The 55462-nt window shown below is 67.7% G+C and carries 52 protein-coding genes, 1 tRNA gene and 1 pseudogene (1 of these 54 only partly in view); 33 read left to right on the plus strand and 21 right to left on the minus strand.

Annotation, left to right across the window (positions count from 1 at the left end; translation table 11 throughout):
* The 5 genes from ACE3T2_RS04380 to ACE3T2_RS04400 all read left to right on the plus strand — a co-directional run bounded on the left by ACE3T2_RS04380 (position 1) and on the right by ACE3T2_RS04400 (position 4189).
* On the plus strand, positions 1 to 993 hold the full coding sequence (locus ACE3T2_RS04380) for a sensor histidine kinase (RefSeq protein ID WP_374655095.1): 993 nt from the start codon (positions 1 to 3) through the stop codon (positions 991 to 993).
* A gap of 80 nt (positions 994 to 1073) precedes the next feature.
* A complete protein-coding gene (locus ACE3T2_RS04385; protein ID WP_374655097.1) occupies positions 1074 to 1946 on the plus strand; it encodes an alpha/beta hydrolase in 873 nt (290 codons plus the stop codon).
* A 40-nt stretch (positions 1947 to 1986) separates the two neighbouring features.
* Complete coding sequence (locus ACE3T2_RS04390) at positions 1987 to 2403, plus strand: GFA family protein (RefSeq protein WP_374655099.1); 417 nt, start codon at positions 1987 to 1989, stop codon at positions 2401 to 2403.
* A gap of 101 nt (positions 2404 to 2504) precedes the next feature.
* Entirely contained in the window at positions 2505 to 3818 is a 1314-nt protein-coding gene (locus ACE3T2_RS04395) for an APC family permease (RefSeq protein ID WP_374655101.1), read from the plus strand.
* Between the two features lie 65 nt (positions 3819 to 3883).
* On the plus strand, positions 3884 to 4189 hold the full coding sequence (locus tag ACE3T2_RS04400) for an I78 family peptidase inhibitor (protein WP_374655103.1): 306 nt from the start codon (positions 3884 to 3886) through the stop codon (positions 4187 to 4189).
* 152 nt (positions 4190 to 4341) lie between these two features.
* Here the strand turns inward: ACE3T2_RS04400 and ACE3T2_RS04405 are convergent, their stop codons facing one another.
* The gene (locus ACE3T2_RS04405; protein ID WP_374655105.1) at positions 4342 to 9069 is read right to left on the minus strand and encodes an autotransporter outer membrane beta-barrel domain-containing protein; all 4728 of its coding nucleotides are present in this window, start codon (positions 9067 to 9069) and stop codon (positions 4342 to 4344) included.
* A 323-nt stretch (positions 9070 to 9392) separates the two neighbouring features.
* Between ACE3T2_RS04405 and ACE3T2_RS04410 the strand changes: the two are divergent.
* The 4 genes and pseudogenes from ACE3T2_RS04410 to ACE3T2_RS04425 form a co-directional block, all read left to right on the plus strand.
* Positions 9393 to 11954 (plus strand): annotated as a pseudogene (locus ACE3T2_RS04410) (TonB-dependent receptor); the annotation flags it as partial.
* A 13-nt stretch (positions 11955 to 11967) separates the two neighbouring features.
* A complete protein-coding gene (locus tag ACE3T2_RS04415; protein ID WP_374655107.1) occupies positions 11968 to 12756 on the plus strand; it encodes a hypothetical protein in 789 nt (262 codons plus the stop codon).
* A 66-nt stretch (positions 12757 to 12822) separates the two neighbouring features.
* Entirely contained in the window at positions 12823 to 13395 is a 573-nt protein-coding gene (locus tag ACE3T2_RS04420) for a TetR/AcrR family transcriptional regulator (protein ID WP_374655109.1), read from the plus strand.
* An 18-nt stretch (positions 13396 to 13413) separates the two neighbouring features.
* A complete protein-coding gene (locus ACE3T2_RS04425; protein ID WP_374655111.1) occupies positions 13414 to 13800 on the plus strand; it encodes a VOC family protein in 387 nt (128 codons plus the stop codon).
* Positions 13801 to 13971: 171 nt separating this feature from the next.
* On the opposite strand, the gene ACE3T2_RS04430 is transcribed toward ACE3T2_RS04425, so the two are convergent.
* The 4 genes from ACE3T2_RS04430 to ACE3T2_RS04445 all read right to left on the minus strand — a co-directional run bounded on the left by ACE3T2_RS04430 (position 13972) and on the right by ACE3T2_RS04445 (position 17433).
* Complete coding sequence (locus tag ACE3T2_RS04430; RefSeq protein WP_374655113.1) at positions 13972 to 15186, minus strand: cytochrome P450; 1215 nt, start codon at positions 15184 to 15186, stop codon at positions 13972 to 13974.
* A gap of 325 nt (positions 15187 to 15511) precedes the next feature.
* Entirely contained in the window at positions 15512 to 15997 is a 486-nt protein-coding gene (locus tag ACE3T2_RS04435) for a hypothetical protein (protein ID WP_374655115.1), read from the minus strand.
* A gap of 7 nt (positions 15998 to 16004) precedes the next feature.
* A complete protein-coding gene (locus ACE3T2_RS04440) occupies positions 16005 to 17114 on the minus strand; it encodes a HigA family addiction module antitoxin (RefSeq protein WP_374655117.1) in 1110 nt (369 codons plus the stop codon).
* Between the two features lie 22 nt (positions 17115 to 17136).
* The gene (locus ACE3T2_RS04445) at positions 17137 to 17433 is read right to left on the minus strand and encodes a type II toxin-antitoxin system RelE/ParE family toxin (RefSeq protein ID WP_374655119.1); all 297 of its coding nucleotides are present in this window, start codon (positions 17431 to 17433) and stop codon (positions 17137 to 17139) included.
* Positions 17434 to 17553: 120 nt separating this feature from the next.
* On the opposite strand from ACE3T2_RS04445, the gene ACE3T2_RS04450 reads away from it, so the two are divergent.
* Positions 17554 to 18633 (plus strand): PIN domain-containing protein, encoded by a 1080-nt coding sequence (locus tag ACE3T2_RS04450; protein ID WP_374655121.1) that lies wholly within the window; start codon positions 17554 to 17556, stop codon positions 18631 to 18633.
* 95 nt (positions 18634 to 18728) lie between these two features.
* Here the strand turns inward: ACE3T2_RS04450 and ACE3T2_RS04455 are convergent, their stop codons facing one another.
* The 3 genes from ACE3T2_RS04455 to ACE3T2_RS04465 are packed head-to-tail and all read right to left on the minus strand — an operon-like array spanning position 18729 to position 20856.
* Positions 18729 to 19691 carry an NAD regulator gene (locus tag ACE3T2_RS04455; RefSeq protein WP_374655123.1) on the minus strand — a complete coding sequence of 321 codons (963 nt, stop codon included), beginning with the start codon at positions 19689 to 19691 and terminating at the stop codon, positions 18729 to 18731.
* On the minus strand, positions 19691 to 20200 hold the full coding sequence (locus tag ACE3T2_RS04460; protein WP_374655125.1) for a tyrosine phosphatase family protein: 510 nt from the start codon (positions 20198 to 20200) through the stop codon (positions 19691 to 19693). Before ACE3T2_RS04460 ends, ACE3T2_RS04455 begins: the two co-directional genes overlap by 1 nt.
* Before the next feature lie 5 nt (positions 20201 to 20205).
* Positions 20206 to 20856 (minus strand): YfbR-like 5'-deoxynucleotidase, encoded by a 651-nt coding sequence (locus ACE3T2_RS04465; protein ID WP_374655127.1) that lies wholly within the window; start codon positions 20854 to 20856, stop codon positions 20206 to 20208.
* A 110-nt stretch (positions 20857 to 20966) separates the two neighbouring features.
* On the opposite strand from ACE3T2_RS04465, the gene ACE3T2_RS04470 reads away from it, so the two are divergent.
* Both ACE3T2_RS04470 and ACE3T2_RS04475 read left to right on the plus strand, forming a co-directional pair.
* Positions 20967 to 21779, plus strand: coding sequence for a universal stress protein (locus ACE3T2_RS04470; protein ID WP_374655129.1), 813 nt, complete (start codon positions 20967 to 20969; stop codon positions 21777 to 21779).
* Between the two features lie 17 nt (positions 21780 to 21796).
* Positions 21797 to 22171 carry a hypothetical protein gene (locus ACE3T2_RS04475; RefSeq protein WP_374655131.1) on the plus strand — a complete coding sequence of 125 codons (375 nt, stop codon included), beginning with the start codon at positions 21797 to 21799 and terminating at the stop codon, positions 22169 to 22171.
* 6 nt (positions 22172 to 22177) lie between these two features.
* Here ACE3T2_RS04475 and ACE3T2_RS04480 read toward each other — a convergent pair whose 3' ends face one another.
* The 5 genes from ACE3T2_RS04480 to ACE3T2_RS04500 form a co-directional block, all read right to left on the minus strand.
* Positions 22178 to 22969, minus strand: a complete 792-nt coding sequence (locus ACE3T2_RS04480) for a hypothetical protein (protein ID WP_374655133.1) — start codon at positions 22967 to 22969, stop codon at positions 22178 to 22180.
* A gap of 76 nt (positions 22970 to 23045) precedes the next feature.
* Positions 23046 to 23918, minus strand: coding sequence for an AAA family ATPase (locus tag ACE3T2_RS04485; protein ID WP_374655135.1), 873 nt, complete (start codon positions 23916 to 23918; stop codon positions 23046 to 23048).
* Between the two features lie 142 nt (positions 23919 to 24060).
* Complete coding sequence (locus ACE3T2_RS04490; protein WP_374655137.1) at positions 24061 to 24588, minus strand: primosomal protein; 528 nt, start codon at positions 24586 to 24588, stop codon at positions 24061 to 24063.
* Between the two features lie 51 nt (positions 24589 to 24639).
* Complete coding sequence (locus tag ACE3T2_RS04495) at positions 24640 to 26418, minus strand: tetratricopeptide repeat protein (protein ID WP_374655138.1); 1779 nt, start codon at positions 26416 to 26418, stop codon at positions 24640 to 24642.
* Positions 26415 to 28208, minus strand: coding sequence for a tetratricopeptide repeat protein (locus ACE3T2_RS04500; RefSeq protein WP_374655140.1), 1794 nt, complete (start codon positions 28206 to 28208; stop codon positions 26415 to 26417). Before ACE3T2_RS04500 ends, ACE3T2_RS04495 begins: the two co-directional genes overlap by 4 nt.
* Positions 28209 to 28386: 178 nt before the next feature.
* Between ACE3T2_RS04500 and flbT the strand changes: the two genes are divergently transcribed.
* From flbT to ACE3T2_RS04550, 10 genes are all read left to right on the plus strand, one after another.
* Positions 28387 to 28803, plus strand: coding sequence for a flagellar biosynthesis repressor FlbT (flbT, locus tag ACE3T2_RS04505; RefSeq protein WP_374655142.1), 417 nt, complete (start codon positions 28387 to 28389; stop codon positions 28801 to 28803).
* Entirely contained in the window at positions 28772 to 29143 is a 372-nt protein-coding gene (gene flaF / locus ACE3T2_RS04510) for a flagellar biosynthesis regulator FlaF (protein ID WP_374655144.1), read from the plus strand. The genes flbT and flaF overlap by 32 nt, the downstream gene beginning before the upstream one ends.
* Positions 29144 to 29465: 322 nt before the next feature.
* Positions 29466 to 30299 carry a flagellin gene (locus ACE3T2_RS04515; protein WP_374655146.1) on the plus strand — a complete coding sequence of 278 codons (834 nt, stop codon included), beginning with the start codon at positions 29466 to 29468 and terminating at the stop codon, positions 30297 to 30299.
* Between the two features lie 122 nt (positions 30300 to 30421).
* Positions 30422 to 30706 (plus strand): hypothetical protein, encoded by a 285-nt coding sequence (locus ACE3T2_RS04520; protein WP_374655147.1) that lies wholly within the window; start codon positions 30422 to 30424, stop codon positions 30704 to 30706.
* A gap of 180 nt (positions 30707 to 30886) precedes the next feature.
* The gene (locus ACE3T2_RS04525; protein WP_374655149.1) at positions 30887 to 31720 is read left to right on the plus strand and encodes a flagellin; all 834 of its coding nucleotides are present in this window, start codon (positions 30887 to 30889) and stop codon (positions 31718 to 31720) included.
* Between the two features lie 86 nt (positions 31721 to 31806).
* Positions 31807 to 34632, plus strand: coding sequence for a hypothetical protein (locus ACE3T2_RS04530; RefSeq protein WP_374655151.1), 2826 nt, complete (start codon positions 31807 to 31809; stop codon positions 34630 to 34632).
* A 46-nt stretch (positions 34633 to 34678) separates the two neighbouring features.
* Entirely contained in the window at positions 34679 to 35368 is a 690-nt protein-coding gene (locus tag ACE3T2_RS04535; protein ID WP_374655153.1) for a hypothetical protein, read from the plus strand.
* Between the two features lie 44 nt (positions 35369 to 35412).
* Complete coding sequence (locus ACE3T2_RS04540) at positions 35413 to 35805, plus strand: hypothetical protein (RefSeq protein ID WP_374655155.1); 393 nt, start codon at positions 35413 to 35415, stop codon at positions 35803 to 35805.
* Between the two features lie 147 nt (positions 35806 to 35952).
* Entirely contained in the window at positions 35953 to 36465 is a 513-nt protein-coding gene (ssb, locus tag ACE3T2_RS04545; RefSeq protein WP_374655157.1) for a single-stranded DNA-binding protein, read from the plus strand.
* A 169-nt stretch (positions 36466 to 36634) separates the two neighbouring features.
* A complete protein-coding gene (locus ACE3T2_RS04550; protein WP_374655159.1) occupies positions 36635 to 37954 on the plus strand; it encodes an amidohydrolase in 1320 nt (439 codons plus the stop codon).
* 2 nt (positions 37955 to 37956) lie between these two features.
* Here the strand turns inward: ACE3T2_RS04550 and ACE3T2_RS04555 are convergent, their stop codons facing one another.
* The gene (locus tag ACE3T2_RS04555) at positions 37957 to 39771 is read right to left on the minus strand and encodes a DUF885 family protein (protein WP_374655161.1); all 1815 of its coding nucleotides are present in this window, start codon (positions 39769 to 39771) and stop codon (positions 37957 to 37959) included.
* Between the two features lie 75 nt (positions 39772 to 39846).
* Positions 39847 to 40374 (minus strand): superoxide dismutase family protein, encoded by a 528-nt coding sequence (locus tag ACE3T2_RS04560; protein ID WP_374655163.1) that lies wholly within the window; start codon positions 40372 to 40374, stop codon positions 39847 to 39849.
* 110 nt (positions 40375 to 40484) lie between these two features.
* Here ACE3T2_RS04560 and gyrA point away from each other — a divergent pair, with 110 nt between their 5' ends.
* From gyrA to ACE3T2_RS04590, 6 genes are all read left to right on the plus strand, one after another.
* The gene (gene gyrA / locus ACE3T2_RS04565) at positions 40485 to 43244 is read left to right on the plus strand and encodes a DNA gyrase subunit A (RefSeq protein ID WP_374655165.1); all 2760 of its coding nucleotides are present in this window, start codon (positions 40485 to 40487) and stop codon (positions 43242 to 43244) included.
* Positions 43245 to 43354: 110 nt separating this feature from the next.
* Positions 43355 to 43849 carry a pantetheine-phosphate adenylyltransferase gene (gene coaD, locus ACE3T2_RS04570; protein ID WP_374655167.1) on the plus strand — a complete coding sequence of 165 codons (495 nt, stop codon included), beginning with the start codon at positions 43355 to 43357 and terminating at the stop codon, positions 43847 to 43849.
* Positions 43850 to 43990: 141 nt separating this feature from the next.
* Positions 43991 to 44875 carry a peptidylprolyl isomerase gene (locus ACE3T2_RS04575; protein WP_374655169.1) on the plus strand — a complete coding sequence of 295 codons (885 nt, stop codon included), beginning with the start codon at positions 43991 to 43993 and terminating at the stop codon, positions 44873 to 44875.
* Positions 44875 to 45339, plus strand: coding sequence for a peptidylprolyl isomerase (locus ACE3T2_RS04580; protein ID WP_374655171.1), 465 nt, complete (start codon positions 44875 to 44877; stop codon positions 45337 to 45339). The genes ACE3T2_RS04575 and ACE3T2_RS04580 overlap by 1 nt, the downstream gene beginning before the upstream one ends.
* On the plus strand, positions 45336 to 45896 hold the full coding sequence (locus ACE3T2_RS04585) for a phosphohydrolase (RefSeq protein WP_374655173.1): 561 nt from the start codon (positions 45336 to 45338) through the stop codon (positions 45894 to 45896). Before ACE3T2_RS04580 ends, ACE3T2_RS04585 begins: the two co-directional genes overlap by 4 nt.
* Before the next feature lie 11 nt (positions 45897 to 45907).
* The gene (locus tag ACE3T2_RS04590; RefSeq protein WP_374655175.1) at positions 45908 to 46393 is read left to right on the plus strand and encodes a hypothetical protein; all 486 of its coding nucleotides are present in this window, start codon (positions 45908 to 45910) and stop codon (positions 46391 to 46393) included.
* On the opposite strand, the gene ACE3T2_RS04595 is transcribed toward ACE3T2_RS04590, so the two are convergent.
* A complete protein-coding gene (locus ACE3T2_RS04595) occupies positions 46385 to 47320 on the minus strand; it encodes an endonuclease/exonuclease/phosphatase family protein (protein ID WP_374655177.1) in 936 nt (311 codons plus the stop codon). The two genes, ACE3T2_RS04590 and ACE3T2_RS04595, sit on opposite strands and share 9 nt — an antisense overlap.
* 6 nt (positions 47321 to 47326) lie before the next feature.
* Entirely contained in the window at positions 47327 to 48253 is a 927-nt protein-coding gene (locus ACE3T2_RS04600; RefSeq protein WP_374655179.1) for an endonuclease/exonuclease/phosphatase family protein, read from the minus strand.
* 70 nt (positions 48254 to 48323) lie between these two features.
* Here ACE3T2_RS04600 and queA point away from each other — a divergent pair, with 70 nt between their 5' ends.
* Both queA and tgt read left to right on the plus strand, forming a co-directional pair.
* The gene (gene queA, locus ACE3T2_RS04605) at positions 48324 to 49400 is read left to right on the plus strand and encodes a tRNA preQ1(34) S-adenosylmethionine ribosyltransferase-isomerase QueA (protein ID WP_374655181.1); all 1077 of its coding nucleotides are present in this window, start codon (positions 48324 to 48326) and stop codon (positions 49398 to 49400) included.
* Entirely contained in the window at positions 49400 to 50515 is a 1116-nt protein-coding gene (gene tgt, locus ACE3T2_RS04610) for a tRNA guanosine(34) transglycosylase Tgt (protein ID WP_374655183.1), read from the plus strand. The genes queA and tgt overlap by 1 nt, the downstream gene beginning before the upstream one ends.
* On the opposite strand, the gene ACE3T2_RS04615 is transcribed toward tgt, so the two are convergent.
* Together ACE3T2_RS04615 and ACE3T2_RS04620 are read right to left on the minus strand one after the other, a co-directional pair.
* Positions 50500 to 51123: a hypothetical protein gene (locus ACE3T2_RS04615; RefSeq protein ID WP_374655185.1), complete on the minus strand. Its 624-nt coding sequence runs from the start codon at positions 51121 to 51123 to the stop codon at positions 50500 to 50502. The genes tgt and ACE3T2_RS04615 overlap by 16 nt on opposite strands.
* Positions 51124 to 51139: 16 nt before the next feature.
* A tRNA-Lys gene (locus tag ACE3T2_RS04620) sits at positions 51140 to 51214 on the minus strand.
* Positions 51215 to 51464: 250 nt separating this feature from the next.
* On the opposite strand from ACE3T2_RS04620, the gene cysT reads away from it, so the two are divergent.
* From cysT to ACE3T2_RS04635, 3 genes are read left to right on the plus strand one after another with little or no spacing between them, the layout of a single operon-like run.
* The gene (gene cysT / locus ACE3T2_RS04625) at positions 51465 to 52325 is read left to right on the plus strand and encodes a sulfate ABC transporter permease subunit CysT (RefSeq protein WP_374655187.1); all 861 of its coding nucleotides are present in this window, start codon (positions 51465 to 51467) and stop codon (positions 52323 to 52325) included.
* Positions 52322 to 53164 (plus strand): sulfate ABC transporter permease subunit CysW, encoded by an 843-nt coding sequence (gene cysW, locus ACE3T2_RS04630; protein ID WP_374655189.1) that lies wholly within the window; start codon positions 52322 to 52324, stop codon positions 53162 to 53164. The genes cysT and cysW overlap by 4 nt, the downstream gene beginning before the upstream one ends.
* 16 nt (positions 53165 to 53180) lie before the next feature.
* A complete protein-coding gene (locus tag ACE3T2_RS04635) occupies positions 53181 to 54215 on the plus strand; it encodes a sulfate/molybdate ABC transporter ATP-binding protein (protein WP_374655191.1) in 1035 nt (344 codons plus the stop codon).
* A gap of 3 nt (positions 54216 to 54218) precedes the next feature.
* Here ACE3T2_RS04635 and ACE3T2_RS04640 read toward each other — a convergent pair whose 3' ends face one another.
* Both ACE3T2_RS04640 and ACE3T2_RS04645 read right to left on the minus strand, forming a co-directional pair.
* Positions 54219 to 55193, minus strand: a complete 975-nt coding sequence (locus ACE3T2_RS04640; RefSeq protein WP_374655193.1) for a transglutaminase domain-containing protein — start codon at positions 55191 to 55193, stop codon at positions 54219 to 54221.
* Positions 55194 to 55202: 9 nt separating this feature from the next.
* Positions 55203 to 55462, minus strand: the end of a protein-coding gene (locus ACE3T2_RS04645; RefSeq protein ID WP_374655195.1) for an alpha-E domain-containing protein. The gene runs 664 nt beyond the window's last position; 260 of the gene's 924 nt are visible here — the last part of the coding sequence; the start codon falls outside the window, past its right edge; the stop codon is at positions 55203 to 55205.

A 55462-nucleotide genomic window follows, 5' to 3' on the forward strand; every position in this document is an offset into this window, starting at 1 on the left:
GTGACCGACGACGCAACCCTGGATGACGGCCCCGAGAGCGGCCGGCTCGACGACCTGATCGAGAGCGTGAGCGACGCCTTCTACGCGGTGGATCGCGACTGGCGCGTGGTCGTCTTCAACCACGCGGCCGAGGAGTTCTTCGGTTGGCCGCGGGAGCAGGTGCTGGGCCGCGGCCTCTGGGAGATCTTCCCGGAGGGGCGCGATCGCCCGTTCGGCGAGGCCTGCTTCGGCGCCATGGAGCGCGGCGAGGTCCGGCAGATGGAGGCGCGCTCGGCCTTCCGGCCCGGGCATTGGGTCGAGCTGCGCATCGGACCCCTGCGGGCCGGCGGCGTCGCCGTCGCCCTGCGCGACGTGACCGAGCGGACCGAGGCGCACCGCAAGATGGCCGAGGCGCAGGAGCGTCTGCGCCTCATGGTGCTCGAGCTGAACCATCGGGTGAAGAACAACCTCGCCACCGTCCAGGCGATCGCCGTCCAGACCCTCCGCGGGGCGGAGGAGCCGGGCCAGGCGCGCGAGGCCTTTCTGCGCCGGCTCACGGCGCTCGCGGCGGCCCATGACATCCTCACCCGCGAGAATTGGGAGGGCGCCGGCGTCGCGGAGATCGCCGAGGGCGTCCTGCGCGCCCTGGACGACACCGGCGAGCGCATCAAGCTCGACGGGCCGCCGCTGCGGCTGTCGCCGAAGACCGCGATCTCGCTCTCCATGGCGTTTCACGAGCTGGGCGCCAACGCGCTCAAATACGGCTCGCTCAGCCGGCCGCACGGCGAGGTGCGCCTGTCCTGGCGATGCGCCGGCGATCCCCTGATCCTCGAGGTCGACTGGCGGGAGGCTGGCGGTCCGCCGGTGGTCGCCCCGGCCGTCCGCGGCTTTGGTTCGCGACTGCTGGAACGGGGCTTGGCCGCCGAACTCAGCGGCAAGGTCGAGATGATCTTCGAGCGCGACGGCCTCCGCTGCGCCATCCGCGCGCCCTTGGACGCCGCAGCGGCGGGCTAGGGACCTCCATCTGCGCCACGCCTTGACATCTGCCAGACGATCTCTGCTAGACAACGTTGTCATAATTGAGGGGCGTCGGCATGAAGTTCGGGGGTGGATTGGCGGCCGGGCTCGCCGCCGTGGTCGGACTGTGCTTGGCGGCGGGAACGGCTTCGGCGGCGGGCGGCGGACCCGAGACGCGGTGCGCAGGCGTGGCCCCGCAAGACGAACGCCTCGCCGGCGCCGAGGCCTTCGTCTATGCCGAGCGCGGGCGGCCGCTCAGGATTCACCTGCTGGAGCCCGCCCACGCCGCGGGGCGGCGCCCGGCGGCGCTGTTCTTCTTCGGCGGCGGCTGGCGCCTGGGCCAGGTCAGCCAGTTCCTCGGCCAGGCGCAGGCGCTGCGGGACCGCGGCTATGTCGTGGCCCTGGCCGACTATCGCGTTGCGTGCCGGGATGGAACGAGCCCCGTCGACGCCGTCGCCGATGCGGCCCGCGCCTACGACTGGCTGCTGGGACACAGCGCCGGTCTGCAGATCGACCGCTCCCGGATCGTGCTGGCCGGCGGGTCGGCGGGCGGCCACCTGGCGCTGATGACGGCCCTGCGCGCCCCGGCCGCGGCCCGGCCGGCCGCGCTGGTCCTGTTCAACCCGGCCGTCGATCTGACCGGCGGCCTGGTGCGCGGCGCGACCGGCCTGTCGGACGCCCAGGCGCGGGCGATCTCGCCGGCCCTGCTGGACGTCGGGGCCCTCCCGCCGACCCTGGTCCTGCACGGCGAGCAGGACCGGCTCGTCCCCATCGCCACGGTCCGCGGCTTCTGCGCCAGGGCGCCCGACTGCCGGCTGATCTCCTATCCAGGGCAGGGGCATGGCTTCTTCAATCGCCGCACGACGCTCGAGGCGCTCGGGGCCTCGCCCTACCAGGCCACGCTGGACGCCATGCTGGGCTTCCTGGACGGGGCCCTCCCGCCGCACTGAGCGATGTTCATCGCCGGGCGGTTCGCGCTAGAAATCCCGCATGAGCGCCGATCCGCCTGTCCTCTCCGGGGAATGCTTCTGCCGCGCCGTCGGCTACCAGGTCGCCGACGCCTTCGAATACGCGCTGAACTGCCACTGCTCCGGCTGCCGCCGGGCCACCGGAGCGGCGTTCAAGCCCTTCGCCGGCGTCGCGGCCGATCGGCTGTCGGTGGTGCGCGGACAGGACCGCCTCCTGCGCTACGGCGACGCCCTGACCCACGACGTCCACTGCGCCGCCTGCGGTTCGCTGCTCTATTCGCAGGTGCGCGAGGGCGCCTACGTCCATGTCACCCTCGGAACCCTGGTCGACCGGCCGTCCCTGACTCCGACCGCCCACATCTTCGTCGGCTCCAAGGCGCCCTGGCACGAGATCCTCGACGATCTGCCGCAGTTCGAGGCCTTTCCGCCGGGGCCGTAGACGCATTCCCTGCATGTGACATAGTCGAACCGCGCGGTCGGGGGGACTGTCATGCGTCAGGGTGCTGAAGGCGTCGTCGGCCGGCCCGCGGGCGTCTCTCCATGAGCGATGCGCCGCACCAGGCCGAGCCGGGCCGCGTGATCGGCGTCGCCGGGGTCGCCTTCACCTCCTTCAACTGCATCGTCGGGGTCGGGATCTTCGGCCTGCCCGGCCTGGTGGCCGCGATCCTCGGGCCGGCCGCCATCCTGGCCTACGCCGCCTGCCTGGTGCTGGTGGCCCTGGTCGGCCTCTGCCTGGCCGAGGCCGGCAGCCGCGTTCCGCACGCCGGCGGCCTCTACGCCTACGCCACGGCGGCCTTCGGTCCGGTGGTCGGCGGCGTGACCGGCGCCCTGGCGCTGTTCGCCACGTCGATCGGCAGCGCCGCGGCCTTGGCGCGGTTCTTCATCGACACCCTGGCCGGCTTCGTCCCGGCCGCCGGAACGCCGGTGGGCGTGGTCGTCGTGCTGGTCGCGCTCTATGGCTTCCTGGGGGCGGCCAATACGCTGGGCGCGCGCGGCGGGGGGCGCCTGGCGGTGGTGTTCGGCGTTCTGAAGTTCACCCCGCTGCTGCTGCTGATCCTCGTGGGCGCTTTTGCGGTCCAGCCGCACAACCTCGCCTGGACCTCGGTCCCGCCGGTCCCCAAGGTGGGCGAGGGCGCGCTGCTGCTGTTCTTCGCCTTCATGGGCGTCGAATCCGGGCTCTGCGTCTCGGGAGAGACGCGCGACCCCGCGCGCACCGTTCCACGCGCCATCGTCCTGGCGCTGGGGACCGTGGCGGTGCTCTATATCGGCCTCCAGACCGTGACCCAGGGCGTGCTCGGCCCGGCGCTCGCCGCCTCCAAGACGCCGCTGGCCGACACCGCCGGCGCCGTGTTCGGACCGGCCGGGGCGGCCTTGCTGGGCGGCCTCACTCTGCTGTCGGCCGCCGGTTATCTCGCCGCCGACATGCTGGGCTCGCCGCGCATCGCCTTCGCCCTGGCGAGGGCCGGCCAGTTGCCCCGCGCGGTTGGCCGCATCCATCCGCACTTCGGCACGCCGGCCATCGCCATCTGGCTCTATTCGGTCCTGGTGGTGCTGGTGGCGCTGTCAGGCACTTTCCAACAGATCGCCGTCCTGGCCGTCGCAGGCACCCTGGTCACCTACCTGATCTGCTGCCTGGGCGTGCTGCGGTTGCGCGCGCGCGGGGTCACCGGCGACGGCGCGCCATTCGTGGCCCCGGGCGGCTGGGCCGCGCCGCTCGCCGCCGCCGCGATGATCGTCTGGCTGTTCACCACCCTGGCCGCGCATGAGCTCCTGGCCACCCTGGGGTTCGTGGCCGTCTTCGCCGTCGCCTATGCGATCCGCGACGCCCGCCGGCGAACCCTCCCGGCCCGCTAGATCATCGACCACACCTTCGCCACTCTGGCCCATTAGTGACCCGCCGATCGACGAAAGGAGAAATCTTGTCCATCAACTCGAAAATCCCCGCCGCCGCCGGCGCCATGCTCATCGCCGCCCTTGCGGTCGCCGGCTGCCAGAGCACGGCGTCCGAGCCCGCGGGCGGCCCGGCCGCCTGCAAGCGTGATGCGGCCGAGGCGCTGGCCGGCAAGGACCGCGTCACCGACGACCAGGCCAAGCAGCTCACCGGCGCCTCCATCGTCCGCCAGATCGCCCCCGGCCAGCCGGTGACCATGGACTATCGCGCCGAGCGCGTGACCATCGAGACCGACCCCGCCACCGGCAAGATCGTCCGCGCCGCCTGCGGCTGACGAACCCCCGGCGCCGTCCGCGTCGGGGCGCGACGGCGACCGTCGAGCGGGCGACCGGCCGGCTCGGCGCGAGGTCCAGTTCCTGTCCGCGGGGATAGGCGCGGGGAGGGCGTCGTCCCCGACGACCTCGCCGCCGGGTCCGATGGCGCCGCCTAGAAGCTCATGCGGAAGCCGGCGCTTCCGCCGACCTCGTAGCTGTCGCCGAAGGAGGAGAGCGAGGTCGCCGCCGTGGCCTGGCCGTAGACCGCAAAGCGGCCGTGACCCCAGGAATAGGCGCCGCCGGCCGCCAGGTCGCCCCAGGTGCTTTCGAGACGGTTCTCCAGCCGAACGCCGGAGACGTCGGCCCGCAGGCCGTCCATGAACTCGTGGCGCACGTTGGCGACGAGATAGGCCGTCCCGCCGGACGACCAGTCGTGGTCCACCGCCAGGCCGACGCGGCCGATCAGGCTGCCGCCCCGGTCGTTGGACACCGCCGCGCCGAACGTGTCGGCGAAACCGTCGAAGTCGGCCTTCGCGTAGCTGAGCTGGGCCTGGGGCGTGAAGCGCAGGCCGCCCCCGGAGGCGAGCGCCTTGCCGACCTCGAGCGAGACCACATGGCCGTCGCCCTTGGCGCCGTCGGCGCGGCGGCCGAGCTGGCGGGAGGCGAGGTCGCTGTCGAACCAGCTCGCCTGGGCCTGGACGTCGATATAGCCGCCCGCGCCGCCGGCCCAGGTCAGGTTGGCGCCGAGACCATAGCCCTTGGTCCTGATCTCGCCGCCGCCGTGGGGCGAGGCGATCTTGGCCGAGACCTCGCCGTAGTGGGCGGTGAGGCCGCCGCTCAGGCGTCCGCCCGCCAGATCCTCGCCCAGGGTCCGGTCCAGGCCGAACTCCATCCGCCAGCGGTCGGCCTTCAGGCCGGCGCCCGCGGTGCTGAAGGCCGGATCCAGCCTGGCGCGTCCGCCCTCGATACGGCCCCAGAGCCCGGTCGTTTCCGCGCGCTCGCGGCCGCTGGCGCGCTGGCGCAGCGTGTCGACGCGGTTGAGCAGCATCAGCGTGCGGCCATAGGCCTCGTATACCGGGACGCCGGGCTGGAAGATCGGCGCTTTCGCGCCCTCGCCCGAACGAAGTCGCCAGTCGCCATCGGCGTCCTTGCGCAGTACGTAGCCATAGGCGCCGTTGACCAGCACCGCCTCGCCGTTCAGCCGATAGTCGCCGGTCGCCAGGGCGAAGGCGCCGTTCGAGGCGCCGTCGACCTGCACCAGCACCAGTCCGTCCGGGCTCAGCAGCCCGGCGTCCCCGGCCAGCCGGTTGAGCTTGACCAAGGTCTCGCCGCTGGCGGCGCCGCGCACCACCAGCCGGTCGGCGGCCGGCGTCGCGCCCAGGCGCGCATCCAACTCCAGCACACCGCCGGCCCCGGCGTAGTCGCCAGTGACCGTCAGCACGCCGATGTCGCCATGGCCGGGCGCGACCACGCCGCCGGCCTGGTTGCTCAGCGATCCGACCTTGCCTGTCCCGGTCAGCCTCCCGCCGCCGAACACCGTGACCAGGCCGCCCAGGGCTCCGTCCACCGCCAGTGCGCCGGCGCGCACCTCGGTGAGGCCGGTGAAGGCGCCGCTGTCGGCGGTCAGGATGGTCGCCCCTGGACCGATCTGGGCCAGGGCCCCGGCGCCGGTCAGGACTCCCGCAAAGACCACGTCGTCGGCCCGGTGGAAGGCCAACACGCCGTCGATCCGTACGTCGCCCTTCACCGAACCGCTCCTGCCGCCGTCGCCCAGCTGCAACACGCCGCGGCTGACACGCGTGCCGCCGGCATAGATGTTCTCGGCCGTCAGGATCAAAGTCCCGGCGTCGGTCTTGTCCACTCCGCCGGCCCCGCTCAGCACCGAGCCGATCGTGGCGGTGAAGGCCGCGCCCGCCGTCGTGCCGTCGCCGACGCGAATGGCGCCCGGGGCGGCTTCCAGGGCGACGCCGTCGCCGCTCAGCCGATAGCCATCCGCCGCGAACTGCAGGCCGCCGACGACGATGGCGCCTGCCGAGCCGTCGACGCTTACCGCGCCGCCGGTCCCGGCGAAGATCGCCATCGGCTTATCGTAGGTCCCGTTGGCGTCGCCGTCGGCGGTGGTCCAGTTGGCCGCGTCCGCGCGCCAGGTCCCGTTGCCGCCGGTGATCGCATGGTCGCCCGCCGACCCTGCGCCGTCCCAGAAGCTGAACACCCTCGGAGGCGGCGGAGGCGTCGTTCCGCCGCCCGGGCCGGGGCCGCCGGGGATGGCGGCGACGACCAGGTTCACCTGCTTGGCGATCGAGGTCTGGACCGTGCCGGTGAACCCGCCGGGCAGGCTGCCGACGTCGAGGACGTTGTCGGTCAGGCTTCCGGTATAGTCGATCAGGCGATAGACGCCCGCGCCGAAGCTGCCGCCCGGCGACTGGGCGACGGTGAGCGTCCCGTTCAGAGTCAGGTTGCCGTTGACGACGGATAGGTCGTTCAGCGCGCCGCCGACCGTTCCAGCCTGGCCGAGGCGGTAGCGGAGTGTCGAACTGGCGCCAAGGATCAGGGGGCCGTTGAAGGTCAGCGTTCCCGGCAGGGCGAGCCCGCCGGGCGCGAGCGTACCGTTGACGACCCCGCCGCGCGTCGCGCCGGTTCCGCCGACCGTCCCGTTGGCGCTGACGATCAGGGCGCTCCCGCCGCCCGCCACCGTCCCGTTGAACAGCAACGTGCCCGCCTGGACCGTGGTGGTGAAGCCATATGTGTTGGCCCCGTTGAGGATCAGCGTGCCCAGGTCGGTCTTGATGATGCCGGCCCCGGGACCGGTGATCGGCGAGTCGATGATCGCCACATAGGTCTTGCCGTCCGCCGTGCCGTCGCCGACCCGGAAAGTTCGCCCCGCGCCGGACAGGGTGATCGTCCCGCCGGCCAGACGATATCCGTCGGCCGCGAACTGCATGCCGCCGCCCACAGTGACGGTTCCCACGTTCACCGTCCCCGGCGTTCCGGCGAAGATCAGGAAGTCGCTGGCGCTGTAGATGTTGTTCACCGCGCCGGTTCCGGTCGTCCAGTTGGTGCTGGCGGCGGTCCAGGTTCCGGCTCCGCCATCGACCCGGCCGTTACCCGCGCTGCCCGCGCCATCGCCGTCCCAGAAATTGACGGCCAGGCCTGCGGTGTTGACGAGGTTCACCTGCCCGGGAATGACGGTCTGCACCGTGACGGTCGAGCCGGGCGGCGTCGTGCCGACCGCCAGGGTCTGGTTGTCCAGGGTCCCGCCGTACGAGATGATGCGATAGAGCCCGGCGTCAAACACGCCGCCCGCCGTGATCGTGGCGTTGACCACGCCGTCCAGGCGCAGGTCGCCGGCGACCTTGATCAGGTCGTTCATCGGTCCGCCGACGGTGTTGGACTCGCCGAACTCCATGTCCAGCACCGACGTCCCGTCCAGCGTCAGGTTCCCGGCGATGCTGAGCGTGCCGGGGCTGTTCCCGGGGGCGATGGTTCCGCCGTTGACGGTGACGTCGCCGCCGATGGTTCCAGACCCGCCGAGAGTGGTGGCCGTTCCGACCGCTATGGCGCCGCCCAGCTTGCCGTCGACATGGAGCTTGCCGCCGGCGATGGTCGTGGTCCCCGCGAAACCCGAACTGTCGCCGGTCAGGTGCGTCGTCCCGGCGGCGACCTTGATGGCTCCCGCGCCGGTGATCGCGGGCTTGAACTCGTAATTGGCGTCGGTGTGGTTGAAGTTCAGCCGGCCTGCCGCGCCGAGCGTGACGGTCTGGGTCTCCAGCACGCCGGGCGACTGGGACCCAAGACCCTCGCCGCCGCCGAAGTTGAGCACCCCGACGGCCGTCGCCGTACCCGCCGTGAATGAGCTGTCGGCCTTCAGGACGCCGCCGTTGGCCAGGATTGCGATCCCCGCGCCGGGGCTCGCCCCGAGCGTTACAGCGCCGCTTGCGACTAGGCGGGAGCCCGCGTCCGAGACCAGCAACTTCGCCGTTCCGTTATTGAGCCGCGGGCCGATGCTGAGCGTGCTGACCGTCGCCTCGCCGCCGTCCAGGACGCTGACTTCGCCGCGATAGAGGGTCAGCCCGCCTGTTCCGAGCGTGGAGCCGGCGCCGGTCACCGTCAGCCGGGGCGCGGTCGGCTGCGAGGTGGTTTGGGAGCCGATGACGAGGCCGCCGGCGACGGTCGCCGCTCCATGGTCGGAGATCGTCCAGGCTGCGTTCGAGCTGGAGGCGGCGGTGCCCAGGGAAGCGTTCTGGTCGAAGATCAATTTCGACCCGACGCCGCTGACCGTCAGGTCCAACGTGTTGTTGGGGGCCAGGCCGATCGCTGCGGTGGTCAGCGCGTGGACGACGCCGCCATTGCGGATTCGGATCGTGGCGGCGCCGCCGTTGGCGGCCTCGAGCGAATTGGCGGTTAGCACGCTGCCGACCCCGTCGACGACCAGCGCGCCGCCCCCGTTCACCAAGAGCAGCCCGCTGGTGGTGACCTTGGCGCCGCTCTCAAGCCGAACCTCTCCCCCCCCGATCACCGAGAGCCCTGCGGCCTTATTGGAGCCGACCAGCGGGAGGACCCCGCCGCCGTTGACGACGAAGTAGCCGCTCGTCCCGTTGACGGTCAGGCCGGTGATCGTGAATCCCGCGGGATCGAGGTTGATGGTCTTGTTCGGCAAGGTGATCGGCGTGGCGACCGCGAAGCCGGCCGTGAGCGTAATCGTCGACTGAGGATCCGGGCTGGCGGCCGCGGCGGCGATTGCATCGCGCAACTGCTGTTCGGTGCCCGCCGTGAAGTTCGCCGCCAGGGCCGTGTGAGGCGTGAGCGCCGCCGCGGCCAGAGCCAGGGCCGAAGCGTTCGCCCACAGCCAAAGCCTCCGTCCGGTACGCGACGGATGAGGAACGCTCGACGTCTGCAACATTGTACTCGCCCCACAGGCCCCGCTCGACACCGGCGGGACTGACACGCGACGGCGCCGAACGGCAGCCGTCCCAACGCGGGCAAGCTCGGGCCTTGTGGTGAAGGCTCTACTAAGGCGAGAATTTCTCGCGAGAATTTTACAATTCAGGATTGGCAGGCGCAGCGCCGTCCCTCCGTTCCCGGACAGATCGTCACGCCGCCGTCGCAGTTTCGATTTGAAACCGCAGTCTGGCGGTGACGCGCACGTCACGAACGCCCCCTAAGCGCCCCCGGCATTGTTTGCTGATTTGGGGGCGTCCGATGTCCAACCGTACCGTCTTGAGCCTGCTCGCAGGCCTGCTGGCCACCAGCGCCCTGGTCGCGCCGGCCTATGCCGACGAGGCCGCCGAGGTCGACGAGCTGATCGTCACCGGCCAGCGCGAGGCCCAGCGGGCCGCCATCGCCGTCAAGCGCGCCGAGTTCGTGGTCGCCGACGTCGTGGCCGCCGACGACATCGGCAAGATGCCCGACCACAACATCGCCGCCGCTCTGCGCCGCATCCCCGGCATCTCGGTCATGGAAGACCAGGGCGAGCCGCGCTTCCCGGTCGTGCGCGGCCTGCGCTCGACCTACAACCGCACCACGGTCGACGGCGCCATCGTCGGCTCGGTGGACGAGAGCGGCCGCACCGTGCCGCTCGACATCGTCCCCTCGGTGATGGTCGGCCGGCTGGAGGTGGTGAAGACCGTCACGCCGGCCTCGGACGGCAACGCCATCGGCGGCACGATCGACGTCACCACCCGCAGCGCCTTCGACCATGACGGCCCGTTCTTCTCGGGCCTCGCGTCCTACGGCAGCTACGAGCGCAGCGGCGGCGTGCGCAACGACAAGCCGTCCTTCCGCGGCGCCTTCGCCGCAGGCACGACCTTCGGCGCTTCGGACGAATGGGGCGTGGTCGTCGGCGCCTCGTTCGAGCAGCTCGACTACGACATCCCCCAGGTCGAGTCGCAGGACCCCTCGGTGCGCGAATACACCGCCGCCGGCGCGCCGGTCGCCTCGGGCGATCCGCGCGGCAACGGCATCCAGGTCCCGACCTTCCAGCGCCTGTTCTGGTACAACAACACCAAGCAGCGCAGCGGCGTGAACGGCAAGATCGAGTACCGCCCCTCCGACACCTTCCGCTGGGAAGCCTCGGGCCTCTTCGCGCGCATGGAGGACGACGAGGAGCGGATCGAGAACCGCATCGAGCCGCTCGGCAATGTCGCGAACCAGACCCAGACGAGCGGCTATTTCGCCCGCGGGCGCGGCGTCATCCAGCTCAACCAGCCGATCACCAAGCGCGAGATCGCGCTCGCCCGCACCGCCGCGAAGTGGGACTTCGCCGACCATTGGAGCCTCGACGGCGACCTGGTCTGGTCGAGCGCCAAGCTCGAGGTGCCGAACCATTCGGTCGAGTTCCGCACCGTCGATGCTCAAGGCGCCAACTACGCCTTCAACTACGACACCACCAATCCGCTGTTCCCGGTGTTCACGCCGGTGAGCGACGCGGCCATGCGCAATCCGGCCAACTACGTCCTGCAGCAGCACCGCGACGCCCTGACCGCCAGCGACGAAAAGGTCGGCCAGGCGCGCTTCAACCTCGCCTACGACCAGGGCGCCGACGACCATAACTGGAAGGCCCAGTTCGGCGGCGTGCTGCGCACCTCCAAGCGCGAGTACGAGAACAGCCAGACCAACTATCGCGCCACCAGCTTCACCTACACCCTGGACGAGGTGGACCGCCCCGGCCCCGGCGAGCTGATCGCCGGCCGCTACCGCTTGAGCCCCCGCATCGGCGCGGCCGAGGCCATGGCCTTCTTCAACGCCAACCGCGCCCGGTTCGCGGCCACGACCAACCCGCGCACCGGCGACTATCAGGTCAAGGAGGACGTCTACGCCGCCTATGGCCAGGCCAGCTATCGGTTCGGCGACGTCACCATCCTCGGCGGCCTGCGCTACGAGCGCACCAAGGTCTCGTCGGATGCGGTGCGCGCCAGCGGCGGCGCCCTGACCCCGGTCAGCAATTCCGGGTCCTACGACAACTGGATGCCCAGCCTGCACCTGCAGTGGGACGTGGCGCAGAACGTCGTGGTCCGCGCCGCCTGGACCAACACCATCGGCCGCCCGGACTTCGGCTCGCTGGCCGCCAGCGAGAACCTCTCCTTCGACGGCAGCCAGCCGACCCTGTCGCGCGGCAATCCCGGCCTGAAGGCGCGCGAGAGCCGCGGCTTCGACCTCTCCATCGAGTGGTATCCGAAGGACGGCATGGTCTCGGCCGCGGTCTTCACCAAGGACATCAAGAACGAGATCTTCACCCTGACCTCGGTGGAGAACCTCGACGTCGGCCGCGGGGTCGAGGCGGTCCGCGTCTCCACCCCCCGCAACGCCGAGAGCGCCAAGATCCGTGGGCTGGAGTTCGCCGTCCAGCAGGCCTTCACCTTCCTGCCGCAGCCGTTCGACGGCCTCGGCTTCAACGGCAACATCACCTGGCTGGACACCGAGTTCGCCTATCTGACCGCCGCCGGCCGCCGCGTCACCGGCCTCTTCCAGCAGCCCGAGATCACCACTAACGAGGCGATCTACTATCAGCGCGGCCCCTTCGAGGTGCGCGTCTCGCACAACTACATCGGCGGCCAGCTGGAGACGATCAACGACGCCAACCCCAATTCCGACCAGTACTGGAAGGGCCGCCACGTCTTTGACGCCAGCGCCTCGTGGCGCGTGAACGACAACGTCTCGATCTTCGTCGAGGGCCAGAACCTCTCCAACACCGGCCGCCAGGAAGTGACCGGCCCCGGCCGCCGCTATCTGCAGGAATGGGCCAACTACGGCCGCACCTACTGGATCGGCGCCACGGTGAACTTCTAGGGGAGGGGAGAGGATGATCGCGCTTCTCTCCGCCCTGCTGCTCCAGGCCGCAGCCGAGCCGCCGGCCGTCCCGTTCGCGCCGGCGGCGGAGACCCTGCGCCGCTATCCCTCGGGCGCGCGCCAGGGCGTCGCCGTCGGCCCGTCCGACCTCTACGCCGTCAGCAACTGGCAGCTGGTCCGCTACGACAAGCAGACCGGCGAGAAACGCGCGGAATGGACCGGCGATCCGGCCCGCTTCCCGCACATCAACTCCTGCGCCGTGATCGCCAGGGAGCTGGTCTGCGCCAGCTCCAACTTCCCCGGCGTGCCCCAGGTCAGCACGGTCGAGGTCTTCGACCCCGTCACGCTCGCCCACCGGCGCAGCGTCGCGCTCGGCCTCGGGACCGGCTCGATCACCTGGGTCGACCGCAAGGACGGCTTCTGGTGGGCGATGTTCGCCAACTACGACGGCAAGGGCGGCGAGCCGCCCCGCGACCACCGCCACACCACCCTGGTCAAGTTCGACGCCGAGTGGCGGCGGCTGGAGGCCTGGGCCCTGCCGGCCTCGATCCTGGCCCGCATCGCCCCGATGAGCGTCTCCGGCGGCGGCTGGGGGCCGGACGGGCGGCTCTATCTCAGCGGCCACGACCTGCCCGAGCTCTACGCCGTGCGCCTGCCGGCCGGCGGCGGCGTGCTCGACCACGTCGAGACCATCCCCATGGAAGCCGAGGGCCAGGCGATCGACTGGGACGAGACCGCCCCCGGAACCCTCTACGGCATCACCCGCCGCACGCGCGAGATCCTGGCCATGAAGGTGAAGTAGGGACGGGCGCTTGACACTGACCGCTGGTCAGTTATCTAATGACCCAAGGTCATTAGGAGCCCTCCCATGGGCAAGCCGCCCCGCCGCCGCCTCTCTCCCGAGGCGCGCAGGCGCGAGATCGTCGAGGCCGCCGAGCGGCTGATCAACGCCCACGGCGCGCGCGTGCGGGTCGAGGACGTGGCCCGCGAGGCCGGCGTCGCCAAGGGCACCTTCTTCCTCTACTTCCCCAGCTGGGACGACCTCCTGGAGGCGATCCGCCAGCGGCTGGTCGCCGAGTTCGACGCCAACAACCCGCTGCCGACCGAGGTCGAGGGCCCGCTCGACTGGCCCGCCCTGATCGACCAGCAGGCCGAGGCCTTCATCGACCACACCCTCTCGCGCCGCGGGGTGGGGGAGGCGGTGTTCCACTCCGACTTCGCCGAGCGCCGCCCGCTGGCCGACAACGGCATCGCCCGCATCGCCGCGGTGATCCGCGCCGGTCAGGAGGCCGAGGCCTTCGGCCCCGTCGATCCCGAGCCCACCGCGCGGCTGCTGTTCGCCGCCATCCACGAGGCCGCCGACGCCGTCGCCGCCGGCCAGGACCGCACCGCGATCCTCGCCGCCCTGAAGTCGATGCTGCGCCGGACCCTCGCGCCCTGATCCCAAGGAGGAAGCGTCATGAGTGAGACCACCGTGAACGTCCGCTACATGGTCGACGACCCGCTGGCGTCCGCCGCCTGGTACGTCGACCATTTCGGGTTCGAGGCCCTGCCCAACGCCTCGCCCGCCTTCGCCGCCGTGCGCCAGGGGCCCTTGCGCGTCCTGCTCAGCGGCAAGGCCAGCTCCGCCGGCCGCCCGATGCCCGACGGCGCCCAGCCCGCCCCCGGCGGCTGGAACCGCCTCCAGCTCCTGGTGCCCGACCTCGCCGCCGAGGTCGAGCGCCTGCGCAAGGCGGGCGTCGTCTTCCGCAACGACATCGTCTCCGGCCCCGGCGGCCACCAGATCCTCGCCGAAGACCCCTCCGGCAACGTGGTCGAGCTGTTCCAGTCCGCCGGGAATTGGTGAGGCGGCGCTCTAGTGTCCCGATTCCGAAGTTCGCTGGTGCTTGGTGGCGGGCTCGGACGAACTTCGGAAGCGATCAGGACGCTAGCAAGTCCAGATTTCTAGTGTGCTTTACGGATCTGAAGTTCGCTCCTGAGCCCGACCCATATGCAGGCGAACTTCAGATCCAGCACACTAGCCCCGCACCACCAGCGCCTCCATCCCGCGGAAGAACGGCAGCGCCCGCCAGGTCGGGAGGTCGCCGGCCAGCTCCAGGTCGGGGAAGCGTTGGAAAAGCCGCACCAGCGCCTGCTTGGCCTCGATCCGGGCCAGCGGCGCGCCGATGCAGATGTGCGCCCCGCCGCCGAACGCCACGTGCGGCGCGTGCTTGCGGGTGATGTCGAAGCGGTCGGGGTCCTCGAACACCTCCGGGTCGCGGTTGGCCGCGTGCAATGACGTGATCACCGACTGGTGGGCGTGCATCGGGCATCCGCCGACGGTGCGCGCCTCGCTCATCACCCGGTTGGTGATCGCCACCGGGCTCTCATAGCGCAGGATCTCCTCCACCGCCGCCGCCGCCAGCCCCGGATCGGCCTTCAGCTTGGCCAGCTCGTCCGGGTGGTTCAGGAACAGCCAAACGCCGTTGCCGATCAGGTCGGTGGTGGTCAGGTTGCCGCCGATCAGCAGGGCCGACAGGTTCACCCGCACCTCGTCGTCCGACAGCGGCGCGCCGCCGGCCTGCAGCTGCACCATGTCGGTGATCAGGTCGTCCGCCGGCGCCGTCCGCCGCGCCGCCATCAGCTCGGCGAAGTACTCGGTCAGCTTGGCCGAGCCCCATTCCATCCGCTGCGTCTCTTGCGGCGTGCGCAGCGGATTGAGCCCCAGGATCGAGGCCTCCGACCACTCGCGGAACTCGCGGAACCGCGCGCGCTCCACCCCCAGGATCGTGGCGATCACCAGGATCGGGATCGGCACCGCCACCTCGCCGATCAGGTCGAAGGGCGCCCCATGCGGGACCGCATCGATCACCTCGTCGATGATCGCCTCGATCTGCGGCTTCATGGCGTTGATGCGCGCATAGAAGGCCTTGGCCAGCGGCAGCCGCACGCGGCTGTGGTCCGGCTCGTCCAGCGACAGGATGCTGTCCACCCGCGGCGGATCGCCGGGCTGCGGATCGCGGTCCATCCGCCGCAGCAGCGCCCCCGGCTCCGAGCGCGTCCAGTGCCGCCACAGGCTGCGGTCGTTCACCGTCTCGCGCACGTCGGCGTAGCGCGTCAGCATCCAGGTCTTCACCGGCTCGTCCCGCAGCACCGGGCACTGCTCGCGCAGCTCCCGCAGCCGCCCATGCGGATCGGCCCGCGCCACCGGATCGAAAGCCGACGTCTCCACGATGCTCCACGGCCCGGACATGGCGCGCTCTCCCTGGGATTGTGCTGGCGCGCAGGATGCGCCGAAACGTGGGCGGCTCAAGGGGGACGTGGGGGAAGGGGGGCGGGATTTGCGGGAGCGGGAGGGCGGGGCGCTCAGCCCGCCCACCCCCGCTCATCCCGGCGAAAGCCGGGAGCCGAGCTGAGATGGGGCGGCGTGGGGCGTCTGCGAGGGCACGCGTTGGGGACCGGGAGAAGGTCCGCATTGCGGCGAGTGTGAGTCGAACTGCAACCGCCGCCGCTGACTCCTTAATGTTATGCGGCGTCGTGTCAAAAATCGTGCAGTGGGGCGCTACTTGAGAAGAAGTCTAAGCCGCTTCGTCATCCTGTTCTGCACGTCGCTCGGCCTCTAGCTCGGCAACGTCGTCCGTAAAGTTCAGAATCAGTTGGATAGGATTGGGGCCGCCCCGTGCAAAGTTGAAGTGATCCACATCCTGCTTGAGCTTGAAGCAATCTCCCGCGATTTGTCGCCGCCGCTGGTGGGTCGATTTCTCGATGAACGAGCGCGGCGCAAGATCGGCGTCGGCCCAGAGGCTGAGCTGGGATCCGCCGACTGACATCCGAACTGAGAGCTTGGCGCGGTAGGTGCGTCCCTCTTCATCAATGCGGACGTCCTGGCGCAGGGCGTCCGCCATGTCTTCTCGGCACATTTGTACCAAAGTCTTCAGGTTGGGCTTGTAGAGCCCATTCGCGACCGCCCAATTCGCGACGTCTTCAAGGGGAGTAGGCGAGTCATCCACTTCGGCCGCGTAACGGTCGAAAACGTCGATCATCTGCTGGCTGAATTTGGCCAAAGGTCACCTATAAGTTTGCCGGAGCGATCTGGCCCCAGCCGTCGCTAAAGGCGGTCTCAACAAGATATCTTCGGACAGGCACTTGGAATTTCCTTAGCCAGTTGTGGCGCTTCATCAGGTGCTGAAGCTGGCCGACGACGATGGCTGGGTGGACCTCCTGTACTGCGGCGAAGTTCACGACGTCCCGCTCTGAAATGTATGGAAATTTCCGGTCATGGAATGAACGCAGCCGAGTGTAGGGGATGCAGAACTCGCGTGCGGCTTCGTTTGCGCGCTGCTCTTCCGCTGCGACGCTGTTGCTTAGCTCTTCGTCGGTGTCGAACATGGCGTGCACCATGCCGTCGCCGTTTAGGATGTGCTCGATCTCGTGGCGCAAGACGAACCAGAAATTGTCCAGCCGGTCATGCAGCGTCGAAAGGCCGATCACCGGCCGATCATCGTCCAGCCATGTGCAAACGCCGTCGATTTTGGATCCAGGCAACCACTCGACCACGACGAGCCTGACGCCGCATTCTAGCAAGAGATTCGGAACCTCTTTGACTGCCTCGGGGTCAATCATCATTGGGCGCATGCGCGGCAGCACTGCGCACAGCTTCTCACGAGAAAACGGAGGGGCGTCCAATTGCCGGGCAAGCTGACGCACGCGGTATAACCAAACGACTTGCGCGGGCGGGTCATTATCGTAGTGCGTCTTCTTTGCCGCCATAGCGTACCGCGGTGCTTCATCCACGCTCTCAACCTCGAAGAAACGTGCAATCTGCAACTGCAAGAGCGAGGGTTCGGCGTCCTCTATCCAGCCTCGCTTGATCATCTCGCGGACGGGATAGATCGTCTGAAGAGACGCGCGCGTCCTAATACCAGGATCGGGCTCCTTTGCCCGCGACAGATCATACTGCTTCTGGAGGTTCGCGAAAAAGTCGGCCGGCACGTCAAAGGCATCACCAAGCGCTCGCGCCATATCCGGTGTAATAGCGTGTTGGCCGGATAGGATGCGGCTTAACTGTTGCTCGCCCATGTTAAGGACGTAGCCGAGGTCTCGCTGGGTCCACCCGCGAGCCTCCAATTCCTCTTTGATGTAAGACCCTGGCGGGTCGAGTGATACGTACTTCATGGTCATTTTCTGCGGCTCCCCCGAACCCCTAGTGGTAATCTTCGATGGCGATTACAGTTACCCGTTGAGGTGAGCACTTCTCGTCCAGCCGAAAGACGAGCCTCCATTGGTCATTTATGCGGATAGACCGCTGTTCATCGCGGTTACTCTTCAGCTTCTCGTAGTGCAGGCTCTTCCAGTTCCGCAAAGTCCGCTCGTCGGGTGCGGCTCGAATCGCGTTTAACTTCCGGCGCGCGGATTGGATCACCGCCACCGGGAGCCGTGTCTGCGCCGCTTGATCCGTCTCGACTAGGGCCAAGAGGTCATCTTCGAAGACCACATCCATTCCTCGCGTCTAAGTCATTCGAATTTAATCGTCAAGGCAACTTGACGCAAGGTGTCAAGTTGCCGATTTTTCGGCGCGCGTGGGCTGCTATTTGAAGTCAAGCACCACTTGGGAGGGGATATGTCGACAGACCCGAACACGGCGGTGACACCGCTGCTCGAGACACGACATGTGTTCCTGGATACTCAGGTCTACAATGGCCTTAAGCACAATCCGCACAACCCGGCCCTACGCGCGCTGGCGCAGCATGTGATGCAGGGGCGGCTCACGCTGCATGTGACGGACGTCACCCTGGAGGAGGTTGCACGGCAACTGCGGGAGGTGGTGGCGGCTCGCGCCCGTGAGCTGGCGGCGATCGAGAAGGATCTCGCGCGCTGGAGGCATGCCACGCCGAAAGCTGTACCGCGTTCCTCCGCGCCGCTTGACACCGCGGCCCTTGCGTTGGGGCTGTCTGAGGCGCTCGCGCGCGCAATCCTGACGGACTGCAGGGCCGAGCTACACCGGGCTATGGAGGTATCGCCCAAGGCAGTATTCGATGCCTACTTCCGGCGTGATCCGCCCTTCGACGGCAAGGGCGGCAAGGAGTTCCCGGACGCCTTCGCGCTGCATGCGCTCGAAGCCTGGTGCGCGGCGAAGGGCGAGCGGATGTACGTGGTCACAGAGGATCAGGCGATGTTGCGCGCTGCAGCGGCCAGTACGCGGTTTCTAGCGCTTAAGAACATACAGTCGGTTCTGACGCTTGCCGCCGCCGACGGCGAAGCGCAGGCGCTGGCCCACGCGCTCATGGCGCAGCCGTCGTTCGAGCGGGAGCTGAAGCGGGGCCTCAAGGGGGCAATCAGTGATGCGATCTTCATCTATACGGGCGAACTTGCCCAGGGTGAGGCCTTCGAGGGTGACTTCGTCGACCTGATCGCGGTCCGCGACTGGGAGCTTATCGGGCGCAGCAAGGATGCCATCAGCCTGTCGCTGGAGATCGGGGCCATCGCGCGCGTTGAGGTCCAGTTTGAGGACCGGTCTGAGGCCGTCTACGACCGGGAAGACGACCGCTGGTACGGTATTGCGAGTGGATCAACCGAGGTCGAGACGGAGGTGGAACTGCCCGTATTCGTGGAACTCGACACGTTGAGTGGACGCATCAAGGAACTCCGCGTGCTCGACCGCGAGGTTGAGGTTGCCGAACGGTACGAGAGCTACAAATGAGGAGCGGGCAATGTCTGCTTCCGGCATTAGGTGAATGTCTGGAACGGCCGCTTTCCGGCCCTTAGAGCACCTCGTTCGCTCCGAGGAAGGGGAGCTCAATCCCTCAACAACGGCAGGCTCAACCCGCTCACCGGCCGCGCGCTCAGCACCTCCCGGCGGAAGCGGAACAGCTCCGCCGGGCGGCCGCCGGTCTCGGCGTCGACGCGGCCGAGGCCTTCGACCAGTTCGGCGCGTTCCAGGGCGCGGCGGAAGTTCTGCTTGTGCAGGGGGACGCCGGCGATGGCCTCGACCGCGCGCTGCAGGGCCGAGAGGGTGAAGGCCTGCGGCATCAGCTCGAAGACGACGGGGCGATACTTGAGCTTGCCGCGCAGGCGCGAGAGGGCGGTGGCCAGGATGCGGCGGTGGTCGGAGATCATCGGCTCGCCAAGGGCGGCGGCCAGGGCCTCGGGGCGGGGCGGCGGCGCCTCGCCGCGGTCGCGGGCGGCCTCGGGGGCCAGGCCCGCCTCGTAGAGCAGCTCGTAGCGCTCCAGCACCCGCTCCTCGTTCCAGGGCGCGCCGTCCAGGGCGAAGGCCAGGCGCGCGCGGGCGGCGCGCTCGGGGCGGCCGGCGGCCCAGCGCTCCAGGGCGGGCGCGATGGCGTCGAGGGCGTCGGGGCGGCCCTCGCGCCAGTCCTCATAGGGGAAGAACCGCGTCCAGTCGGCCCATGCGGTGTCGGGGGCGGTAGTGTCGACGGCCTTGGGGGTGAGGGCGAGGTAGCCGACCGAGATGACGCGCGCCGCGCCCGCCCGGGCGCCCTCGACCACCGCGACCGGGGCGTAGCGGCCCTTGTCGCCGAAGGTGTAGAGCTGCTCGACATAGCCGAGGTCGAAGCGGGTCTGGGCGGTCACGAAGGCGCGCAGGGCCAGCTCGAAGGTGCGGTCGCCCTCGGGGTCGAAGGGGCCGAAGGGCAGGCCGGAGGCGGGCTGGCCGGGCGGGCGCACGGTCAGGACCACGGCCTCGCCGGCCTTGACCGCGACGACCACCGCCGACAGGCCGATGACGACGGGGGCGGCCTCCATCAGAACGCCGCCGGCAGGTCGAAGGGCCGGGCGCGGGCGTAGTCGTAGTCGCCCATGGCCTCGACCGCGTCGACCATGCGGCCGCGGCGGGCCAGGATGTCGTCGGCCAGGGCGACGATGCGGCGGTTGGGATAGGCGTGGGCGGCGCTGGCGCGCATCTTCCGGGCGATGGCGTGCTCGTCGGCGTGCGGGTTGCGCGCGCAGGCGATGGCGAAGGCGCCGGCGGTCGAGCGGCTGACGCCGGCCCAGCAGTGGACCAGCATCGGGGCGCTGGCGTCCCAGGTCGCGGCGAAGGCGAGCAGGCGCTGGACCAGGGCCTCGTCGGGCAGGGTCAGGCCTTCGGCGGGCTCGGCGATGTCGTTGACGGCCAGCTTCAGGTGCCGCTCGGGCGGCAGCGGGGCCGGGGTCTCGATCATGCTGGCGGCGTCCAGCAGGGTGACCATGTGCGAGGGGGCGCGGGCGGCGATGATGGCGGGCGCCTCGGCCAGTCCGCAGATGATCAGGGTCATGGGCGCTACTCGGTGTCGAAGGCGGCGTCCGGGTGCGTGGTCGCGAATCCCGCCGCCTCGGAGAGCACATTGTAGCGCTGAATGTAACGGGTTTGCGCCTGGGCCGGGGCCTGGGGGTCGATGGTGAGGTCGTAGCCGGGGGGCGGGGGGCCGAAGATCTCCAGCGCCTCGGCGTGGGCGAAGCCGGCCAGCTGGGTGGCCTCGAAGAAGGCGCAGGCGCGGTCGGCCTGCTTGATCAGTTTCTTGATGTCGGCCGGGGTCTTGGCGGGGATGCCGAAGCGGACGTGGATCGCCGTCTCCAGCCGATCCTCGAATTTCCGATAATCCACGCCCAGGGCGGCCTTGAAGGGGCTGATCATGTCCCCGATCACGTACTCCGAGGCGTCGTGGAGCAGGGCGGCCAGCCGCCACTTGGGATCGAGGTCGGGCCGCAGGTGGGCGCAGATCTCCTCGACGACGACGGAGTGCTGGGCGACCGAGAAGGCGTGCTCGCCGACCGTCTGCCCGTTCCAGCGTGCGACGCGGGCCAAGCCGTGGGCGATGTCCTCGATCTCGATGTCCATCGGCGAGGGGTCGAGCAGGTCGAGCCGGCGCCCCGAGAGCATCCGTTGCCAGGCGCGCGGTTCCTTGCGCGATGCACGCAGCCCTTTCCTCACCGAAGCGTTCCTTTCACAGTCAAGGTCGTGAACTGACCCAGGACTTGCCAAAGATCAATGCGCGGCGTGCGATTGCGGCTCAAGTCCGGCTGACGACAAAGAGGTGAACGATGAGTTGGGCGAGAATCATGGCGCCGCTATCGGGTGGCGAGGGGGACAAGGCCGTGATCGCGGCGGCGGCGACGCTGGCCAGGCCCTTCGGCGCCGAGCTGGCGGGAGTGTACACGCCGGCCGACGTCGCCGACGTCATGCCCTGGATGGGCGAAGGCTTTCTGGGCGGGGTGCAGACGACGGCGCTGGAGTCGCTGAAGGAGGCTGCGGCCGCGGGCGAAAAGCATGCGCGGGCGGCCATGGACGCGGCCGGCTACGCCAAGGGACAGTTCATCGCCCTGCAGACGCCGGTCTGGGCGGGCCTGTCGGCGGAGAGCCGTCTCTCGGACGTGGTGGTGTTCAGCAACGACTCGGCGCGGGGACGAGGGCCGCTGGCCGAGGCGTTCCAGCAGGTGGTCGCTGACGAGCAGCGTCCGGTGCTGATTGCACGCGAGGGGTTTGCGGTCGGCGGGCCCGTCGCGGTGGCGTGGGACGGCGGCAAGGAGGCTTCTCGCGCGGCGCGTTTGGCCCTGCCGTTGCTGGAGAAGGCGCCGAAGGTGGTCATCCTGGCCGCGCCGAAGGCCACCTCGCGCAGCTTCGACCCGATGCGGCTGCAGGCCTACTACGCCGCGCGCGGCATCCGCGCCGAAGTCGATGTGCTGCCCGACAGCGGCGACGCCGCTCCGCTGCTGCTCTATGCGGCGAGCAAGGCGGGGGCGGAGATCATGGTGGCCGGCGCGTTCGGCCACCCGCGCCTGCAGGAATTCATCTTTGGCGGAACGACGCGCACCCTGCTGTCGGCTGACCAGCCTTCGCTTTTCCTTTCCCACTGACGTTCGAGGTGATGGACATGACCCTGTCGCGCATCGTGATGCGGCTCGCCCGCAATCCTGGCACCGAATTCGCCGGCGGCGATGATCATCGCGGCTATGCCCTGACCGCGCCCCTGACGCCGGACGGGCTGCTGGACCTGGACGCGTATGGCAAGGCCAAGGCCGAATGCGTCGTGCGCAGATTCGCGCCGGATGAAGACGCCGCCGATGGGCGTCTGGCGCGTCGAGGCGCGCGCTGGTTCTTCGACTATGACGAGGGCGACGCCGCCGACGATGAGCCCGTGCACAGGCTGGGCGAGCATCGTTTTGCGGTCGGCGAATACGTCACCGTGACCGACGAAGACGGCAGGCCGCTGACTTACAAGGTCGTCGAGGTGCAGCCCGCCGGGTGAGGGCGCTCAGACGCCGCCGTTCCGGCGCACCAACTCCTGAACATCGTGATGGATGCGGTCGCCGGACTCGGTGTCGATCTTCGAACGAATCTTGGCGACCGTCAGCGGGCCTGCCTTGGGGCCGCCGGCCTCGTAGCCGACATAACGATAACCGGCCGGCAGATCTTTGCCGGTGTAGATGAAGGTCGCACGCAGGCCGCGCTTCTTGGTCGAGAGCGCCTCGCCGCGCATCCGGACATCGCGGTAGATGTTGACCATGGTGTCCTCGCCGCTGGCGTCGACCTTGAGCGGGCCAATCCGGACATTGGCGTTCTCACCATCCTCGGAGATGTGCACGCCGGGCAGGTCTACGCGAGTGACGTTGCTGGAATCGCCGTCGCCATCATGGCCGCCTGAGCTCATGCCTGCATCGGCGGCGGCTTCGGCCTGGACCCGGGCGACCTCGGCCGCCATAGCGCCCATGGTCGCCTTGGCCGCCGCGGCGGCTGCAATCTTACCGGCGGCGTCGGCCTGGGCGGCCGCCGCGTCGGGGCTCAACGACCCTGGCGTACTGCGCAGCTCTGTCTCGACCTTGGCCAGAGCTCCTTGTGCGTCGCCGTTGGTCGAGACAAGCTCGAGAGAAACTTCCGCGCCGTCGCTCGAACGGTAGGCGCAGGTCTTGCCGTCGGCCGAGACGCTGACCCGAGTCAGGTCGCCCTCCTTGCCGGGGCATTGCAGCTTGGCGATCGAATAGGACGCACCCTGGCCGCATCCGGCGAGGGCCAGGGTCGAAGCTGCGATCAGCAGAGGGGTCTTCATTCCAACTGCGCTCCAATCAATGTGGACAAAGCCTGATCGGAGCGCGTTGAAACGTCGAGTGAATTCCCCGTAAGCCTTACTGCTGGCCGGGGCGCGCGCCGGCGCCTTCGCGGCGGGCCAGGAACGCCAGGCGCTCGAACAGGTGCACATCCTGCTCGTTCTTCAGCAGAGCGCCATGCAGCGGCGGGATCAGCTTGGTCGGATCCTTTTCCTTCAAGGCGTTCTCGTCGATATCCTCGACCATCAGCAGCTTCAGCCAGTCGAGCAGTTCCGAGGTCGAGGGCTTCTTCTTCAGGCCCGGCACCTTGCGCATGTCGTAGAAGATGCGCAGCGCTTCGGCGACGAGCTTCTGCTTGATGCCCGGATAGTGGACCTCGACGATCTCATTCATCGTCTCGGTGTCGGGGAAACGGATGTAGTGGAAGAAGCAGCGGCGCAGAAAAGCGTCCGGCAGCTCCTTTTCGTTGTTCGAGGTGATGATGACGATCGGGCGGACCGCCGCCTTAATGGTCTCGTTGGTCTCGTAGACGTAAAATTCCATCCGATCGAGCTCCTGCAGGAGGTCGTTCGGAAACTCGATATCGGCCTTGTCGATCTCGTCGATGAGCAGGATCGGACGCTTGTCGGAGGTGAAGGCCTCCCAAAGCTTGCCCTTCTTGATGTAGTTGCGGACGTCCTTGACCCGCTCATCGCCAAGCTGGCTATCGCGCAGACGAGTGACGGCGTCGTACTCGTAGAGGCCTTGCTGGGCCTTGGTCGTGGACTTGATGTGCCAAGTGATCAACTCGGCGTCGAGCGCCTTGGCGATCTCGTAGGCCAGGACGGTCTTGCCGGTGCCGGGCTCGCCCTTGATCAGCAGGGGCCGTTCCAGCGCAACCGCGGCGTTGACGGCGACCTTAAGGTCTTCTGTTGCGACGTAATTGTCGGTGCCTTCAAAACGCTGGCTCATTCGCGCTCCTCAAGGACGGGCGCAGAATGGGCCCGCTTTCGAACAAATGTTTCAACCTGGATCCAACCTAAAGACCCGAGCGCGACATTCAAGCTGATTGAGCGCGGTTCTGCGGCCTTTGTCATAAAGGTCGCGGGTTTACCTAGCGTCGGGAACGGGTGATCGAGACGGGATCCGAGGCCGGGAACGTGTCTTCCAGGCCAATATCCAGTGCGCGTTCCGTCTGCGGCTCGGCCCGGCCCGCATAGCCCATGCGCAGCAAGTCCTCGTCGCTGAGGCCCTTGGCCTGGAAGTTGGTAAAATCGTCCTCGCCGCCGCTCACCTGGTCGGCGTCGGCGACTTCATCCAGACCATTGATCGAATCGGGATCGACCCGGTCCTCGTCGAATTCGTCTTCGTCGCGGTCGTCGGCGGCGGCGCGATAGTCGAGTTCGTCGTCTTCCTCGAGGTCGGCGTCGTCGAAGGCGTCTTCGTCAAACTCGTCTGAATCCAGCGCCAGGGCCTCATCCTCGTCGCGATCACCGTCGGCCCGGGTCACGTCGAGGAGATCGGGGAGCTCCTCGAAAGTGCGCATCTCGTTGAGTTCTTCGTGGTCGTCGAGATTGGCCTCATCGAAGGCCTCGGCGCCGTCCTGGTCGTCATAGCCGTCATCGTCGCGAAGGCCTGGCATGGGGTGGGATGCTCCGGGTTCTGAGCGCCGGCGCGGCGCCCTCCTGGAGGATCAACCCGTCGCCGCGGCGCGTGTTCCTTTGGCGATTTGGAGCGCCAGGGCCGCGGCGACCTGCGCCATTACGTCGTCCCAAGCGCCATGACGTTCGGGGGCGAAGGCGCGCACCTGACTATACCAAGGGTAGCGATCGGTTCCCAGCCGGGGCCAGGCGCTCTTGATCCCGATGAGCCAGCAGGGCGCGCCGCAGGCCGCAGCGATGTTGAACGTGGCGTTCGAGACCCCGACGACCAGGTCCATGGCGCGGCAGAGCGCGGCCACATCGTCGAGGTCGTTCTTGAGGTCGATCCCGTCGGGCTGGTGCAACTTCACGCCAAAGGCGGACTGAGCGTAGGCGATGGCTTCCGACTGATCGCCGTACTGCAGGTTGACGAAGCTGGCGCCCGGCGTGCGCAACACCGGCGCCCATTCCTCGAAGGGCGAGAAGTACTGGTAGCGGCTGGCGTCCAGCACCAAGCTGGTCCAGAGCACACCGACCTTGAGGCCGGGAAGCTCGGAAAGCGCCTGTGTCCAGTCGGCGACCCGTCCGGGATCAGCCTTCATGAAGCCGTTCGGCCGTTCGGGGAACGACGCCAGGGACGAACGATAGGTCTTGAGCAGTTCGCCCATCGGCGCCCAGAGATCGATCTCGTCCCAGTGCTTGATGGCGGCTGCGGCTCGGAAGGCGCGCCCCTCGCGCTTGATGGTTAGGTGCTTGCCGAAGCTGACCCCTGGAAAGCTCCGTTGGAAAAGCGGCAGCAGCCGGTCGGTAACCGCCATGGTGAGGCGCCCGTTCGGGCCGAGGTCGGCGAGAACCTCGTCGAGGGTGTTTGCGAACAGGATTTCGTCGCCCAGACCCTGCTCGCCGAACAGCATCAGGTGGCGGCCGGCGAGGTCGGCGCCTGGGGTCCAGCGCGGCCGATTGGTGAGAAAGTGGACGGGTTCGGAGAAGCTCTTGTCCAGCCGCGCCTCGTAGAAGGCCCAACCTTGGACCAGGTCGCCGTCGGCAAGCAGCATGGTCGCCATGGCGAAACGCATCATCGACAGGTCTTCGGGCGTCTCGGCCAAGGCGATGGCGCGCCGGCAATGATCGAGGGCCTCGTCCTTCCGGCCCTGGGCGAAGAGCATGTTCGAGAGATTGTAGAGCGCCTTTGCGTAGTCAGGCGCAAGCCGCAGCGCCTCGCGATAGAAGACCTCGGCCTGTTCAACATCGCCCTGGTCGCCGACGACGGTGCCCAGGGTCAGCCAGAGCATCGCCGCCTCGGGTTCGACCATGATGGCGGTGCGAAGCACCTCGATGGCCTCGTCGAAGCGCATCAGGCGGCGCAGCAGCGCGCCGAGATTGTTGGACGCTTCGCGCGCGCCCGGCTGGTAGGTCAGGCAGTGGCGGAACAGCACTTCAGCCTGGGGGTACATCTCCATGCGGAACGCGAGGCGACCCAGGTCGTGGGCGATGTCCGGATCGGCTGGCGACAGCGCGAGCGCGCGTTCGTAGGCGTCGAGCGCACCCGTACGGTCATCTATCTTGTCGCGGGCTATCCCGAGCAGGTGCCAGCCATAGACGATATTGGGATCGAGTTGCAGGGCCTGCTCGGCCAGGGTGGCGGCCTCGGCGAAGCGATCGCTGTTGGCATGGGCGAGGGCGGTCTGTAGCTGTTTCAGCGCATCGCGGGTGGCTGTAGCCGATGCGATCTCAGTGCTCAGCCTGGCGAGCTTTTCGGGCGAGGCGGCGTCGCCGACTGGCCCGCCGTCCATGGGAGGTTTGCGGACGAACGAGGGGGTGTCGGCGTTCACGCCCGCCCCCTGGCCGGAGCAAGCGACATCTGGGCGGCGTGGGCCGCGAGCGCCTCGGCCACATCCCTCATCAGCGTCGTCCAGTCGCCAACTGCTTCCGGCCAGAACGCTCGCACCTGACTGTACCAAGGATAGGCGTCGGCCCCGAGCCTGGCCCAGGCGTCCGACGCGGTCAGCAGCCAGGCTGGGCCGCCGGTGGCGGCGGCGAGGTTGAAACTGGCGTTCGAAAACCCGATGGTCAGATCGAGTGCGCAGGCCAGGGCGGCCACGTCATCGAGATCGTTCTTCAGGTCGATGTCCGGCGGCTCGAAGATCTCCACGCCGTAATCGGCGCGAACCTTGGCGATGGCCTCGCTGCAGTCGCCATACTGCAGATTGACAAAGCTGACGCCCGGGGTGCGCAGGATGGGCGCCCAGGCCTCGAACGGCGCGAAGTAGCGATAACGCGTCGAATTGATCAGCATGCTGGTCCACAGCAGCCCGACCCGCGGCCCGGGCAGGTGCGACAAGGCTTTGCGCCAATGGGCGACGCGAGCTGGATCGGCCTTCATGAAGCCCTCGGGCCTTTGCGGGAAGGCGGCCAGATCGCGGCGCATCTGCCGCGCGGCCTCGCCCAACGGCGCCCAGAGGTCGACGTCGGCCCAATCCTGGATGAAGGGCGCCCCGCGCACGTTGCGGCCGCCGCTGCGGATCGAGACATGGGCCCCGACATTGGCGCGCGGAAAGGCGCGGGTGAACAGCGGGACCAGCCGGTCGGTAACGGCCAGGCTCAACCGCCCGCCCGGACCGAGCGCGGCGATGACGTCGTCAAGCGGGTTGGCGAACAGGATTTCGTCGCCCAGACCCTGCTCGCCGAACAGCAGTAGATGGCGTCCCTCGAGGTCGACGCCCGGCTCCCAGCGCGGCCGGGTCGTCAGGAAGTGGATCGGGTCGCAATAAGTCGGTTCGAGCCGAGCGGTGTATTCGTCCCAGCCTTCGCCAAGCTCGCCCACCGCCAGCAGCATGGCGGCCAGGGCGAAGCGCATCGTGGTCAGGTCTTCGGGCGTCTTGCAGCCGGCTATGGCCTCGCGGCATTCGGCGATCGCCTCGTCACGGCGACCCAGCGCGAACAGCGTATTGGAGAGGTTGTAGCGTGCCTTGGCCTCCTTCGGGTCGAGGCGCAGGGCCTCGGCGTAGAAAATTGACGCCTGCTCGATATCGCCCTTGTCCTCGAGCACCGTGCCGAGGGTGTTCCAGAGCATGACCTTGTCAGGGTGGGCCTGAATGGCGGGCTTCAGCACCTCGACCGCTTCGTCGTAGCGCATCTGCTCGCGCAGCACCCCCGCGAGGTTGTTGCTGCTTTCCGGGGCGAAGGGGCGGAAAGACAGGTAGTGGCGGAATAGCATCTCGGCCTGGGGGTACATCTCCATCTTGGAGGCGAGGCGTCCCAGGTCATTGGCGATCGGTGGATTGGAAGGGTCGAGCGACAGGCCGCGCTCATAGGCTTCCAGCGCGCCTGGCCAGTCGGCCAGATGCTCTCGCGCAATGGCCAGAAGATGCCAGGCGTGGATCAGGCCCGGATCGCGATCGAGGGCCTTCTGGGCCGAACGTCGCGCGCCTTCGTAGTCCTTGGCCGATATCAGGGCCAGGGCGCGCTTGAGGTGGGGCAGGGCGGCCTGGGCGGCCTTCAGCGCCCCGAGTTCGCCCCTGAGACGTTTTACCGCTTCACTGGAGGCCGAGTCGCCGGCCGGCCCGCCATACGACTTTGCGAGACGGCGTTGTGCGGCCCCGGATTCCGAAGTCTCGCCCATCACCCAGTCCCATGATCTTGCATGCTGCGATCTTGAAAAATCATGCTTAACGGTCTGCTAATGCCCCGCCCCCGAGGGTCCTTCGCAAGAAGCGGTTAACCCCTCGCATCTAGCCTGCCCAGATCGGACTGCCGACCGCAGAGACCTGGGCGAGGCGCCTCTTTTTGGAGATTGAGGAATGCCGCTGAAGCTGTCCCTGAAGCCGGGCGAAAAGTTCGTGCTCAACGGCGCGGTCGTGCAGAACGGCGATCGCCGCACGACCCTGGTGCTTCAGAACAAGGCTTCTGTGCTCCGCGAGAAGGACATCATGCAGCCTGAGGAGGCGGCGACGCCGGCGCGTCGCATCTACTTCCCGATGATGATGATGTATCTCGATGACGCCGGAGCGAACCGTTACTACGACGAGTTCGCCCAGCGCCTGACCGAGTTCATGGGCGTGATCCGCAATCCTGAGGTCCTGACGGACTGCGTGGCCATCTCCAAGCACGCCATGGCGCGTGAGTACTACAAGGCGCTCATGCTCTGCCGGAAATTGATCGAATACGAAGACGAGAGGTTGGGGAATGTCGCTTCGAGCCTACCAGCAGGCGGCTAGCCGGGCCGAGGCGCCCAAAGACGCCGAGTACCGCCTGTTTGGCCAGGTGACGCGGGCGTTGATCGCCGCGTCCGAGGCGCCGACGACGGACATCGCCCGACGTATCGACGCCATCGACTGGAACCGCAGGCTCTGGTCGACCCTGGCCCGCGACTGCGCCGAGCCGGGCAACAAGCTGCCTGCCGAGGTCAAGGCGGGCATCATCTCGCTCAGCCTCTTCGTCGGCCGCAACTCGAGCGAGGTCATGCGCGGTGAGGACGACTTCGAAACCCTCATCGAAATCAACAAGATCATGATGCAGGCGTTGTCGCAAAAGACCGATGCGCCCGCCGCGGCCTGACGACGCGCCGACACAATCGTTAATTCCGATCTCGCTTTGAGCGCCGGCCGACCAGGTCGGCGCTTTTGTTTTGCGCCCGCTCCGGCCGGTGGGCGATGATTGCCGATCGGCAAATTCTGCCGATTAGCCCGGCAATTTTTGCCGATCCATTTCGGGATTCGGCTCCGTTGGTGTGGTTTATTCTGGGTAAACAGAAAAAATCCCGTAAAATCAATATGTTGTAAGCGGCCTAACGTGGCCCTGCGATTGCTTGGATGGGGGCGGGCAAAACGCCTCCGGTAGTCAAAACGACGCCGGTCCCTGAGAAAAGGAACCACGTGCTATGGCCATGAATTCGGTTAACACCAACCAGGGCGCGATGATCGCGCTCCAAAACCTCAACGCTACCAACAAGGACCTTGGCGTCGTTCAGAACCGGGTGAACACCGGTCTGAAGATTGCGTCGGCCAAGGACAACGGCGCTATCTGGGCCATCGCCCAGAACCAGCGCGCCGAATCCACCTCGCTCAACGCGGTCGTCTCGTCGCTGCAACGCGGCCAGTCGGTTGCGGACGTCGCCATGTCGGCCGGCACCGCCATCTCGGACATCCTCGTCCAGATGAAGGAAAAGGTCCTGGCGGCGACGGAAGCCGGTCTCTCGACCGCCTCCAAGCAGGCCCTGAGCGACGAGTACAAGTCGCTGCGCGATCAGATCGACACGATCGCCAACAACGCGTCCTTCGACGGCGTCAACCTGATCTCGTCGACCGGCGTCAACAAGTCGAGCATTAAGGCGATCGCCAATGCCGACGCCACTGCGACCATCGACATCGACCACGTCGTGCTGTCGAAGTCGAACACCAAGATCGCCGCCACCCTGGCCAGCCTCACCGGCACGGTCGGCTCGGCGGACGTCAAGGAAGTGGAAGACGCCATCCAGGACGTCTCCTCGGCCCTGTCGAAGCTCGGCACCGGCGCCAAGGCGCTCGACACCCACATGACCAACGTCATGAAGCTCCAGGACACCCTGGACGCGGGTATCGGCAACCTGGTCGACGCCGACCTCGCCAAGGAAAGCGCTCGTCTGCAGGCCCTGCAAACCAAGCAGCAGCTTGGCGTCCAGGCCCTCAGCATCGCCAACCAGTCGTCGAGCTCGCTGCTCGGACTGTTCCGATAGGACGTTTGGGCGCAGCGCCTGCGCGCTGCGCCCAATCGCGTCGTCGGCGGGGAGGGGAACCTTCCCGCCGTCACCGCGCAACTGGGATCGCCCGGCCGCGCAAGCGTCGGACGAATGGATCCATGGAGAGCAAGCTCACAATCGTCGCCGCGTTTCCCGACGTCGAGCCCGTGCAGGCGGTCGCCAAGCCGCCCCCGCCCGAGCCGCGCGCCGCACCGGAGCCGCCGCCTTCGCCGGAGCCCGACCTGAGGCTGGTGATCGAGGAGGGGCAGGCCGGGGCCTTCGTCTACAAGACGATCGACCGGCGCACCGGGGAAGTCGTCCTGCAATTGCCGCGGGAAGAGGTGCTGCGCATGCGTGAAGCCGAGGCCTACGAGGCCGGAACGGTCATCGCGACCCGGGCCTGAGCCCGCGCGCTTCGGATCGGCGACCTGTCCACAGGCCGCAACCGCAACCGGGGTCCCGGTTCGCGGGCTTTCGTCATGTCTGCGTTAAGCTTTCGGAAACCATGCGCTTCCTAGCGTTAACCATGTTTTCGGCGCGCGAGTCGCGCGCACTGCATGGGTTCTCTGAAGGAGATTTGCGCCATGGCGATGAGTGTCAACACGAACAAGTCGGCGCTGATCGCGCTTCAGAATCTCAACTCGACGAACGAGAAACTCGAGCAGGTTCAGAACAAGATCAACACCGGTCTGCGGGTCGCGAGCGCCAAGGACAATGCGGCGGTCTACGCCATCGCCCAGAAGCAGAGGGCGGATTTCAGCTCGCTCGGCGCCGTGAAGATGAGCCTGGACCGGGCGACTTCCATCACCGACGTGGCGCTCAGCGCCGGCCAGCAGATCAGCGACATTCTGGTCCAGATGCGCGAGAAGGTGGTGGGCGCCGCCGAAGACTCCGCCTCGCCCTCGACGCGCAAAGCCTTCGATGACGAATTTCAGACCTTGCTGCAGGCGATCAGCCAGTTCGCCGCCTCGGCCGAGTTCGATGGCGTTTCGGTGCTGAACGGCAGCCTGACCACCAACCTTAACTTCCTCGCGAACGCCGATGGCGACAGCTACATCGCTCTGACGCCTCAGGATTTCACCATCACCGGCGGCATCGTGAACCTGGCCGGCACCAACCTGACCGGCACGACGACGGCGACGAAATCGGTGCTGGCGCGGCTCGACACCGCCATCGGCAAGGTCACTGCGTCTCTGGCCGAGATGGGCGCCCAGTCCAAGCAGATCGAAAAGCACGTCACCTTCGTCTCGAAGCTGCAGGACGTGCTGGAGACCGGGATCGGCAATCTGGTCGACGCCGACATCGCCAAGGAAAGCGCGCGCCTGCAGGCGCTGCAGGTCCAGCAGCAGCTCGGCGCCCAGGCGTTGTCGATCGCCAACTCGCAGCCGCAGGTGATCCTGCAGCTCTTCAAGGGCTGACGAAGGTTTTTCGTCGGGGCTTAACATCTCGTCAGCCCTCGTGGGGCAAGGTGCTGGCGGGTTAATGGGTTTGTCGGTGGCCTTCAGTGATCAGCCTCGATAGCAATATCCTGCTCGGCTACTACCAGGCTCGCAACAGCCTGGGTGCGACGACGGCTGGCGGCTCGACGGCTGCGGGCGGCGCGGCTGGGGCCGCCAAGAAGGCTCCGACGCCGCCCTGGAGCACGCTCTCCAAGGCGCCCAAGGCCGACGAGATGCTCAAGAGCGTCCTGATGGGACGCAAGTTCATCGACGAGTATCAGACCCAGCTCGACGTAAAGGGCGCGAGCGACGACTACCGCCAGCTCTTCGCCATGCACCAGGGTCTCTCGACCCTGGAAGCCCTGGCGCGCAAGGCCGACGACAAGGACACCAGCGCCGCTGAGTTGAAGCGGATCCAAGCCGCCTTCACCCGAGGAATGGCCGAGGTGTCGGGCTACATCGACGCCGCAAAGTTCGACAAGCTGCGCCTGACGTACGGCGACGTCGCCGACAAGGCCAAGACCGTAGTCGGCGTTCCGAAGACTGTTCCGAAATACATGACCTCGCCGCTGCACCAGGGCACGGCGAACGACCCCGTGGACGCCTTCCAAGGGCCCATGAAGTTCAGCGTCAAGATCAGGCTGCCGAACAAGGTCGAGACCACGGTCGACTTCGACCTGGCGGAAATGGGCTCCACCCCGCGTTCAATGAACGAGGTGGTGAAGTACATGAACGCCAAGCTCAACGCCGCAGGCTTCCGCACACGTTTCGCGGTCGAGAAGATCCCCGGGGCGGACAAGACCACCGAGGTCAACGGGCGGACGGTGAAGCTCGGCAAGGAGCCGGACAAGTTCGCGCTGAAAATCCAGGGCGACAGCACAGAGACCCTGACGTTCTCGGCTCCGGCGACGTCGCCGGCGGTCTACATTACGCAGACCTCGGGCGACCCGAAGCCGAGCAAGACCACCAAGGTCGAGAACGGCAAGGTCGTGACCGTCACGCCGGATCCGAAGCTCGCCGAAGAACTGCTGAAGTTCGAGACGGGCAATACGACCGACGCCGTGCGCCGGCCGGGCGACGTCAACTGGGTCGAGGGCCGTGTCTTCAACGTCGCCCTGCCCGAGGGCGTGGAGAAGGTCCACAAGACCGTCACCGGGCCGGACGGCTCCCTCTACATGCTGGCCGACGTCAATGACACGGTCGACGGTCAGACGATCAAAGGCGCGGGCGACGTCGCGCTGATGAAGTTCGATTCGGCCGGGAAGCTGGTCTATACGCGCACGCTCGGCGCCTCGGCCGATGCGACGGGGCTTGGCCTTTCGGTTGGGCCGGACGGCAAGATTGCGGTGTCCGGCTCGGTCACCGGCGGCTTCGCGGCCAGCGGCGTGCCGATCGGTTCGGGGGCCCTCGAGACCGTTCCGAAAGTCGTAAAGGCCGACACGGGCGCCGATGCGACCAAGCCCGACAGCTTCGTGGCGGTGTTCAACAGCGCCGGCGAGGAGATGTGGTCTCAGCGCCTGGGCGCGCGCGACAGCGACGAAGCGACCAGCGTATCGTTCGGCTCCGACGGGTCCCTGTATGTGCTCGGCCGCGCCAAAGGCGCGATGCCCGGCCAGACCTCCAGCGGCAACTGGGACAACTATCTGCGCGCTTTCGATCCGCAGGGCCGGCTGAAGTCGACCACCCAATTCGGGACCTCGGGCGAGGACAAGCCCGCAGGGCTGGTGGTCGATGGGACCAACGTCGTCGTCGCGTCGGTCGAAGGCGGCGAGGTGAAGCTGCGCCGCTACGATATGACCGACCCCAAGGCGCCGGCGCTGTCAAACACGCGCAGCCTCGGCACCCTGGGCGGAGGGGCCATCGCCGGCGTCACCATGGATGGCGGCGACATCGTCATCGCCGGATCGACCGGCGCCACGCTAGGCGTGGGCAACACCACGCGGGCTTCTTCGGGCAGCGTCGACGCCTTCGCGGCCAGGATTTCGGCCGACCTATCGAATGGCTCGGACGCAATCGCCTACTATGGCGGGGCGGGCGACGACCGAGCCACCGCGATGACCGTCGCCGATGGCAAGGTCTGGCTGACCGGCACGACCAAGACCGATCTGCCGGGCATGACCAGTCCAGTCGGCAAGGTGGACGGCTTCGCCGTGGGGATCGACATCGGGACCGGAACCGTCGCCTGGTCCCAACGCTTCACCGGCTCGGACAAGATGACCGCGCCGAGCTCTATCGCGGTCGATTCTGGCGGCGCCAGCGCGCTCGATCGCCTGGGGCTGCCGAAGGGCAAAATCGAATACTCCGACTCCCAGCTGGTGACCTCAGCCACCTCGGCGCGGCCGGGCGACACGTTCCAGATTCGCCGCCGCATCGACGGCCCGCCGGTGACCATCACCATCGAAGCCAAGGATACGCTCGAGACGCTGGCCAAGAAGATCCAGCGCGCCACCTCGTTCGGGGTGAAGGCTGAAGTGGTCTCCGACGGCGATGTGCGCAAACTGCAGATCAAGCCGCAGAACAGCCGCTCCAGCATCGAGATTCTGGGCGGGAAGGGCGGTCTCGACGCTCTTGAAGCGCTTGGCCTGCACGAAGGCTTCGTACGCACCACCGTCATGAAGGATGACCAGATGGTCCCTGGCGACGGCGGCAGCGCTATGTACGGCCTGAAGATGCCGCGCGACCTGAGCCTGGCGACCAAGGACGACATCAAAGCGGCGATCGACAAACTGACCATGTCGATGTCGGTGCTGCGGACGGCCTATCGCGATCTCGAGCAAGGCATGAAGCCGGCCAGCGAGAAGAAAGACGCCAAGGGCGAAGTCCCAGCCTATCTGAAGAATCAACTCGCCAACTATCAGGCCGGCCTGAACCGCCTGGTCGGAGGCGGCTGATCTTCGCGCGCTTGAAACCGTCACAAGCACGGTCTAGCGAGAGCGCATGGAATTCGTGAAGGATCGGCGTTCGCGCCTGGTTGTGATCGGCGCCGCCGCGGCCCTGCTGGCGGGCGTGCTGATCGCTGGCGTGATGGTGGCTGGAGGGCGGGGGCAAAAGGCTCCACCGCCGCCGGCCTCGAAAGGCGGTCTTGTGGTCGAGACCGGCGCGCCGGACGACGGGCGCCTGGATCCCGCCAAGCCGCTTCGCTGCTTTGTCGCAGGACAGTTCGTGGGCGAGATGACGCTGATCGACTGCGCCAAGCGCAACGGCGTGGCCACCGGCGCCCTGGACGTCGGGGTCGACGAATCGGGCAACCTGGCCGCCGCCGATCAGGCTGGCACCATGCTGACCCCGCTGCCGCCACAGGCCGACGCAGTAGCGACGCCCATGACGCCGCCGGCCGCCACCCCTGGCCAGGCGCCGGCCGCGACCCCTGTCAACGCGCCTGTCGGCTCCTGCTGGCGTTATGCCGAGGGCGGCTGGCGCAAGCTGCCCAACGACCTGAGCCTGAACGCCTGCGTCCAGACACTGTTCGCGGGCCGCTGCGAGCGCGCGGGCGGGGCCACCTACGGCCGCTGGATGCAGCAAACCCTTCGGCTGGTGCCGGGCAAGGTCGAGGTTTCGGGCGACAACCGCAGCTTCCGCCCGATCGCCGAACAGGCGGCGAACTGCTCCATCGCCGCGATCGGTTAAGCTCGCCCTCGCGCCGCCGCAATCGGACCTATAGGCTGCACGTCATGCTCGTACGCACCGCTCTCGTCGCCGGCCTTTCGATCCTCGCTCTCTCGGCCTGTGCCAAGCGCACCTTGCCGCCGGGCGGGCAGGGGGTCTGCTGGCACGTGGTCAAGGACAAGTCGGGCGAGCTGAAGTTCAATAAGCTCAAGTCCAACGTGCCGACGCTGGAGCACTGCGCCGCCGAGCTCGAATCGATGCGCATCCGCTTCCTGCGTATGGGCGGCACGGTTCGCGAAGTGACGGGCGCCTACATGGGTAACTTCATCTTCGTCGAGCGGCAGGGGATCTTCACAGCCCCCTCGCTCGAGGAGCATCCTTACCTGGCCCTGGTGCGTACGGGTGACGGCCGGCTGGCCGTGCCGGGCGCCATGCCGCGCGAGCCCGCGCCCCAGTAGCGTTGCCGCCGCGACAAATCCTCTGTGGACGAAGCGGTGGCGATCGTGAACAAATGTGGAACATTAACTTGATCGGGCGCGTACGCTCGGCTAGCGTCCCGCGCTTAGGCCGCTGGGCCGCAAGCACGGAAAGCAAGGGACAAGCTCATGGCGGGCAGCGTCAACAAGGTCATTCTGGTCGGCAATCTCGGCGCCGATCCGGAAATTCGTAGCCTCAATTCGGGTGATCGTGTCGCCAACCTGCGCATCGCGACGTCTGAAACCTGGCGGGACCGCTCGAGCGGCGAGCGCAAGGAAAAGACCGAGTGGCACCGGGTGGTGATCTTCAACGACAACCTCGTGAAGGTCGCCGAGCAGTACCTGCGCAAGGGGTCCAAGGTTTATATCGAGGGGGCGATACAGACCCGGAAGTGGACCGACCAGTCGGGCCAGGAGAAGTACTCCACCGAGATCGTGCTGCAGAAGTTCCGCGGCGAATTGACCATGCTCGACGGTCGTGGTGACGGCGATCGCGACAGCATGGGCGGCGGTGGCGGAGACTACGGCGGCGGGTATGGCGGTGGCGGCGGCGGCTTCGGCGGTGGTCAAGGCCAACGCAATCAGAGTTCGGGTCCGCGCGAGGACTTCTCGGCCGACCTGGACGATGAAATTCCCTTCTAAACAAGGGCTTCCATTCGTGGAAACGCGACGGCCGGCTTCACCCGAAGCCGGTCGTCTTCGTTTTGCGGCACGCCAGGCGAAACGGCTCGGCGAGGCCCGTTGCGCGCGGCTGGAGCGCATGCGTGCCTGAAGGGAACGGCGAGCAGCCGACTATCCTTGGGGGGACGACATGCGAAACGCCGGCGCAGCTGGACTGCTTCTTTGTGCGGCGCTGGCCGCGGGTCAGGCGCGGGCAGCCGGGCTGGACGCCCCGCGCGCCAAGCGCGAAGTCGGCGCGGTGCTGGACCGTGACTACGCCAAGCTTGAAGCGCTCTACCGCGATCTGCACGCCCATCCCGAGCTCGGGTTCCAGGAGAAGCGCACGGCTGCGCGCATGGCGCAGGAGATGCGCGGCCTCGGCCTGGAGGTGACCGAGGGCGTCGGCGGCACCGGCGTGGTCGCCATGCTGCGCAATGGTCCGGGCCCTACGGTGATGATCCGCACCGAACTGGACGGCCTGCCGATGGAGGAGAAGACCGGCCTGGCCTATGCGAGCCGCGACAAGACCGTCTGGCACGACAAGGAGACGTTCACGGCCCACGCCTGCGGTCACGACCTGCATATGGCGTCCTGGGTCGGCACGGCGCGCGCCCTGATCGCCACGAAGGCCAAGTGGTCGGGCACGGTGATGTTCGTGGCGCAGCCGTCCGAAGAGTCGATCAACGGCGCCAAGGCGATGCTGACGGACGGCCTCTTCAAGCGCTTCGGCAAGCCTGACTACGCCTTCGCCCTGCATGTGTGGCCCGGACCGGCCGGCCAGGTATTCTACAAGCCGGGCGCGGTCAGCTCGAGCTCCTACAGCCTGCAGATCACCTTCAACGGGCGCGGCGGCCACGGCTCGACGCCCTCCGAGACCATCGACCCGGTGATGATGGCGTCGCGCTTCGTGGTCGACGTGCAGAGCGTGATCAGCCGCGAGAAGGACCCGGCCGCGTTCGGCGTGGTCTCGATCGGCTCGTTCCAGGCCGGCAGCGCCGGCAACATCATTCCCGACACGGCGACCCTGCGCGGCACGGTGCGGATGCAGGACGCCGCTGTCGGGGAGAAGATGGCCGACGGCATCCGCCGCACCGCCAAGGCCGTGGCCGACATGGCCGGCGCGCCCGCCCCGACCATCGCCCTCAATCTCGGCGCCAAGGCGGTGATCAACGACCCGGTCCTGACCGATCGCACTGCAACGGTGTTCAAGGCCGCATTCGGCCAGGACGCGGTGCTGCTGTCCGAGCCGATGTCGGGTGGCGAAGACTTTTCGGACTTCATCCACGAGGGCGTGCCCTCGGTGTTCTTCCGGGTCGGTGGTTCGGACGCCCAGGCGCTGGATGCGGCGCGCAAGGGCGGTGCGCCTGTTCCCGTCAATCACTCACCGTTTTTCGCGCCGGCGCCCGGACCCGTGATCCGCTCGGGCGTGACGGCCATGAGTCTCGCGGCGATGAACGTTCTGGCGAAGTAGGACTAGGCAGGTTCAGCGCCGCTCCCTTTGGCCCAATCGTCGAGGTGGCGGGTCAGGACCGACAGCGGCATGGCTCCATAGAGCAGGCCGGCGTCGTGGAAGGCGCGCAGGTCGAAGCGCGCGCCGAGCCGCGCTTTGGCCGTGTCCCGCGCCTGAATCCAGGCCTGATGGCCCAGCATGTAACTGCTGGCCTGGCCTGGCTGCACGCAATAGCGCTCGACCTCGCGGGCGATGCTGGTTTCCTTGTCGCCCAGGGTGTCCGCCATGTAGCGGATGGCCTGGTCGCGGCTCCAGCGCTTGTGGTGCAGACCGGAGTCGACGACCAGCCGCGTAGCGCGAAACAGCAGGGAGGCGAGATAGCCGACGCGCGCCAAGGGGTTGTCGCGATAGACATCCATCTCGTCGGCCAGTTGCTCGGCATAGAGCGCCCAGCCTTCGGAATAGCCTGAGAACAGCGGCATCCGCCGCAGCAGCGGCAGTCCCTTGGCCTCCAGCGCCAAGGCGTTCTGCAGGTGATGGCCCGGCAGCACCTCGTGATAGACGAGGGTCGGCAGGTCCATCCGCGGCTGTTCGGCGGTGTCGCGGAGGTTGATGTAGAACACCCCCGGGCGCTTCCCGTCGACGGAGGGCGGCTGGTACGAACCGCCCGGTGCGCCGGCCTCGATAGTGGCTGGTACGCGGGCGATCTCGACCGGCGCCTGGGGCAGGGCGCGGAAGACGTCGGGCAGACGGGTCTTCATGGCCTGGGCCATGCCGTTCATGTCGGCCAGAAGCTGGGCGCGGCCGGCATCGGTGTTCGGGTAGAGCTGGTCAGGGCGGCGGCGCTGGGCGGCGATGCGCTGCCCGACAGTTCCCTTGGTCAGGCCCAGGGACTTCAGGACAGCATCGGCCTGCGACGACAACCTGGCGACCAAATCGAGGCCCAGCCTGTGGATCTCGTCGCCGTCCTTGCCGGTGGTGGTGAAGGCGCGGACGGCGAAGCGATAATAAGCCTCGCCTTCCGGCAACCGCCAGCAGCCCGCCTCGCGCGAGGCCGAGGGCAGTGCGCTCTCCTTCAACTCCAACTGCCGGCGCAGGGCCGGATAGACCTGGGCTTCGACCAGGCGAGCGGCGCGGGCCTCCCAATCGCCGGGAATTTCGCGGGTGCGGCGCGTGAGGTTGGTCGTCAGTTCCGAAGTCGCGGGCGTCGGCGCCAGCATGGCCGCGAGCTGAGAAGCCGTGGTCCGCAGCACGAAGTCCGGCGGGGCTGCGCCGAGGGCGAAATGCTCGCGCGCGCGGGCGGTCTCCTGGTCGAGCACGGTCTCGAAAGCCGCCAAGCGGTCGAGATAGGCGTCGGCGTCCTCGGCGCTCGTCACCGTGTGCTGGCTGCCCAGGAACGTCGGAATACTTCGGTAGGAGCCGGAAAGCTGGGAAATCACATAGGGGACGGCGCCGCCCACGCCGGGATCGCCGTACGGGAAGCGATAACTCTGCAGCGTCGCCTCCGAAAGCTCGGCGGCCGAACGGTAGTTGACGAGATCGCCGCCCGTCAGTGTTTTCGGGTCGAACCGGCGCAGGTCGGCGGCCATGCCCTCGAACAGGGTGCGCATGCGGTTGACCCCGGGGCTCGACCGATCGTCGAGGCGATGTTTGGCGGCCGCGTTCGCGCCCTTGTCCAGGCCGGTGAGGGTCATCAACTGCGGCGAATCGAGCAGCGCCTTCTGCATGACCTGGTCGAGCAGGGCGATCAGGCGGGGGCCCTCGGCCTCGGACTGGGCGGCGGCGGGGCCCGCTGCGGCGGCGACGCCGGCCAGCAGCAGGCTTCTACGGTCGAGCAAGGCTGTCTCCCGGAACTCAGGCGCGAAAAAACGCCGCCGCGAGTGCGTCGCGGCGGCGTCCTGGTCTTTGCGGCCTCAGCCGCCGGCGATGACGCCGCAGGCGATGCGCGCGCCGGCGCCGCCGATCGGCTGGGTCTTGTGGTCGTCCGCATTGGCGTGGATCACAAGGGCCGAGCCATCCTTGTCGGCCAGGTCCTGGCGGCCGTCGACGCCGCCCAGCGAGACGAAGGTCGAGAAGATCTCGGCGTTGGCGCTGCCGTCGGCGCCGACATAGAGGTTCGGCAGGTCGCCGGCCTCGTTGGCGTCAGGGTTCAGCAGGCCGTGGACCATGGTCGGGCCGCCGTGGACGTGCCCGCCGGCCGAGGTGAAGTCGGACTTGGAGCAGTCGCCCTTCTCGTGGAAATGCAGGCCGTGCCAGCCCGGAGCCAGGCCCTTGGCCTCGACGCGAAGCAGCACGCCCTTCGGGGCCGCGGTCAGGGTCGCCGCGCCAACGACGGCGCCCGTCGAATTCTTGAGCTCGATCCGCTGGTTGGCGGGCGCATCCGCCGCAATCGCCGTGCCGGCGAAAAGGGTGGCGGCGAGGGCGGCGAGGGCATATCTCATGGGTTCTAGCACCTGGGTTCGATTGACTACGGACATTGGCCTTGCGGCCTGCGGGATGGTAACAACTGAACTCAGCTTTGTGTCCGATTCTAAACGGCTAAATCCTCTCCTTGACCGAAGAAACACATACCTCGCCGGATGGTGATCGGCGCGGCGGCGTCGCCCCTATCGCCATCGAAGACGAGCTGAAGCGCTCCTACCTCGACTACGCCATGAGCGTGATCGTCAGTCGCGCCCTGCCGGATGCGCGCGACGGTCTGAAGCCCGTGCACCGTCGCATCCTGTTCTCAATGAACGAGCAGGGCCACACGCCCGACCGCGCCTATGTGAAGTCCGCGCGCGTCGTCGGGGACGTGATGGGTAAATATCACCCGCACGGCGACGCCTCGATCTACTTCACCATGGTCCGCATGGCGCAGCCCTTCTCGATGGGCCTGCTGCTGATCGACGGCCAGGGCAACTTCGGTTCGGTGGATAACGACCCGCCGGCGGCCATGCGCTACACCGAAAGCCGCATGAGCAAGGCCGCGATGTCGATCGTGGCGGACCTCGACAAGGACACCGTCGACTTCAAGGAGAACTACGACGGAACCGAGCAGGAGCCGGTGGTCCTGCCGTCGCGGATACCCAACCTGCTGGTCAACGGCGCGGGCGGCATCGCCGTCGGCATGGCCACCAACATCCCGCCGCATAACCTGGGCGAGGTGATCGACGCCTGTCTGGCCTATGTCGACGATCCCGAGATCGGGCTCGACGCCCTGCTGGATATCGTGCCGGGCCCGGACTTCCCGACCGGGGGCGAGATCATCGGCCGCTCGGCGCCGCGCGGCGCCCTGGCCACCGGCCGCGGCTCGGTCGTGGTGCGCGGCAAGGCCGACATCCAGGAGATCCGCAAGGACCGCGAAGCTATCGTCATCACCGAAATCCCGTATCAGGTGAACAAGGCGGCGATGGTCGAGCGCATCGCCGAGCTGGTGCGCGAAAAGAAAATCGAGGGCGTCGCGGATCTGCGCGACGAGAGCGACCGAGACGGCATGCGCGTCGTCATCGAGATGAAGCGCGAGGCGTCGCCTGACGTCGTCCTGAACCAGCTCTATCGCTACACGCCGCTGCAGTCGTCGTTCGCGGTGAACATGCTGGCGCTCGACCGCGGCCGTCCGCGCGAGATGAACCTGCGCGAGCTGGTCGCCGCCTTTGTCGACTTCCGCGAGGAAGTCGTGGTTCGGCGCGTCAAATACGAACTGGGCAAGGCGCGCGACCGCGGCCACGTCTTGGTTGGTCTGGCCATCGCCGTCGCCAATATCGACGAGTTCATCCACATCATCCGCTCGTCCAAGGATCCGGCGGAGGCCCGCGAGCGCCTGGTGGCGCGAGATTGGCCGACCGGCGACATGATGCCCCTGGTCGAGCTGATCGCCGATCCGCGCACGGTGGTGATCGAGGGCGACAAGATCCACCTGACCGAGGAGCAGGCTCGGGCGATCCTCGCCCTGACCCTGTCGCGCCTGACCGGCCTCGGCCGCGACGAGATCTTCGGCGAGGCGCGCGAGCTGGCGGACACCATTCAGGGGCACCTGACGATCCTGTCGTCGCGCGAGAACGTGATGGCCATCGTCCGCCAGGAACTGGTCGAGGTGAAGGACGCCTTCGCCGTGCCGCGCCGCACCCAGATCGTCGACGGCGACGCCGACGTCGAGGACGAGGACCTGATCGCCCGCGAGGACATGGTCATCACCGTGACCCACGGCGGCTATGTGAAGCGCACGCCGCTGGCGACCTATCGGACCCAGCATCGCGGCGGCAAGGGCCGCTCTGGCATGTCGACCAAGGACGAGGATGCGGTCACCCGCGTGTTCTCGGCCAACACCCACACGCCGATGCTGTTCTTCTCGTCTGGGGGCAAGGTCTACCAGCTCAAGGTCTGGCGCCTGCCGGTCGGGACCCCGACCTCGCGCGGCAAGGCCTTCGTGAACCTGCTGCCGATCGAAACCGGCGAGAGCATCACCTCGATCCTGCCGCTGCCCGAGGACGAGGGCGCGTGGGGCCAGTACGACGTGATGTTCGCCACTCGCTCCGGCAATGTCCGCCGCAACAAGCTCAGCGATTTCCAGGGCATCAAGCGTAACGGCAAGATCGCCATGAAGCTGGACGAGGGCGACGCAATCATTGGCGTCGGTCTCTGCAACGCCCAGCAGAACGACATCCTGCTGACCACTGCGCTCGGCCGCTGCATCCGCTTCGCGACCGAGGAGGTGCGGGTGTTCGCCGGCCGCGACTCGACCGGGGTGCGCGGCATCCGCCTGGCCGACAGCGACACGGTGATCTCCATGGCTGTCCTTCGCTCGGTCGAGGCCAGTCCGGCCGAACGCGCGGCCTATGTGAAGCACGCCAACGCCATGCGTCGGGCCACCGGCGATGAAGTCGAGGAGGCACCCGCCGCGCCTGAGGACGACGAGGCCGAGGGGGACGTCACCCTCAGCGTCGAACGCATCGCCGAACTGGGCGCGGCCGAGGAGGTGATCCTCACCGTCTCCACCGAAGGTTTCGGCAAGCGCAGCTCGGCCTACGAGTTCCGCCGCACCGGGCGGGGCGGGCAGGGCTTGCTGGCCCAGGACCTGACCAAGAAGGGCGGCCGGCTGGCCGCGTCCTTCCCCGTCGAGGAGGACGACGAGATCCTGCTGGTGACCGACCAGGGTCAGCTGATCCGCACGCCGGTCAACCAGGTGCGGATGGTCGGACGCAACACGTCGGGCGTGACGATCTTCCGCACAAGCAAGGACGAGCACGTTGTCTCCGTCGAACGCCTGGAAGGTCAGGGCGGCGGCGATGATGAGACCGAGGCGGACGTCGAGGGCGGCGCCGCGGAATAGGTTCGGCGCGCAACCGTCGGTTTATCCGACGGTTGCGTGACGGATTTTGACTTGCTTTCGTCGCCAGCCCCGGTGAAATCCTGCTGCACCGCAACAGGGGGAGACGTCGAATGACGCGTGTGGGGCTCTATCCGGGGACCTTCGACCCGATCCACAACGGCCATACCGACATCATCGGCCGCGCCGTGAAGCTCGTGGACAAGCTGGTCATCGGAGTCGCGATCAACGCCGGCAAGGGGCCTCTCTTCGATCTCGACGAACGCGTCGCTCTGCTCCGCGAAGCCACCGAACCGCTCTCCGACCGCGCCGAGATCATCGTGCAGCCCTTTGAGGGCCTGCTGATGCACTATGCGCGTGAGATCGGCGCACAGGTGATCGTCCGCGGCCTGCGCGCCGTCGCCGACTTCGAATACGAATTCCAGATGACCGCGATGAACCAGCAACTCGACCGTGAGGTCGAGACCGTGTTCCTGATGGCCGACCCCCGCCACCAGGCGATCTCTTCTAAACTGGTGAAGGAGATCGCCGTCCTGGGCGGCGATATCAGCAAGTTCGTCAGCCCGACGATCAAGGAAGCGCTGCTGGCCAAGGTCGGGCGCGGCTGAATCTCAAGGCGGCAGGCACAAGCTTGGCCTTCATTTCACCAAGCTTGTGTTTTCAAGCAGCCGCGGTCACGAGGCGGTGGCGGTCACCGCCTCGGCCCTGACGGGCTGGCGATCAAGGCCGGCGCCCATTACGAGTGACGCATGATCCGAAACGCTCTCCTCGCCGCCGCCGTCCTGGCGATCGCGGCGCCTCAGGCCGCGCTGGCCCAGAAGAAATCTCCGGCCGCGGCGGCTGCGCCGCCGGCGTCCGCCGCCCCGGCCGGCACGGGGGCCAACGATTGGCGCACGCCCAATCCCGACGACCTGCTGGTCATCGACACCAACAAGGGACGCATCATCGTCGAGATGCTGCCTGAGATCGCGCCGGCCCACGCCCAGCGGATCAAGGAGCTGGTTCGTGCAGGCTTTTATGACGGCCGCGCGTTTTTCCGCGTGATCGACAACTTCATGGCCCAGACGGGCGATCCGCAGGACAACGGCACCGGCGGCAGCGACAAGCCGGATCTGGCTCAGGAGTTCCTGTTCCGCCTGGGCGGGGACGCTGGTTTCGTGCAGGCGGCCGACCAGAACGTCAGTCAGGTCGGCTTCATCAAGTCGCTGCCGGTCATGAGCCAAAGCCCGATGCTGATGGCGATGACCGCCGACGGCAAGATTTCGGCTTGGCCGCTCTATTGCCCGGGCGTAGCGGCCATGGCGCGTGCCGAGAGTCCCGACAGCGCTAACAGCCAGTTCTTCCTGATGCGCCACGCCTATCCGTCGCTGGAAAAGCGCTACACCGGCTGGGGCCGGGTGATTTCCGGGTTGGACGTCGTGCGGGCCATCAAGGTCGGAGAACCTGTGGCTGCGCCGCAGGACAAGATGGACAAGGTCCGCATCCTGGCCGATATCCCCGCGGCCGAGCGCCCCAAGGTTCGAGTGATCGACCCGAACAGCGCCTGGTTCAAGGCCGAGATCGAAAGCGTCCGCAATCGCATGGGCGCCGACTTCACGGCGTGCGAGATCAGAGTCCCATCGGAGGTGAAGTGATGGACCCGGAAAACACCCTTATCCTGACCCTGGACACGGGTACGGTCACGATCAAGCTGCGCCCCGACCTGGCGCCCGGCCACGTGGACCGCATCAAGGAACTGTCGCGCGAAGGCTTCTATGACGGTGTGGTGTTCCACCGCGTCATCGACGGCTTCATGGCGCAGGGCGGCGATCCGACCGGCACCGGCACCTCGGGCTCGGACAAGCCGAACCTGAAGGCCGAGTTCTCGCGCGAGCCGCACGTGCGCGGCGTTTGCTCGATGGCCCGGACCTCGGCGCCGCACTCGGCTAACAGCCAGTTCTTCATCTGCCTGGACGACGCGACCTTCCTCGACGGCCAATACACGGTCTGGGGCGAAGTGGTCGAAGGCATGGACGCGGTCGACGCCCTGCCGAAGGGCGAGCCGCCGCGTTCGCCGGGCAAGATCGTCTCGGCGCGCGTCGCCGCCGACGCGGCGTGACGCCGGACCTGGAAGCGGCGTATGCGCAGCCGCATCGCCGCTACCACACCCGGAACCATATCGAGCAGTGCCTGGCGCTGCTCGACAAGGTCCCCGACTTGACTGACGCCGAGCGCCGGATCCTGACCTATGCGATCTGGTGGCACGATGCGGTCTACGACCCGACCGCTTCGGACAACGAGGCCCGCAGCGCCGACCTCGCCAAGGCGGCGCTGCGCGATTTCGACGATGTTTCGATTCACGCTCGCGACGAGGTCGCGCGACTGATCCGCCTGACGGCCGGACACCAGGTGGAAGAGGGCGACCGGCTCGGAGAGCTGCTGGTCTCCATCGACCTTTCGATCCTTGGCGCGCCCGCGGATCGTTACGACGCCTATGCCAGCGCCGTGCGCGCGGAGTACGCGCATGTGCCCGACGACCTGTGGCGCTCTGGCCGGGCCCAAGTGCTGCAACGCTTCCTCGACGCGCAGGTTATCTTTCCCGATCCCGGCTTCCGCGAATGGTTGGAGCCGCAGGCGCGCGAGAACCTCGTGCGGGAGATAGCGTCCCTGAGCTAGGGAGGGCGAGCATGGCGCCGCGGTTGAAGGTGTTCGTCACGAGCGACGGCTTCACCGACTATGTCGTGGCGACCAGTTCGCGGGCCAAGGCGCTGGCCGCCTGGGGCGCGCGGCAGGATTTGTTCGCCACCGGCGGGGCCTATGAGACCGACGACCGCACCCTGATCGAGGCCGCCAGCGCCCAGCCCGGCGAGGTTCTACGCCGTCCGCGGCAGATCAGGCCGGTAAAGACGCCGCCGCCGGGCGCGCGGGCCAAGGCGCGTGAGCCGGATCAAAGCCCGCGACGCAAGGGGCCGACGCCACACCAGATCGCCCGTGTGAAGGCGCTGGAAGCGCAATTGACTGCGGAGGCCGCAGCTTACGACGCCGAGCTAGAGTCCATTGCGGACGAACGCGCGACCCTGGACGCGCGGCGCCGAAAGCTGGAGGACGATTACCTCGTCGCGCGCAACCGGCTGCGCGAGGCGCTCAGGAAGGCCCGCGAGGCGCTAAGATGAGGCAGCCAGGGTGACGATCACGGGATAGTGGTCCGATCCAAGCCGTGGCCCGCGCTCCACCTTCACCGTCCGCCAGCCGGGGCCGGCATAGACGTGGTCGATCGGCAGAAGGGGAAAGGGCGTCTCCACGCCAAGCCGTGGGATGCGACCGGCCGGCCAGGAGAAGAGCCCGCGGGTGCGTCGCTCGAGCCCGAACATCGCATCCTCGCGTCGACGTGAAAAGGACCACGGCGTGGAGTTGAAGTCGCCGCTCAGGATCAGGCGATCCTTGGGAAACTGTTTGAGCAGTCGGGCGATCACGCGCCCCTGCGCCTGCTGCCAGCCGCCATGGACCGGCCATGTGTAGTGTGTGCCAAACACCGTGAACTCGCCGTGCCGGTCGCGGAAGGTCGCGCCGGCGATGGGCGGCCGGATACGGCCCTCGCTCGCCGGCGCCGGAACGTCATGGGCGATAGGACGGGCCTTCGAGAAGATCATCACGCTGCAGGCGCCGCAGCTTACATGATAGCCCGCCAGTTCAGCCTTCAGCTTCGGGGCGATGATGCTGGCTTCCTCAACGACCAGGATGTCGGGGGACTGGGCTTTGAGCCAGGCGACAGTGGCGTCCTGCTGGCGATTTCGCCCCCAGGCGTTGAACTGGATCAGCTTGATCTCATCGCTCGTCCCACTCGAGGCGGAGCGACCTGCAGGGCGCAGATACTCCGGTGCGACGAGCAGACATGCCGCGACCACACGTGGGCCGCCGTCCGCAACCAGCAGCCCGTAAACCAGGGTCAGCAGCACGCCCGCCAGTACGAAGGGAGCGAAATGGGTCAGGACGTCGAGCCGTACGCTCCAGCGCCCGCCGTGTGCGGCCAGGGCCCAGCCGGTGCAGACAAGGGCGAGCAGGATCGCTACGGCGGTGAAGAGCGAACGGACGTGTTCCATGCGACCTCAGCGCGCCAGTACGGCGATGACTGGATAGTGGTCCGACCCCAGACGCGGTCCCCGTGCGATGGAGACCGTGCGCCAGCCGGCGCCTGCATAGACATGATCGATGGGCAGAAAGGCAAGGCCTCCGGGGCCGTTAGCGGGCCAAGTGGGCAGGCCCCGCGTGCGGCGCTCCAGTCCGAACGCGGCGTCCTGCGCTCGTCGTGCAAACGACCATGGCGTGGAATTGAAGTCTCCGGCCACGATCGTGTGCTTCCGGTCGAGCGGGGAGAGGAGCTGCAGCATCCGGGCGCCGTTCTCGCGATGAACCTTGATGTCGGTCGGCCAGACATAGTGCGTGCCGACCACGGTATAGGGACCGCCAGGTCCGGTCATGTGGACGATGGCTACCGCTGGACCCAGGCCCATGCGACCCCGGCGCGGGCTCTCTATGCGCAGGGGCGCGGTTCGTGTGAAGACCGCCACCTCGCAGGTCATGCCGCAGGACATGTAGCGGCCGAGCCGCTGAGCGATCTCAGTTTGGAACACCGGGCGCGAATCCTCGACGACAAGCACGTCGGGATCTTCGCGCTGGAGCCACGCCAGACGGGCCTCAAGCCCCTGGCTGTCCTTCGCGGCGTTGAACTGGATCACCTTGAGGGTGTGCTTGGGCGGGGTGGTCGCCGGGCGTGTGCGTGTGGCGGCGATCAGTTCGGGCGCCATGAGCGCAAGGCTGGCGGCGATCGCGGTCGCACCGAGCACGGCTGGGGCCAAGCGCCGGTGCGCAAACAGGGCGGCCGTTACGCTGATCAGGCCGCCGAGCAGGTAGACGGGCGCGAAATGAGTCAGAACATCCAGGTGCTCGCTGAAGCGGCCCAGATGGGCGGCCACGGCCGCGGCGGCGCTCGCGACGCCCAGTGGCAGGACGACCCCGCGTAGAACGAATCTCATCAGCGCCATACGGCCACCTATACGTCCAATGCTTGACGGGGGGGCCGCCGCATGCGCTTCAAGCGCGCCCATGCAGCTTGCCGACTTCGACTTCGATCTTCCAGAGGACCGCATCGCCCTGCGGCCCGCCAGCCCGCGGGATTCCGCGCGCCTGCTCCTTGTCCAGCCCGACCAGCCGCTCCAGGATCTGCACGTGAGCGATCTGCCGGCGCAACTGCGGGCCGGCGACGTGCTCGTGTTGAACGACACGCGGGTCATTCCAGCCCGGCTGAAGGGCCGGCGCGTGCGCGAGCATTCGAGCGTCGCGGTCGAGGCGACCTTGCACAAGCGGCTTTCGCCATCGCGATGGACCGCCTTCATGAAGCCCGGCAAGAAGCTGGCTCCTGGCGATCGCATCCATTTCGGGGCCATGGAGGATCGGGCCTGCCTCCTGGCCGCGCTTGACGCCACGGTGATCGAGAAGGGCGAGGGCGGCGAAGTGACGCTGAGTTTCGATCTGGCCGGGCCTGACCTCGACGCGGCGATCTCCGAGCGCGGCGCGATGCCGCTGCCCCCGTATATCGCCGCCAAGCGGGGGGAGGACGAGCAGGACCGCGCCGACTACCAGACCGTCTACGCCGACGAGGAGGGGTCGGTCGCGGCGCCCACCGCGGGGCTGCATTTCACGCCACGGTTGCTGGAGCAACTGAAGGCGATGGGCGTGACCCTGCAATTCGTGACCTTGCACGTCGGCGCCGGCACGTTCCTGCCGGTGAAGGTCGAAAACCTGTCGGAACACCGCATGCACGCCGAGTATGGAGAGGTGGACGCCGACGTCGCCGAGGCGCTCAACGCGGCCAAGGCGGCTGGCGGGCGCATCGTCTGTGTCGGCACCACCTCGTTGCGGCTTGTCGAGAGCGCGACAGGCGAGGACGGCGTCGTGCGCCCCTTCGCGGCCGAGACCGCGATCTTCATCACCCCGGGCTATCGCTTCCGGGCGGCCGACGGGCTGATGACCAATTTCCATCTTCCCAAGTCGACGCTGTTCATGCTGGTCAGCGCTTTCGCCGGGCTGGAGACGATGCGAACCGCCTACGCGCACGCCGTCGCCGACGGTTATCGGTTCTATTCCTATGGCGACGCCAGCCTGCTCTGGAGGGCGAAGTAATGGCCGCGTTCCCGTTTGAGATCGCAGCCACCGAAGGCGCTGCGCGCACTGGCGTTCTGAAGACGCCGCGCGGCGACATCCGCACGCCAGCCTTCATGCCGGTCGGCACTGCGGCCACGGTGAAGGCCCTGACCGTCGATCAGGTCGCGCAGACCGGCGCCGACATCATCCTGGGCAACACCTATCACCTGATGCTGCGACCCACGGCGGAGCGGGTGGCGCGGCTGGGCGGTCTGCACCGTTTCATGCGCTGGGAGCGACCAATCCTGACCGATTCCGGCGGCTTTCAGGTGATGAGCCTATCGAAGATCGCCAAGGTCACCGAGGAGTCGGTGCGGTTTCAGAGCCATATCGACGGTTCCAAACACATCCTGACGCCCGAGCGTTCGATCGAGATTCAGGCCGACCTGCTGGGCTCGGACATCGTCATGCAGCTCGACGAGTGCGTCTCGTGGCCGGCCGAAGAGAAGCGCGCGGCCGACGCCATGCGGCTCTCTGCCCGATGGGGCGCGCGATCCAAGGCCGCGTTCGGCGAGCGAGAGCGCCAGGCGCTGTTCGGTATTCAGCAGGGCTCGACCTTCGAGCACCTGCGCCGCGAATCGGCCGAGCGGCTGATCGAGACCGGCTTCGACGGCTATGCTCTGGGCGGCTTGGCGGTCGGCGAGGGGCACGAGGCGATGTGCGAGGTGCTGGACTACGCGCCGGCAATGCTGCCGGCCGATCGGCCGCGATATCTAATGGGCGTCGGCAAGCCGATAGATCTGGTCGAGGCGGTGGCCCGCGGCGTCGACATGTTCGATTGCGTGCTGCCGACCCGCTCGGGCCGCCATGGTCAGGCCTGGACCTGGGAAGGACCCGTCAATCTGAAGAACGCCCGTTTCGCCGAGGACGATACGCCGCTTGACGAAGCCAGCGACTGCCCGGCCTCGTCGCACTATTCCAAGGCTTACCTGCATCACCTGGTGAAGGCCGAGGAGATCCTGGGCCAGGTGCTGCTGTCCTGGCACAACATCGCCCACTTCCAGGCGCTGACCGCAGCCATGCGGACAGCCATCGCCGCAGGGCGGTTCGAGCAGTTCCGCCGGGACTTCAAGGCCCGTCAGCGCACGGGGTAACGCGGCTTGCGGTCCTGCCGGATCACTTCGGATCCGGTAAGCACGTGGGATGGAGTCGCAGGCGGTTTGCAGCCGCGTGATTCGCCGAGTCCTTTCAGATAGGCGCGACGCACGCCCCCGGCGGTGATGGCGGCCGAAACCAGGCTGTCATGTCGCTCGGCGCCGCTGAGCTTGCGCACCCAGCCCCGGAACGGAATGACGTCCGAGGCGAAGCCGGCGACGGCGCCCAGCGCCGCGCCCTTTCCGCGCGACATGACGTCGTCCTCGTCGACAGCCGGCTCGTCCAGGTCGGCGCCCAGCGCGCCGTTCAGCGGGACGAGGGCGTCGGTGATGCCGGCGCAAGAGGCCGGATGCGGGCGCTGATACGGGTCGGCCATCGCCTCCAGCAGGACCGGAGGGATCTTGGTCTGCAACAGGTTCACGTCGCGAAGGGGCGAGGCGACCGCGCCCTGGACGCTCTCGCGGTTGGCCTCGGCGGTGGTCTGGATCTTCGACGAGCCGTCGGCCGGCGCGGTCACGCAGGCGCTGAGAAGGACGAGGGGGGGCAGGGCGAGGATATAGGCGCGCATGTCGTCATGGTAGCGCCAGCCGCTGCGGCGGGCCAGCATATGGACGATATGGGGATGGTAGGCCGGCTGGGATTCGAACCCAGGACCATTCGATTAAAAGTCGAATGCTCTACCACTGAGCTACCGGCCCTCGCGCGGCGCATCAGGCGCCGGTCGAAGAAGGCGCGGACCATATGCGGGCGACCTCGCCGGGGCAAGAGCGGCGGCGCAGCTTTCCGACCTCGCCGTTGCCCGAGGCTCAAATCCGGCTCCAGCCTTTCCCGCCCTGGCCTCAGAAAAACTATATTGGCTATCGGCGCTGTAGGAATTAGCGAGAGCTCGACCGGCGTGCAGCAATCCGCGACGCTCGGCGTTTAGCGGAATGAACCGGGGCCGTGACGATGACCGCGACCTATGCCGAACACAGCGCAAGGAAGCGCCGGCCCTTGTTCCGAAGGCGTTCGGCCATACCCGGCTTCGCGGTGACCATGGGCGTGACGATCACGATCCTTTCGCTGATCGTGCTGATCCCGCTGACCGCCGTGGCGCTCAAGGCCGCCCAGCAGTCTTCGTCAGAGTTTCTCAACGCCGCCTTCAACGAGCGGGCGCTGATGGCTTATCGGCTGTCGTTCGGAGCCGCGTTCATCGCCGCGACGATTAACGGCGTGTTCGGCCTTCTCACGGCCTGGGCGCTGGTCCGCTATGAATTCCCGCTGAAGAGCCTCGTCAACGGGCTCATCGACCTGCCGTTCGCTCTGCCGACGGCGGTGGCGGGTATCGCGCTGGCCACACTCTACGCTCCCAACGGCTGGATCGGGGCGCTGGTGGCGCCGGCGAAGGTCGCCTACACGCCGCTGGGCGTGGTTGTGGCGCTGACCTTCATCGGCCTGCCGTTCGTGGTGCGCACGCTGGAGCCGGTGATGCGCGACCTGGCCGCGGACGTGGAGGAGGCCGCCGCCAGCCTTGGCGCCAGCCGTTTCGACGTTATCGCGCGAGTGATCCTGCCGGCGCTGGGACCAGCCTGGCTGACCGGCTTCGCCTTGGCCTTCGCCCGGGCGGTCGGCGAGTACGGCTCGGTGATCTTCATCGCCGGCAACATGCCCTACAAGTCCGAGATCGCGCCGCTGCTGATCATCATCGAACTCGAGCAGTACGACTATGCGGGAGCGGCCACGATCGCCGTGGTTATGCTGGTCGTCTCCTTCGCCATGCTGTTCGTCATCAACGCCGTTCAGGCCTGGGCCCGGAGACTGTCCGCATGAGCCGCAAGCCGCGTACGACCGACGATCCACTGTGGGCCAAGGCCGTGGTCCTGGCCCTGGTCGGGCTGTTCCTGGCCTCCGTCCTCGTCCTGCCGCTGGTCTCGGTGTTCTTCGAGGCGCTGCGCAAGGGCCTGCCGGCGGCGCTGGAGGCGATCGCAAGCGAGGACGCCCGGGCCGCCATCAAGCTGACCCTGCTGACCGCGGCTATCGCCGTTCCGTTCAACGTGGTGTTCGGGATCTGCGCTTCCTGGGCGGTCGCCAAGTTCGAGTTTCCGGGCAAGCCGTTCCTGATCACACTGATCGACCTGCCGTTCTCGGTGTCGCCGGTCGTAGCGGGCCTCATCTACGTGCTGGTCTTCGGGGCGCAGGGCTGGTTCGGGCCCTGGCTGCTGGACCATGACATCAAGATTATCTTCGCCGTGCCCGGCATCGTGCTCGCCACCATTTTCGTCACCTTCCCCTTCGTGGCCCGGGAACTGATCCCGCTGATGCAGGAGCAGGGCGTCGACGAGGAGGAGGCCGCCATCTCGATGGGCGCGTCGGGCCTGCGGGCGTTTTGGAGCGTCACCGCGCCAAACATTCGCTGGGGCCTCTTGTACGGGGTCTTGCTGTGCAACGCCCGGGCGATGGGCGAGTTCGGGGCGGTCTCGGTCGTGTCCGGCCACATCCGCGGCCTGACCAACACCATGCCGCTGCACGTCGAGATTCTTTACAACGAGTACGACTATGTGGGCGCCTTTGCGGTCGCCGCGCTGCTCTGCTTCCTGGCCGTCGTCACCCTCGTGCTGAAGACGGCGCTTGAGATCGCCCAGCCGCGCTCGCGGCAGGGCCGCCACTGATCGAAAGACCCTGCGAATGACGATTTCCATCCGATCGGTGGAGAAGACCTTCGGGCGCTATCCGGCCCTGAACGGCGTGAGTCTGGAGATCGCCGACGGCGAGCTGCTGGCGCTGCTCGGACCCTCCGGCTCGGGCAAGACCACCCTGCTGCGCGTGATCGCGGGGCTGGAGTTCCCCAGCAGCGGCCAGATCTTCTACGGCGACCAGGACATGACCTTCGCAGGCGCGGCCGAGCGGCGGGTCGGCTTCGTCTTCCAGCAGTACGCCCTGTTCCGGCACATGACGGTCGCCAAGAACATCGCCTTCGGCCTCGACGTGCGGAAGGGTGCGGCCAAGCCAGGCAAGGCCGAGATCGCCGCAAGGGTTGAGGAACTGCTTCGCCTGGTCGAGCTGGACGGATTGGGCAAACGCTACCCGGCCCAGCTGTCTGGCGGCCAGCGCCAGCGCGTGGCCCTCGCGCGCGCCTTAGCCGTCAATCCGAGCGTGCTGTTGCTGGACGAACCGTTCGGCGCGCTGGACGCGACCGTGCGCAAGTCGCTGCGCAAGGAGCTGCGCCGCATTCACGACGCCACCGGGGTCACGACCATCTTCGTCACCCACGACCAGGAAGAGGCGCTGGAACTGGCCGACCGCGTCGCCATTCTGAATCAGGGCGCCATCGAGCAGGTCGGCGCACCGAACGAAGTGCACGACGATCCTGCCGGCGCCTTTGTCGCCGGCTTTGTGGGTGAGGCCAACCGCTTCGAGGGGCACGTCGAGGCTGGACGGTTCAGCCTGGGCGACGTGACGCTGCCGGCGAAGGGCGTCGCCGACGGCCCGGCGGTCGCCTTCGTGCGGCCACACGAGCTGGTGATGACGCAGGAGGGCAAGGGCGACCTTGTCGTCACCGCCCAGCACATTGCGCCGCAGGGCGCGGTGCTGCGCGTGGAAGGACCGACGGCGAGCGGTCAGCGGATCGAGGCGGCGATCGCCCGGCAGGCGGCGGCCGGCGTTCATCCCGGCGCCCGCCTCGACCTGGCCGTCGCCCGCTCGTACGTCTTTCCTGTCTAACGCCTACTGCTGCTGTTGCTGTTGCTGGTCATGAGCGGGCGCGCTCATTGGCCGCCGCCGACCGGCCCGGGCGAAGGACGGCTGCGACATGCGGATGAACTCGGGTTCGGTCAGGGCCGAGCGGGCGCGGCGGACCGAAACTCCGACGGCAAGCTGGCTGTCGGCCTCGCCCTTGTAGACCCCGCGTGAAGGCGGCACGTCATTGTAGTCGCGGCCGACCGCCGCGACGATGTGGCGTTCGCCCGCCAAGGCGTTGTTGGTGGGGTCGAAGCCGACCCAACGCAGCGAGGGCAGGAACACCTCCACCCAGGCATGGGTGGCGTCGGGATCGGAGCGATCGCCGGCCTGCCGGTCGGTGAACAGGTAGCCGGAGACATAGCGCGCCGGAACGCCCCAACTACGGCAGATCGCAATCATGACATGGGCGAAGTCCTGGCAGACCCCGCGCCCCGCGCCGAGCGCCAGGTCGATGGGGCTGTCGGCATGGGTGACGCCAGCTTCGTACTCGAAGGCGTCGTAGATGGTCTCCGAAAGCGCGCGAACCGCGGTCAAGGGGTCGCGCCGGCGCAGGTCGTCCAGGCCGCGCTCGGCCACAAAGCCGCGCAAGGCGTCGGTCTCGACCGCAAAGCCGCCGTGAGCCAGAAAGTCGAAATTCTCGCCCCGGACGAAGTCGCTGCGCAGCCGGTCCCATTCGCCTTGATCGAGCGCGTCTGGGAGGGCCGGCGCAGCCTCGGTCTCCACCGCTGCGCTGGCGACGATCCTGAGGGTTTCGTGAGGTTGAGGCACGTCGAAATGGTAGACGGCGTTGCCGAACGCATCGGCATAGGAAAACAGCTGTGCGGCCGGTTCGACCTCCAGGTCGAACGACACCAGCCGCTGGCGGCCGGTCTTCTTCGGCTGCATCCAGACCTCCATCACGCTTTCGCGGACCGGATCGGCGTAGTGATACTGGGTGACGTGGCGGACTTCGAGCAGCAAGGGCGGTCCTCAGGCCGGTAGGCGCATTTCAAGAGAGTAGGCGACGAAGGTGTCGTAGATGGCGCGATGGATGGCGGCGCAGTCGTCCAGGACGGTCGAGAGCAGGCCGCTCGCATCGCCCACCTCGTCGATGTCGGCGTACTGCAGGCGTGCGCGCAGGCGCCCGGCCAACCGTTCGGGAGCAACCTGCCCTCCGGCATGCTGGGCTGCGCCCCCCAGGTGCTCCTCGATCCGCGCGGTGCAGAAGCGCATCGAGCGTGGAAACTCCT

The sequence above is a fragment of the Phenylobacterium sp. genome (assembly GCF_041919955.1).
Classification (GTDB): Bacteria; Pseudomonadota; Alphaproteobacteria; order Caulobacterales; family Caulobacteraceae; genus Phenylobacterium.

What these genes read in the sequence shown, in the direction of transcription:
- ACE3T2_RS04385 (WP_374655097.1), top strand. Translation starts at nt 1,074, where the DNA reads ATGAAGTTCGGGGGTGGATTGGCGGCCGGGCTCGCCGCCGTGGTCGGA.
- ACE3T2_RS04390 (WP_374655099.1), top strand. Translation starts at nt 1,987, where the DNA reads ATGAGCGCCGATCCGCCTGTCCTCTCCGGGGAATGCTTCTGCCGCGCC.
- ACE3T2_RS04395 (WP_374655101.1), top strand. Translation starts at nt 2,505, where the DNA reads ATGAGCGATGCGCCGCACCAGGCCGAGCCGGGCCGCGTGATCGGCGTC.
- ACE3T2_RS04405 (WP_374655105.1), bottom strand. Translation starts at nt 9,069, where the DNA reads ATGTTGCAGACGTCGAGCGTTCCTCATCCGTCGCGTACCGGACGGAGG.
- ACE3T2_RS04415 (WP_374655107.1), top strand. Translation starts at nt 11,968, where the DNA reads ATGATCGCGCTTCTCTCCGCCCTGCTGCTCCAGGCCGCAGCCGAGCCG.
- ACE3T2_RS04420 (WP_374655109.1), top strand. Translation starts at nt 12,823, where the DNA reads ATGGGCAAGCCGCCCCGCCGCCGCCTCTCTCCCGAGGCGCGCAGGCGC.
- ACE3T2_RS04425 (WP_374655111.1), top strand. Translation starts at nt 13,414, where the DNA reads ATGAGTGAGACCACCGTGAACGTCCGCTACATGGTCGACGACCCGCTG.
- ACE3T2_RS04430 (WP_374655113.1), bottom strand. Translation starts at nt 15,186, where the DNA reads ATGTCCGGGCCGTGGAGCATCGTGGAGACGTCGGCTTTCGATCCGGTG.
- ACE3T2_RS04440 (WP_374655117.1), bottom strand. Translation starts at nt 17,114, where the DNA reads ATGACCATGAAGTACGTATCACTCGACCCGCCAGGGTCTTACATCAAA.
- ACE3T2_RS04445 (WP_374655119.1), bottom strand. Translation starts at nt 17,433, where the DNA reads ATGGATGTGGTCTTCGAAGATGACCTCTTGGCCCTAGTCGAGACGGAT.
- ACE3T2_RS04450 (WP_374655121.1), top strand. Translation starts at nt 17,554, where the DNA reads ATGTCGACAGACCCGAACACGGCGGTGACACCGCTGCTCGAGACACGA.
- ACE3T2_RS04455 (WP_374655123.1), bottom strand. Translation starts at nt 19,691, where the DNA reads ATGGAGGCCGCCCCCGTCGTCATCGGCCTGTCGGCGGTGGTCGTCGCG.
- ACE3T2_RS04460 (WP_374655125.1), bottom strand. Translation starts at nt 20,200, where the DNA reads ATGACCCTGATCATCTGCGGACTGGCCGAGGCGCCCGCCATCATCGCC.
- ACE3T2_RS04470 (WP_374655129.1), top strand. Translation starts at nt 20,967, where the DNA reads ATGAGTTGGGCGAGAATCATGGCGCCGCTATCGGGTGGCGAGGGGGAC.
- ACE3T2_RS04475 (WP_374655131.1), top strand. Translation starts at nt 21,797, where the DNA reads ATGACCCTGTCGCGCATCGTGATGCGGCTCGCCCGCAATCCTGGCACC.
- ACE3T2_RS04480 (WP_374655133.1), bottom strand. Translation starts at nt 22,969, where the DNA reads ATGAAGACCCCTCTGCTGATCGCAGCTTCGACCCTGGCCCTCGCCGGA.
- ACE3T2_RS04485 (WP_374655135.1), bottom strand. Translation starts at nt 23,918, where the DNA reads ATGAGCCAGCGTTTTGAAGGCACCGACAATTACGTCGCAACAGAAGAC.
- ACE3T2_RS04490 (WP_374655137.1), bottom strand. Translation starts at nt 24,588, where the DNA reads ATGCCAGGCCTTCGCGACGATGACGGCTATGACGACCAGGACGGCGCC.
- ACE3T2_RS04500 (WP_374655140.1), bottom strand. Translation starts at nt 28,208, where the DNA reads ATGGGCGAGACTTCGGAATCCGGGGCCGCACAACGCCGTCTCGCAAAG.
- flbT (WP_374655142.1), top strand. Translation starts at nt 28,387, where the DNA reads ATGCCGCTGAAGCTGTCCCTGAAGCCGGGCGAAAAGTTCGTGCTCAAC.
- flaF (WP_374655144.1), top strand. Translation starts at nt 28,772, where the DNA reads ATGTCGCTTCGAGCCTACCAGCAGGCGGCTAGCCGGGCCGAGGCGCCC.
- ACE3T2_RS04515 (WP_374655146.1), top strand. Translation starts at nt 29,466, where the DNA reads ATGGCCATGAATTCGGTTAACACCAACCAGGGCGCGATGATCGCGCTC.
- ACE3T2_RS04520 (WP_374655147.1), top strand. Translation starts at nt 30,422, where the DNA reads ATGGAGAGCAAGCTCACAATCGTCGCCGCGTTTCCCGACGTCGAGCCC.
- ACE3T2_RS04525 (WP_374655149.1), top strand. Translation starts at nt 30,887, where the DNA reads ATGGCGATGAGTGTCAACACGAACAAGTCGGCGCTGATCGCGCTTCAG.
- ACE3T2_RS04535 (WP_374655153.1), top strand. Translation starts at nt 34,679, where the DNA reads ATGGAATTCGTGAAGGATCGGCGTTCGCGCCTGGTTGTGATCGGCGCC.
- ACE3T2_RS04540 (WP_374655155.1), top strand. Translation starts at nt 35,413, where the DNA reads ATGCTCGTACGCACCGCTCTCGTCGCCGGCCTTTCGATCCTCGCTCTC.
- ssb (WP_374655157.1), top strand. Translation starts at nt 35,953, where the DNA reads ATGGCGGGCAGCGTCAACAAGGTCATTCTGGTCGGCAATCTCGGCGCC.
- ACE3T2_RS04550 (WP_374655159.1), top strand. Translation starts at nt 36,635, where the DNA reads ATGCGAAACGCCGGCGCAGCTGGACTGCTTCTTTGTGCGGCGCTGGCC.
- ACE3T2_RS04560 (WP_374655163.1), bottom strand. Translation starts at nt 40,374, where the DNA reads ATGAGATATGCCCTCGCCGCCCTCGCCGCCACCCTTTTCGCCGGCACG.
- coaD (WP_374655167.1), top strand. Translation starts at nt 43,355, where the DNA reads ATGACGCGTGTGGGGCTCTATCCGGGGACCTTCGACCCGATCCACAAC.
- ACE3T2_RS04575 (WP_374655169.1), top strand. Translation starts at nt 43,991, where the DNA reads ATGATCCGAAACGCTCTCCTCGCCGCCGCCGTCCTGGCGATCGCGGCG.
- ACE3T2_RS04580 (WP_374655171.1), top strand. Translation starts at nt 44,875, where the DNA reads ATGGACCCGGAAAACACCCTTATCCTGACCCTGGACACGGGTACGGTC.
- ACE3T2_RS04590 (WP_374655175.1), top strand. Translation starts at nt 45,908, where the DNA reads ATGGCGCCGCGGTTGAAGGTGTTCGTCACGAGCGACGGCTTCACCGAC.
- ACE3T2_RS04595 (WP_374655177.1), bottom strand. Translation starts at nt 47,320, where the DNA reads ATGGAACACGTCCGTTCGCTCTTCACCGCCGTAGCGATCCTGCTCGCC.
- ACE3T2_RS04600 (WP_374655179.1), bottom strand. Translation starts at nt 48,253, where the DNA reads ATGAGATTCGTTCTACGCGGGGTCGTCCTGCCACTGGGCGTCGCGAGC.
- queA (WP_374655181.1), top strand. Translation starts at nt 48,324, where the DNA reads ATGCAGCTTGCCGACTTCGACTTCGATCTTCCAGAGGACCGCATCGCC.
- tgt (WP_374655183.1), top strand. Translation starts at nt 49,400, where the DNA reads ATGGCCGCGTTCCCGTTTGAGATCGCAGCCACCGAAGGCGCTGCGCGC.
- ACE3T2_RS04615 (WP_374655185.1), bottom strand. Translation starts at nt 51,123, where the DNA reads ATGCTGGCCCGCCGCAGCGGCTGGCGCTACCATGACGACATGCGCGCC.
- cysT (WP_374655187.1), top strand. Translation starts at nt 51,465, where the DNA reads ATGACCGCGACCTATGCCGAACACAGCGCAAGGAAGCGCCGGCCCTTG.
- cysW (WP_374655189.1), top strand. Translation starts at nt 52,322, where the DNA reads ATGAGCCGCAAGCCGCGTACGACCGACGATCCACTGTGGGCCAAGGCC.
- ACE3T2_RS04635 (WP_374655191.1), top strand. Translation starts at nt 53,181, where the DNA reads ATGACGATTTCCATCCGATCGGTGGAGAAGACCTTCGGGCGCTATCCG.